Annotated in this window: 52 protein-coding genes (2 of these 52 running past the window's edge); 28 read left to right on the plus strand and 24 right to left on the minus strand. The window is 70.9% G+C overall.

Features of this window, described 5'->3' with window-relative positions; all coding sequences use genetic code 11:
- Both gltB and FM051_RS37665 read left to right on the plus strand, forming a co-directional pair.
- A protein-coding gene (gltB, locus tag FM051_RS37660) for a glutamate synthase large subunit (protein WP_158851838.1) crosses the window boundary here: on the plus strand, window positions 1–3,207 show its 3' portion. The gene continues 1,314 nt to the left of window position 1, outside the view; only the last 3,207 of its 4,521 coding nucleotides appear in the window; its start codon lies off the left edge, out of view; it ends in the stop codon at window positions 3,205–3,207.
- Window positions 3,200–4,651, plus strand: a complete 1,452-nt coding sequence (locus FM051_RS37665; protein WP_158851840.1) for a glutamate synthase subunit beta — start codon at window positions 3,200–3,202, stop codon at window positions 4,649–4,651. Before gltB ends, FM051_RS37665 begins: the two co-directional genes overlap by 8 nt.
- A 62-nt stretch (window positions 4,652–4,713) precedes the next feature.
- Here the strand turns inward: FM051_RS37665 and FM051_RS37670 are convergent, their stop codons facing one another.
- From FM051_RS37670 to FM051_RS37680, 3 genes are all read right to left on the minus strand, one after another.
- Complete coding sequence (locus FM051_RS37670; RefSeq protein ID WP_162470775.1) at window positions 4,714–5,355, minus strand: DUF4360 domain-containing protein; 642 nt, start codon at window positions 5,353–5,355, stop codon at window positions 4,714–4,716.
- An 85-nt stretch (window positions 5,356–5,440) separates the two neighbouring features.
- Window positions 5,441–5,998, minus strand: coding sequence for a DUF4360 domain-containing protein (locus FM051_RS37675; protein ID WP_420803650.1), 558 nt, complete (start codon window positions 5,996–5,998; stop codon window positions 5,441–5,443).
- 235 nt (window positions 5,999–6,233) lie between these two features.
- Window positions 6,234–6,752 carry a MarR family winged helix-turn-helix transcriptional regulator gene (locus FM051_RS37680; RefSeq protein ID WP_158851844.1) on the minus strand — a complete coding sequence of 173 codons (519 nt, stop codon included), beginning with the start codon at window positions 6,750–6,752 and terminating at the stop codon, window positions 6,234–6,236.
- Window positions 6,753–6,810: 58 nt separating this feature from the next.
- Here FM051_RS37680 and FM051_RS37685 point away from each other — a divergent pair, with 58 nt between their 5' ends.
- The gene (locus tag FM051_RS37685) at window positions 6,811–8,322 is read left to right on the plus strand and encodes a GGDEF domain-containing protein (protein WP_158851852.1); all 1,512 of its coding nucleotides are present in this window, start codon (window positions 6,811–6,813) and stop codon (window positions 8,320–8,322) included.
- 23 nt (window positions 8,323–8,345) lie between these two features.
- Here FM051_RS37685 and FM051_RS53390 read toward each other — a convergent pair whose 3' ends face one another.
- Window positions 8,346–8,477: a hypothetical protein gene (locus FM051_RS53390; RefSeq protein WP_274383854.1), complete on the minus strand. Its 132-nt coding sequence runs from the start codon at window positions 8,475–8,477 to the stop codon at window positions 8,346–8,348.
- A gap of 10 nt (window positions 8,478–8,487) precedes the next feature.
- Here FM051_RS53390 and FM051_RS37690 point away from each other — a divergent pair, with 10 nt between their 5' ends.
- Window positions 8,488–9,105, plus strand: a complete 618-nt coding sequence (locus tag FM051_RS37690; RefSeq protein WP_238412935.1) for an SDR family oxidoreductase — start codon at window positions 8,488–8,490, stop codon at window positions 9,103–9,105.
- On the opposite strand, the gene FM051_RS37695 is transcribed toward FM051_RS37690, so the two are convergent.
- From FM051_RS37695 to FM051_RS37720, 6 genes are all read right to left on the minus strand, one after another.
- A complete protein-coding gene (locus FM051_RS37695) occupies window positions 9,047–9,565 on the minus strand; it encodes an RICIN domain-containing protein (protein ID WP_158851854.1) in 519 nt (172 codons plus the stop codon). The genes FM051_RS37690 and FM051_RS37695 overlap by 59 nt on opposite strands.
- A gap of 221 nt (window positions 9,566–9,786) precedes the next feature.
- Window positions 9,787–10,365: a hypothetical protein gene (locus tag FM051_RS37700; protein WP_158851856.1), complete on the minus strand. Its 579-nt coding sequence runs from the start codon at window positions 10,363–10,365 to the stop codon at window positions 9,787–9,789.
- 259 nt (window positions 10,366–10,624) lie between these two features.
- Window positions 10,625–11,416, minus strand: coding sequence for a cyclase family protein (locus tag FM051_RS37705; RefSeq protein WP_158851858.1), 792 nt, complete (start codon window positions 11,414–11,416; stop codon window positions 10,625–10,627).
- Window positions 11,417–11,490: 74 nt separating this feature from the next.
- On the minus strand, window positions 11,491–12,585 hold the full coding sequence (locus FM051_RS37710; RefSeq protein WP_158851860.1) for an alcohol dehydrogenase catalytic domain-containing protein: 1,095 nt from the start codon (window positions 12,583–12,585) through the stop codon (window positions 11,491–11,493).
- Window positions 12,582–12,998, minus strand: coding sequence for an acyl-CoA thioesterase (locus tag FM051_RS37715; RefSeq protein WP_158851862.1), 417 nt, complete (start codon window positions 12,996–12,998; stop codon window positions 12,582–12,584). Before FM051_RS37715 ends, FM051_RS37710 begins: the two co-directional genes overlap by 4 nt.
- Before the next feature lie 13 nt (window positions 12,999–13,011).
- Window positions 13,012–15,504: a helix-turn-helix domain-containing protein gene (locus tag FM051_RS37720; RefSeq protein ID WP_158851864.1), complete on the minus strand. Its 2,493-nt coding sequence runs from the start codon at window positions 15,502–15,504 to the stop codon at window positions 13,012–13,014.
- A gap of 171 nt (window positions 15,505–15,675) precedes the next feature.
- On the opposite strand from FM051_RS37720, the gene FM051_RS37725 reads away from it, so the two are divergent.
- From FM051_RS37725 to FM051_RS37740, 4 genes are all read left to right on the plus strand, one after another.
- The gene (locus FM051_RS37725; protein WP_238412936.1) at window positions 15,676–16,542 is read left to right on the plus strand and encodes a poly(ethylene terephthalate) hydrolase family protein; all 867 of its coding nucleotides are present in this window, start codon (window positions 15,676–15,678) and stop codon (window positions 16,540–16,542) included.
- Window positions 16,543–16,844: 302 nt separating this feature from the next.
- Window positions 16,845–18,251, plus strand: coding sequence for a family 2B encapsulin nanocompartment shell protein (locus FM051_RS37730; protein WP_202919219.1), 1,407 nt, complete (start codon window positions 16,845–16,847; stop codon window positions 18,249–18,251).
- A 27-nt stretch (window positions 18,252–18,278) separates the two neighbouring features.
- Window positions 18,279–19,688 carry a family 2B encapsulin nanocompartment shell protein gene (locus tag FM051_RS37735; protein WP_158851870.1) on the plus strand — a complete coding sequence of 470 codons (1,410 nt, stop codon included), beginning with the start codon at window positions 18,279–18,281 and terminating at the stop codon, window positions 19,686–19,688.
- Window positions 19,689–19,832: 144 nt separating this feature from the next.
- Window positions 19,833–20,873 carry a family 2 encapsulin nanocompartment cargo protein polyprenyl transferase gene (locus tag FM051_RS37740; protein ID WP_158851872.1) on the plus strand — a complete coding sequence of 347 codons (1,041 nt, stop codon included), beginning with the start codon at window positions 19,833–19,835 and terminating at the stop codon, window positions 20,871–20,873.
- 12 nt (window positions 20,874–20,885) lie between these two features.
- Here FM051_RS37740 and FM051_RS37745 read toward each other — a convergent pair whose 3' ends face one another.
- The gene (locus tag FM051_RS37745) at window positions 20,886–21,164 is read right to left on the minus strand and encodes a hypothetical protein (protein ID WP_158851874.1); all 279 of its coding nucleotides are present in this window, start codon (window positions 21,162–21,164) and stop codon (window positions 20,886–20,888) included.
- 86 nt (window positions 21,165–21,250) lie between these two features.
- On the opposite strand from FM051_RS37745, the gene ispH reads away from it, so the two are divergent.
- The 3 genes from ispH to ispG are packed head-to-tail and all read left to right on the plus strand — an operon-like array spanning window position 21,251 to window position 23,498.
- Window positions 21,251–22,177, plus strand: coding sequence for a 4-hydroxy-3-methylbut-2-enyl diphosphate reductase (gene ispH, locus FM051_RS37750; RefSeq protein ID WP_158851876.1), 927 nt, complete (start codon window positions 21,251–21,253; stop codon window positions 22,175–22,177).
- Entirely contained in the window at window positions 22,174–22,395 is a 222-nt protein-coding gene (locus FM051_RS37755; RefSeq protein ID WP_158851878.1) for a hypothetical protein, read from the plus strand. The genes ispH and FM051_RS37755 overlap by 4 nt, the downstream gene beginning before the upstream one ends.
- Complete coding sequence (gene ispG / locus FM051_RS37760) at window positions 22,392–23,498, plus strand: flavodoxin-dependent (E)-4-hydroxy-3-methylbut-2-enyl-diphosphate synthase (protein WP_158851880.1); 1,107 nt, start codon at window positions 22,392–22,394, stop codon at window positions 23,496–23,498. The genes FM051_RS37755 and ispG overlap by 4 nt, the downstream gene beginning before the upstream one ends.
- A gap of 23 nt (window positions 23,499–23,521) precedes the next feature.
- Here the strand turns inward: ispG and FM051_RS37765 are convergent, their stop codons facing one another.
- Together FM051_RS37765 and FM051_RS37770 are read right to left on the minus strand one after the other, a co-directional pair.
- Entirely contained in the window at window positions 23,522–26,059 is a 2,538-nt protein-coding gene (locus tag FM051_RS37765) for an ABC transporter permease (RefSeq protein WP_158851950.1), read from the minus strand.
- Entirely contained in the window at window positions 26,059–26,817 is a 759-nt protein-coding gene (locus FM051_RS37770; RefSeq protein ID WP_158851882.1) for an ABC transporter ATP-binding protein, read from the minus strand. Before FM051_RS37770 ends, FM051_RS37765 begins: the two co-directional genes overlap by 1 nt.
- Window positions 26,818–27,215: 398 nt before the next feature.
- Here FM051_RS37770 and FM051_RS37775 point away from each other — a divergent pair, with 398 nt between their 5' ends.
- A complete protein-coding gene (locus FM051_RS37775; protein ID WP_158851884.1) occupies window positions 27,216–27,560 on the plus strand; it encodes a DUF742 domain-containing protein in 345 nt (114 codons plus the stop codon).
- Here FM051_RS37775 and FM051_RS37780 read toward each other — a convergent pair.
- The 3 genes from FM051_RS37780 to FM051_RS37790 all read right to left on the minus strand — a co-directional run bounded on the left by FM051_RS37780 (window position 27,513) and on the right by FM051_RS37790 (window position 29,979).
- On the minus strand, window positions 27,513–28,448 hold the full coding sequence (locus tag FM051_RS37780; RefSeq protein WP_274383855.1) for an NAD(P)-dependent oxidoreductase: 936 nt from the start codon (window positions 28,446–28,448) through the stop codon (window positions 27,513–27,515). The two genes, FM051_RS37775 and FM051_RS37780, sit on opposite strands and share 48 nt — an antisense overlap.
- Window positions 28,449–28,671: 223 nt before the next feature.
- Window positions 28,672–29,409, minus strand: a complete 738-nt coding sequence (locus FM051_RS37785) for an anti-sigma factor family protein (RefSeq protein WP_158851886.1) — start codon at window positions 29,407–29,409, stop codon at window positions 28,672–28,674.
- Window positions 29,410–29,415: 6 nt separating this feature from the next.
- A complete protein-coding gene (locus tag FM051_RS37790) occupies window positions 29,416–29,979 on the minus strand; it encodes a sigma-70 family RNA polymerase sigma factor (RefSeq protein ID WP_083752452.1) in 564 nt (187 codons plus the stop codon).
- A gap of 234 nt (window positions 29,980–30,213) precedes the next feature.
- On the opposite strand from FM051_RS37790, the gene FM051_RS37795 reads away from it, so the two are divergent.
- The 9 genes from FM051_RS37795 to FM051_RS37835 all read left to right on the plus strand — a co-directional run bounded on the left by FM051_RS37795 (window position 30,214) and on the right by FM051_RS37835 (window position 43,597).
- Window positions 30,214–30,735, plus strand: coding sequence for a hypothetical protein (locus FM051_RS37795; RefSeq protein WP_158851888.1), 522 nt, complete (start codon window positions 30,214–30,216; stop codon window positions 30,733–30,735).
- An 11-nt stretch (window positions 30,736–30,746) separates the two neighbouring features.
- Window positions 30,747–31,499 (plus strand): DUF4142 domain-containing protein, encoded by a 753-nt coding sequence (locus tag FM051_RS37800; RefSeq protein ID WP_238412937.1) that lies wholly within the window; start codon window positions 30,747–30,749, stop codon window positions 31,497–31,499.
- Between the two features lie 175 nt (window positions 31,500–31,674).
- Window positions 31,675–32,511, plus strand: coding sequence for a ferredoxin (locus tag FM051_RS37805; protein WP_158851890.1), 837 nt, complete (start codon window positions 31,675–31,677; stop codon window positions 32,509–32,511).
- Window positions 32,508–34,655, plus strand: a complete 2,148-nt coding sequence (locus tag FM051_RS37810; protein ID WP_158851892.1) for an NAD(P)/FAD-dependent oxidoreductase — start codon at window positions 32,508–32,510, stop codon at window positions 34,653–34,655. The genes FM051_RS37805 and FM051_RS37810 overlap by 4 nt, the downstream gene beginning before the upstream one ends.
- Window positions 34,656–34,709: 54 nt before the next feature.
- Entirely contained in the window at window positions 34,710–35,933 is a 1,224-nt protein-coding gene (locus FM051_RS37815; protein ID WP_158851894.1) for a glycosyltransferase family 2 protein, read from the plus strand.
- A 64-nt stretch (window positions 35,934–35,997) separates the two neighbouring features.
- Window positions 35,998–36,222: a hypothetical protein gene (locus FM051_RS37820; RefSeq protein ID WP_158851896.1), complete on the plus strand. Its 225-nt coding sequence runs from the start codon at window positions 35,998–36,000 to the stop codon at window positions 36,220–36,222.
- Window positions 36,223–36,290: 68 nt separating this feature from the next.
- Window positions 36,291–37,013 (plus strand): D-Ala-D-Ala carboxypeptidase family metallohydrolase, encoded by a 723-nt coding sequence (locus FM051_RS37825; protein ID WP_158851898.1) that lies wholly within the window; start codon window positions 36,291–36,293, stop codon window positions 37,011–37,013.
- A gap of 1,298 nt (window positions 37,014–38,311) precedes the next feature.
- Complete coding sequence (locus tag FM051_RS37830; protein ID WP_158851900.1) at window positions 38,312–42,733, plus strand: serine/threonine-protein kinase; 4,422 nt, start codon at window positions 38,312–38,314, stop codon at window positions 42,731–42,733.
- A 3-nt stretch (window positions 42,734–42,736) separates the two neighbouring features.
- Window positions 42,737–43,597, plus strand: a complete 861-nt coding sequence (locus FM051_RS37835) for a hypothetical protein (protein ID WP_238412939.1) — start codon at window positions 42,737–42,739, stop codon at window positions 43,595–43,597.
- A gap of 66 nt (window positions 43,598–43,663) precedes the next feature.
- Here FM051_RS37835 and FM051_RS37840 read toward each other — a convergent pair whose 3' ends face one another.
- Together FM051_RS37840 and FM051_RS37845 are read right to left on the minus strand one after the other, a co-directional pair.
- Entirely contained in the window at window positions 43,664–45,232 is a 1,569-nt protein-coding gene (locus tag FM051_RS37840; RefSeq protein ID WP_158851902.1) for a trypsin-like peptidase domain-containing protein, read from the minus strand.
- Window positions 45,232–45,873, minus strand: coding sequence for a hypothetical protein (locus FM051_RS37845; protein WP_158851904.1), 642 nt, complete (start codon window positions 45,871–45,873; stop codon window positions 45,232–45,234). Before FM051_RS37845 ends, FM051_RS37840 begins: the two co-directional genes overlap by 1 nt.
- A gap of 134 nt (window positions 45,874–46,007) precedes the next feature.
- Here FM051_RS37845 and FM051_RS37850 point away from each other — a divergent pair, with 134 nt between their 5' ends.
- Window positions 46,008–46,475, plus strand: coding sequence for a YkvA family protein (locus FM051_RS37850; RefSeq protein WP_158851906.1), 468 nt, complete (start codon window positions 46,008–46,010; stop codon window positions 46,473–46,475).
- A gap of 31 nt (window positions 46,476–46,506) precedes the next feature.
- Here the strand turns inward: FM051_RS37850 and FM051_RS37855 are convergent, their stop codons facing one another.
- Window positions 46,507–47,241, minus strand: a complete 735-nt coding sequence (locus tag FM051_RS37855) for a lysophospholipid acyltransferase family protein (RefSeq protein ID WP_238412940.1) — start codon at window positions 47,239–47,241, stop codon at window positions 46,507–46,509.
- Between the two features lie 77 nt (window positions 47,242–47,318).
- On the opposite strand from FM051_RS37855, the gene FM051_RS37860 reads away from it, so the two are divergent.
- The 4 genes from FM051_RS37860 (at window position 47,319) to FM051_RS37875 (ending at window position 51,402) form a co-directional block, all read left to right on the plus strand.
- Window positions 47,319–48,509 carry a PP2C family protein-serine/threonine phosphatase gene (locus FM051_RS37860; RefSeq protein WP_158851908.1) on the plus strand — a complete coding sequence of 397 codons (1,191 nt, stop codon included), beginning with the start codon at window positions 47,319–47,321 and terminating at the stop codon, window positions 48,507–48,509.
- Window positions 48,509–49,999: a sensor histidine kinase gene (locus tag FM051_RS37865; protein WP_158851910.1), complete on the plus strand. Its 1,491-nt coding sequence runs from the start codon at window positions 48,509–48,511 to the stop codon at window positions 49,997–49,999. Before FM051_RS37860 ends, FM051_RS37865 begins: the two co-directional genes overlap by 1 nt.
- A complete protein-coding gene (locus tag FM051_RS37870) occupies window positions 49,996–50,433 on the plus strand; it encodes a response regulator (protein WP_158851912.1) in 438 nt (145 codons plus the stop codon). Before FM051_RS37865 ends, FM051_RS37870 begins: the two co-directional genes overlap by 4 nt.
- A gap of 195 nt (window positions 50,434–50,628) precedes the next feature.
- A complete protein-coding gene (locus FM051_RS37875) occupies window positions 50,629–51,402 on the plus strand; it encodes an alpha/beta fold hydrolase (protein ID WP_158851914.1) in 774 nt (257 codons plus the stop codon).
- Between the two features lie 108 nt (window positions 51,403–51,510).
- Here the strand turns inward: FM051_RS37875 and FM051_RS37880 are convergent, their stop codons facing one another.
- Window positions 51,511–52,545, minus strand: a complete 1,035-nt coding sequence (locus FM051_RS37880; protein WP_158851916.1) for an MBL fold metallo-hydrolase — start codon at window positions 52,543–52,545, stop codon at window positions 51,511–51,513.
- Window positions 52,546–52,554: 9 nt separating this feature from the next.
- On the minus strand, window positions 52,555–52,833 hold the full coding sequence (locus tag FM051_RS37885) for a GNAT family N-acetyltransferase (protein ID WP_158851918.1): 279 nt from the start codon (window positions 52,831–52,833) through the stop codon (window positions 52,555–52,557).
- A gap of 71 nt (window positions 52,834–52,904) precedes the next feature.
- Between FM051_RS37885 and FM051_RS37890 the strand changes: the two genes are divergently transcribed.
- Window positions 52,905–53,891, plus strand: a complete 987-nt coding sequence (locus FM051_RS37890) for an LLM class flavin-dependent oxidoreductase (protein ID WP_158851920.1) — start codon at window positions 52,905–52,907, stop codon at window positions 53,889–53,891.
- Window positions 53,892–54,284: 393 nt separating this feature from the next.
- Window positions 54,285–55,250, plus strand: a complete 966-nt coding sequence (locus tag FM051_RS37895; RefSeq protein ID WP_158851922.1) for a DUF5914 domain-containing protein — start codon at window positions 54,285–54,287, stop codon at window positions 55,248–55,250.
- On the opposite strand, the gene FM051_RS37900 is transcribed toward FM051_RS37895, so the two are convergent.
- The 3 genes in view from FM051_RS37900 to FM051_RS37910 are tightly spaced (each overlapping or abutting the next) and all read right to left on the minus strand, a layout consistent with a single transcriptional unit that may run on beyond the window.
- Window positions 55,217–56,776 carry an FAD-dependent oxidoreductase gene (locus FM051_RS37900; RefSeq protein ID WP_158851924.1) on the minus strand — a complete coding sequence of 520 codons (1,560 nt, stop codon included), beginning with the start codon at window positions 56,774–56,776 and terminating at the stop codon, window positions 55,217–55,219. The genes FM051_RS37895 and FM051_RS37900 overlap by 34 nt on opposite strands.
- The gene (locus FM051_RS37905; protein ID WP_158851926.1) at window positions 56,773–57,471 is read right to left on the minus strand and encodes a class I SAM-dependent methyltransferase; all 699 of its coding nucleotides are present in this window, start codon (window positions 57,469–57,471) and stop codon (window positions 56,773–56,775) included. Before FM051_RS37905 ends, FM051_RS37900 begins: the two co-directional genes overlap by 4 nt.
- Window positions 57,471–57,671 carry the 3' portion of a lycopene cyclase domain-containing protein gene (locus FM051_RS37910; RefSeq protein ID WP_158851928.1) on the minus strand. 117 nt of this gene lie beyond the right edge of the window, so 201 of the gene's 318 nt are visible here — the last part of the coding sequence; its start codon lies off the right edge, out of view; the stop codon is at window positions 57,471–57,473. The genes FM051_RS37905 and FM051_RS37910 overlap by 1 nt, the downstream gene beginning before the upstream one ends.

The following is a 57,671-nucleotide window of genomic DNA, read 5'->3' on the forward strand; positions in this document are numbered from 1 at the left end:
ATCCTGCACCTGGCGGACCTGCCCGCGCGGGAGCGCGAGGTGCCGACGCACTCGTCCCTGGTGCGCCGTCAGCAGGCGTTCGGCTACACGGAAGAGGAACTGGCGCTGCTGCTGGGCCCGATGGCCCGTTCCGGCGCGGAACCGATCGGCTCGATGGGCAACGACGCCCCGTTCGCGCCGCTGTCGGACCGGCCGCGGCAGCTGTTCGACTACTTCACGCAATTGTTCGCCCAGGTGACGAACCCGCCGTTGGACGCGATCCGCGAGGAGCTGGTGACCTCGCTGCACGCCACGCTCGGGGCGGAGCCGAACCTGCTGACGGCGGACGCGACGTCGTGCCGGCGGATCTCGCTGCCGTTCCCGGTGCTGGACAACGACGAGCTGGCCAAGCTCGTGCACGTCGACGACGACGGCACGCTGCCGGAGTTCCGCACCTTCACCGTGCGCGGTCTGTACGACGTGGCGGGCGGCGGCGAGGCGTTGGTGCGGCGGCTGGACGAGATCCGCGCCGAGGTGTCGCAGGCGATCCGGGACGGCGCGCGGCTCGTCGTGCTGTCGGACCGGGGTGTCGACGAAAACCACGCGCCGATCCCGTCGCTGCTGCTGACCGGTGCGGTGCACCACCACCTGGTGCGGGAGAAGACCCGCACGCAGGTGGACCTGATCGTGGAGGCGGGCGACGCCCGCGAGGTGCACCACATCGCGCTGCTCATCGGCTACGGCGCGAAGGCGGTGAACCCGTACCTGGCGATGGCGTCGGTGGAGGAGCTGCCCGACGTCGAGCCGGGGACCGCCACCCGCAACCTGATCAAGGCGCTGGGCAAGGGCGTGCGCAAGACGATGTCCAAGATGGGCGTCTCGACCGTCGCGTCCTACACCGGCGCGCAGATCTTCGAGGCGATCGGTCTCGGCGACGAGGTGGTGGACTCCTGTTTCACCGGCACCACCTCGCGGCTGGGCGGCGTCGGGTTCGACGTCATCGCCGAGGAAGTGGCGCGGCGGCACCGGATGGCGTTCCCGGCCGACGGCGTCCGGGCGCACCACCGCGAGCTGGAGGTCGGCGGCGACTACCAGTGGCGTCGCGAGGGCGAGGCGCACCTGTTCAACCCGCAGACGGTGTTCAAGCTCCAGCACTCCACCCGCAGCGGGCGTTACGACATCTTCAAGGAGTACACGCGGGCGGTGGACGAGCAGGCCAAGCGGCTGCTGACGCTGCGCGGGCTGTTCGCGTTCAAGGAGGGTGTGCGGGAGCCGGTGCCGATCGACGAGGTCGAGCCGGTCTCGTCGATCGTGAAGCGGTTCGCCACCGGCGCCATCTCCTACGGCTCCATCTCGCAGGAGATGCACGAGGTGCTGGCGATCGCGATGAACCGGTTGGGCGCGAAGTCCAACACCGGTGAGGGCGGTGAGGACGCCGAGCGGTTCACCCCCGACGCCAACGGCGACTCGCGGCGTTCGGCGATCAAGCAGGTGGCGTCCGGCCGGTTCGGCGTGACGAGCGAGTACCTGGTCAACGCGGACGACATCCAGATCAAGATGGCGCAGGGCGCGAAGCCCGGCGAGGGCGGTCAGCTGCCCGGCGCGAAGGTGTACCCGTGGATCGCCAAGACCCGGCACTCCACGCCCGGTGTCGGCCTGATCTCGCCGCCGCCGCACCACGACATCTACTCGATCGAGGACCTGGCGCAGCTCATCCACGACCTGAAGAACGCCAACCCGGCGGCGCGCATCCACGTGAAGCTCGTCTCCGAGGTCGGCGTCGGCACGGTCGCGGCGGGCGTGTCCAAGGCGCACGCGGACGTCGTGCTGATCTCCGGCCACGACGGCGGCACCGGCGCGTCTCCCCTGTCGTCCATCAAGCACGCGGGCGGCCCGTGGGAGTTGGGCCTGGCCGAGACGCAGCAGACGTTGCTGGCCAACCGGTTGCGCGACCGGATCGTGGTGCAGACCGACGGCCAGCTCAAGACCGGGCGGGACGTGGTGATCGCGGCGCTGCTCGGCGCGGAGGAGTTCGGTTTCGCCACCGCTCCCCTGGTCGTGTCGGGCTGCATCATGATGCGGGTCTGCCACCTGGACACGTGCCCGGTGGGCGTGGCCACGCAGAACCCGGTGCTGCGGGCGAAGTTCGCGGGCAAGGCCGAGCACGTGGTGAACTTCTTCGAGTTCATCGCGCAGGAGGTCCGGGAGCTGTTGGCGCAGCTGGGTTTCCGGACCCTGGCCGAGGCCGTCGGGCACGCGGACCTGTTGGACACGCGGGCCGCGGTGGACCACTGGAAGGCTGCCGGGCTCGACCTGTCGCCGATCTTCCACGTGCCGGAGCTGCCGGAAGGCGCGGCGCGGCACCGCACCACCGACCAGGACCACGGTCTGGACAAGGCGTTGGACAACACGCTGATCCAGCTCGCGGAGGGTGCGATCGCGGCCGGTGACCGGGTGCGGCTGGAGCTGCCGGTGCGCAACGTGAACCGCACCGTCGGCACCATGCTCGGCTCCGAGGTGACCAAGCGGTGGGGCGGTGAGGGGCTGCCGGACGACACGATCGACATCACGTTCACCGGCACCGCCGGGCAGTCGTTCGGCGCGTTCCTGCCGCGCGGCATCACGTTGCGGCTCGTCGGCGACGGCAACGACTACGTCGCCAAGGGCCTGTCCGGCGGGCGGATCGTCATCCGGCCGGTGCCCGACGCGCAGTTCGCCGCCGAGCAGCACATCATCGCGGGCAACGTGATCGGCTACGGCGCGACCGGCGGCGAGATCTTCCTGCGCGGCAAGGTCGGCGAGCGGTTCTGCGTGCGCAACTCGGGCGCGCTGGCCGTCGTCGAGGGCGTGGGCGACCACGGCTGCGAGTACATGACCGGCGGGCGGGTGGTCGTGCTCGGCGCGACCGGGCGCAACTTCGCCGCGGGCATGTCCGGCGGTATCGCGTACGTGCTGGACGCGGCCGTGCAGCGGGTCAACCCGGAGATGGTGGACCTGGACCCGTTGGACGAGTCGGACCGCGAGTTCCTGCGGCGCGCGGTGGAGAAGCACTACCTGGAGACGGACTCGGCGGTGGCGCACGCGCTGCTGGCCGACTGGGACCTCGCGGTGGACCGGTTCACGAAGGTCATGCCGAAGGACTACAAGCGGGTGCTGGCGGCACAGGCCCGAGCCGAGCTGGAAGGCCGGGACGTCAACGAAGCGATCATGGAGGCGTCTCATGGCTGACCCTCGTGGGTTCCTCACCACCGAGCGTGAGACCCCGCGCAGCCGTCCCGTTTTCCTGCGCCTGCGCGACTGGCGCGAGGTGTACGAGGAGTTCGAGCGGCCCAAGCTGGAGAAGCAGGCCGGTCGCTGCATGGACTGCGGCATCCCGTTCTGCCACCAGGGCTGTCCGCTGGGGAACCTGATCCCCGAGTGGAACAACCTGGTGTGGAAGGAGGACTGGCGGCTCGCGTCGGAACGCCTGCACGCCACCAACAACTTCCCGGAGTTCACCGGGACGTTGTGCCCCGCGCCGTGCGAGGCCGCGTGCGTGGTCGGGATCAACGGCGATCCCGTCACGATCAAGCGGGTCGAGATCTCCATCATCGACCGGGCGTGGGACGAGGGTTGGGTCACGCCGCAGCTGCCGGTGACGCGCACCGGTCGTTCGGTGGCCGTGGTCGGTTCCGGGCCCGCGGGCCTGGCCGCCGCCCAGCAGCTGACCCGCGCGGGACACTCCGTCGTGGTGCTGGAACGGGCGGACGCCATCGGTGGGCTGCTGCGGTACGGCATCCCCGAGTTCAAGATGGAGAAGTGGCGGCTGGACCGCCGGCTGGACCAGATGCGGGCCGAGGGCACCGAGTTCCGGACTGGCGTGAACGTCGGCGTGGACGTCACGGTCGCCGAGCTGCGGGAGTCCTACGACGCGGTGGTGCTGGCCGGTGGCGCGACGGCGTGGCGCGACCTGCCGGTGCCCGGCCGCTCGCTGTCCGGGGTGCATCAGGCGATGGAGTACCTGCCGTGGGCGAACCGGGTGGCGCGGGGTGACCTGGACGCGCCGCCGATCACGGCGGAGGGCAAGCACGTCGTCGTCATCGGCGGCGGCGACACCGGCGCGGACTGCGTGGGCACCGCCCACCGGCAGGGCGCGCTCTCGGTGACGCAGCTGGAGATCATGCCCCGGCCGCCGGAGAAGCGCGCCGAAGTCCACCCGTGGCCGACCTACCCGATGCTCTACCGGGTCACGTCGGCGCACGAGGAGGGCGGCGAGCGGCTGTACTCGGTGTCGACCGTGGAGTTCCTCGGTGACGACGACGGTGCGGTCCGGGCGTTGAAGCTGGTCGAGGTCGAGGCGTCCGGTGGGCGGTTCGAGCCGGTGCCGGGCAGCGAGCGGGAGATCCCGGCGCAGCTGGTGACGCTGGCGATGGGCTTCGTCGGCCCGGAGAAGGCCGGTCTGCTCACCGAGCTGGGTGTCGACCTCGACGCGCGGGGCAACGTCGCCCGTGACGACTCCTTCGCGACCTCCGTCGACGGCGTGTTCGTGGCCGGCGACATGGGCCGCGGCCAGTCGCTCATCGTGTGGGCCATCGCCGAGGGCCGCTCGGCCGCCGCCGGCGTGGACGCCCACCTGACCGGCAGGCACGTCCTGCCGCGGCCGATCGAGCCGACCGACCGGCCGCTCGTGTGACCCGTCGCGGCGGGCGGCCAACGTCGTCCGCCCGCCGCGATGCCTTTCAGGACCCCGCGTCGTCAGATCGCGGGGCAGGTCTTCCAGGAGAACTGGTAGGTCGTCTCGACGCTGCCGTCGGTGGAGTCCATCGACATGAAGCTGGTGGTCTTGGTCGGGTCCGAGGTTCCGGCGCTCACCCGCAGCTCGGTGTTGATGTTGAGCAACCGCTGTTCACCACACGGGTGGAAGATGATCGCGGCGAGTTCGGTGGTGTCCGTGGCCTGCCAGTCGTCGCTGAACGGGCCGGCGTAGTTGTGGTTCCTGTACGACGTCGGCGACATGCCCTGGAAGTAGTAGTTCGCTCTCTCCATGCCGGTCGCGCCCCGCTCGAGGTGGGCGAAGCCGCGGTAGTCGGCCTGGGCGATCCCGTAGGTGAACCCCTGCGGGATGTTGATCCTCAGGTTGAGCTGGCAGTTCTTGCGGAAGTCGGTGGGCAGGGCGCCGACGCCGACCTGGGCCATGAACTGGCTGTAGGTGACGGTGAACGCCTTGTGGTCCGGTGACACCGCGACGGCGGCCGTCCCGGCCGGGCAGCCGGAGCCGTTGACCGTCACCACGTCGATCGTCATGTGGTTTGGCGGTGGCGTGGTGTTGGGCGCACCGCCGGGAGGAATGACGATCACCGCCGCCGCCATGGTGGCAGCCGCCAGGAAACTGAACATGGAGCACCTTCCGACTCGTCCTCGAGCACGGTAACCGGCGGCGAATTGACGCAAGTCGAATCGATCGACCCCTATTCGAACAGGGCTAGCACCGCTTCCACGAGAAGTGGTACGTGGTGCTCACGTTGCTGTCCGTCGAATCCATCACCATGAAACTGGTGCCGGTCGAGGGGCCCGCTTTGACTCGGAGTTCGGTGTTGATGTTGAACAGCCGGCGCTCACCGCACGGTGCGTACACGATGGCGCCGAATTCGGAGCTGTCGGTAGCCTGCCAGTTGTCGCTGAAGGGCCCGTTGTAGGTGTGGCTCTTGCGCGCGGTCGGCGACGTGCCCTGGAAGTAGTAGTTGCCCTGCTCCATTCCGACGGCGCCGGCCTGGAGGTGCGCGAAGCCGCGGTAGTCGGCCTTGGCGACGCCGAACGTGAAGCCCTGCGGGTAGCTCACCTCGACCGCGAGCTGGCAGTTCTTCCGGATGTCGGTCGGGTCCGAGTCCGGGCCGGCCTGGGCGAGGAACTGGCTGTACGTCACGGTGAACGCGGTGCGGTCGGGCGAGGGGGCGACCGCCGCCGTGCCGGCCGGGCAACCGGACCCGTTCACGGTCTTCACTTCGACGGTGACGAAATCCGGAGCGGTTTCGGCCTGCATTTCACCGGATGATGGGACGATCGCGGACATGGCCAATACAGCCGCGGCCACTGAGGTCAACATGGAGGACCTTTCTCCAACTGGTGCGACACGGTGTGACGGCGGTTACAGGAACCTAGCGCAACGCCGTGGACACACCGCTCGTCCGTTAGAGTGGAATCACTCCCGAATAGTGGACCGCACACTGTTCGTCGACTCGTGACCACATTTCAAATTGAGACGTCCGGCCGCGCCACTACTTCGGACGGGCGGCAACCACTCGTCGAATCAATTGCACCATTTGTGCGCACTCTTCCTCGTCCAACACCTCGAACCAGCGCGCCTCGCGCCGGTTCTGGTGCGGGAAGACCCGCGCCACCGCCGCGCGCCCCTCGTCGGTCAGCGCCACGAACACCACCCGCCGGTCCTGGCCGTCCCTGGTCCGCTCCACCAACCCGGCCCGCTCCAGCGTGTTGATCAGGTTGGACATCGCCGACCTGGTCGTGCCGGACAGGTCGGCCAGCCTCGCGGGCTGCGTCGGCCCCAGGATCCACAGCTTGAACATCAGCCGGAACCCGGGCATGGTCCACCCCTGCTCGCGGTGCACCAGGGCCTCGTAGTCGGTGATCATCATGTACGCCAGGAGCAGCACGTTGTACGAGAGGCCGAACGCCTCCGCGTTGCCGCCCAACTCGGCGATCCGGTGCCGTGCGAACCGCTCGTAGTCCTGCTCCGTCACCACGTCGGCGGCAACGGGAACCTCCTGCTCTGCCACCCGGCGATCCTCCCAGGGCAACCCGGCCGACGGGACCTGAATACGGCACACTGACCGGGTGATCGGGACGAGGCGGTTCGCCCTCACGGCCGCGGTCGTGCTGGTGCTCGCCACCGCCGCGTCCGTCGCCGCGAGTTTCGACATCGTCAAGGGCGAGAGCGCGGTGGTGCTGGACGACCTCGCCCAGCTCGCCACGGGCCTGTTCGCGACCGGCTGCTGCTGGTGGACGGCCCGCCGGGCGACCGGGCCGGACCGGCGCTGGCGGCTCGCGATGGGCCTGGGCATGGCGGGCTGGTCCACCGGTCAGGCCCTGTGGACGTGGTACCAGTTGGTCGAACGCCGTGCGGTGCCGTCACCGTCGCTCGCGGACGCCGGGTACCTGAGCGTCGTGCCGTTCGCGTTCACCGCGCTGCTGGTGATCGGCAACTTCCGCCGTTCCGACTCCCCCGACGCGCTGTTGGACCGCCGGTCCCGCAGCGCGCGGCTGGTGTTGCTGCTGGACGGCCTGATCGTGGTCGGCTCGCTGTTCGTGCTCACCTGGACCACGACGTTGCGCGGGCTGGTGGCGGTCGGCAACCCGAGCGCGGCGGCGTTCGTGGTGGCCATCGCCTACCCGCTGACGGACCTCGTGCTGCTGGTGATCGTGGTGGTGTTGGGCGCGGACCGGAAGGTCGTGCTGCGGACCCCGCTCCGGCTGCTCGGGCTCGGGCTGGTCGGGCTCGCCGCGTCCGATTTCGCGTTCGCCTACCTGGTCAGCGTCCAGGCGCCCGAGGTGCCGCCGCTGGCCAACGCCGGGTTCGTGGTCGGGCCCGCGCTGATCGCGTTGGCCGCGCTGGCGCCCGTGCCGTCGTCGCCCGCCGGTTCCAGCCGCCACCGCCGCTCGTGGCAGTGGGCCTACCTGCTGATGCCCTACGTCCCGCTGCTGATCAGCAGCGTGCTGGTGGTGCGCCGCACGCTCATCGGCGACCTGCGGCCGTTGGACGGGGTGGAGATCGCGGGCGGGTTCACCGTGTTCGTCGCCGTCATCCTGCGGCAGCTGGTGACCCTGGTGGACAACACGAAGCTGGTCCTGCTGTTGCGGGAGTCCGAGTTCACCCTGACCCACCAGGCGCACCATGACCCGCTGACCGGCCTGGCGAACCGGGCGCTGTTCCAGAGCAGGCTGGACGAGGCGATGACCCGCTATCACGGCGACGGCACGCCGTTCGGGCTGCTGTTCGTGGACCTGGACGACTTCAAGGCGGTCAACGACGTCTCCGGCCACGCGCACGGCGACGCGATGCTCGAACAGGTGGCGCAACGGCTGCGGCAGTGCGTCCGCGACACCGACGTGGTGGCCCGGCTGGGCGGTGACGAGTTCGGCGTCCTGGTGGAGGGCGTGGAGGAGCCGGAGAAGGTGGCGTTCCGCGTCCTCGACGCGTTGGGCGACGAGATCAGCGCGTCGGTGGGCGTGGTGATCTGCGCGGACCGCGACCCGGATGCCACCGCCGCGTCCGTGCTCAAACGCGCCGACAAGGCCATGTACGAGGCCAAGCGCGACGGCGGCCGGGGCCTCGTCATCCACCCGTGAGCCGCCGGGCGGTCGTGGTGTGGCTACGACTCGTCGTACCGCCGCTGCGCGTCCAGCACCTCGGGGACGTGCTCGCCGATCCAGCCCAGCACGCCGCTCAGCGTGGCGGTGAACCGGCTTCCCAGCGGGGTCAGGGACGCGGGGCTGCCGGACAAGGTGGAGGTCGTGCGCGGGCACCAGTTCGACCCGGCGGCGTTGGAGTCGGCGTTGGACGGGATCGGGAGCGTGTTCCTGGTGTGGCCGTCGTTCACGGAGGGCGCGGCCGAGGCGGTGGCGGAGGTGATCGGCGCGCGCCGCGTGGTCGTGCTGTCCTCCGGTTCGGTCGTCGACGGTGTCGAGGAGCAGCCCCACCCGATCGGGCAGTTCCACGCCGAGGTCGAAGAGGCGGTGGTGCGGGCGGGTGCGGAGTGGACGTTCCTCCGGCCGCACGGTTTCGCGACCAACACGCTGAACTGGGCGGCGGAGATCCGGTCCGGTGACGTCGTGCGCGGCGCGTACGGGCGGTCGGCGTCGACGTTGGTCCACGAAGCCGATATCGCGGCGGTGGCGGTGCGCGCGTTGACCGAGGACGGTCACGTCGGGGCGAAGTACGAGCTGACCGGGCCGGAGGTGCTGACCAAGGTCGAGCAGGTGCACGCCATCGGTGAGGCGATCGGCACACCTGCGCCTGCAGAAGCATCCCGCATGGAAGTCCCGGCCGGGTCCGGCCGGGACTTCCACTACGTCACACCGCGGTCGCCTTCCAGCGCTGGTGGCTGTCACCGTTGCAGTTCCACGCCGTGACGTGCGAGCCGTTCGAGGTGCCGCGGCTCCGCACCTCCATGCACAGATTCTGCGCATTCATCGGGCGGAACGTCCAGTACCCGCCGCTCTTGACGCCCTTGAACTTGTAGCTGTTGCTGTCGTCGCAGGGGATGGTGGTCATCTGCTTGCCGCGCCCCTCGTACCGGAGGCACTCCATGTTCGACATGTTGCGGAACGCGTACCAGTTGTTGCCGTAGCTGTACGTCTGCCACCTCTGGTTGGACTTGTTGTTGTCGTTCCAGATGTCCACCGCCTGGGCCTTCACCGCGTAGTCGAGCCGCTTGCCCGACGCGTGCCCAGGAGACCACTCGTAGATCTTGCCCCACCCGGCAACCGTGACCATGTCGTCGGGTTCCGACTCCGCGGCGGTCGCGGACGGACTCGTCATCGCCAACACCGCACAGAACCCGGCGACGAGCACCCCCACTCGGCGCATCATGTCCTTCACCTGTTGTCCTCCCCTTCAGGCGTCGTTTCGAACAGGACGCGACTGACGCTAGGCGCTCGGGGACGTCTCGCTGACGGTCGTTCGACCCACAAATCGCCGCAGTAGGCCTTCGGCCGCCCGACCAGCAGTCACTCGACGTGCACGCGGCAGTTCCTCGCCAAGGGTCGGGTGCACCCGAACCGCTCCGACACCTCCCGCCACGACACGGCCACCTAGTGGCGCAGCCGTCCGGCGATCCCGTCGCCGTCGGTCTCCAGGCCTTCGATCGAGGTCGGGTCCACGCTCCACCGGCCGGCCAACGCCATGACGTCGTCCTCACCGGGAACGGTGTCCCACCACGCCTCGTCGTCCGGCGATTCCGGCGTGGTGCCGACGGCCAACGCGGTCTCGTCCGGCGTCACCCCGCCGACGAAGAGCGGCACACCGGCGCCATCGAAGTGGTAGGCCCGGCTCACCCGGCCACCGGAGGCCAGCACCCAGGCGCAGGTGCCGGTGACCCGGTGGGTCTGGAAGAACTGGACGTGCCCGAGCCGCGTGCTCAACCCGGCCACCCAGTCCAGGAACCCGGGCCCGGCGGCCTCGGGCAGCCCGCGGCCGGGCACGAGCACCCACGGACCGATCGGCGGTGCGACGAACACGGACCCGCCGTAGGCCAGGTCGACGCCGTGCGACCACGTCGCCCGCTTGCGCCGGATCAGCCCCAGGGCATCAGCCACCGTGGCCGCGTCCGGTGCGGCGACGGCGAGCCACAGGCACTTGTAGCCGAACGGGACGGCCCGATCGACGCTCATGGGTGCATGCCGGGTACGCGAGCGGAAGCCACAACCCGATCCTGGCCCGCGCACGCCGACAAGGCCACCCACGCCGAAAATCGCCCTGACAGACCTGAGGGGCGCAGTGCACAGGTCGGGGGGAGTGCTTCGCAGGCGTCCCCGCCAGAGGGGTCCCCTGATTCAATCCTGCCAGGCAGGACCGACATCTCCGGCCGTCAGACCCGAGCCTGTGGACAACTCGCCGGCCTGCCCGCCACCAAAGCGGTCATCGGAGCGGTCAGCGCTTCGGCACGAAGGCGTAGACGCTGGCGGGTGAGCCGGAGCCGCGCCGGTTGACCGTGCCGCCGACGAGGATGTGCGCGCCGGTCGGGGGCAACCGGTCCAGGTTCGCCAGGATCTCCAGGCTGATCCGGTGTTCGCGGTAGAGCAGTTTGGACACCCGGTACTCGGCGTCCGAGGCGGACTCGGGGCTGAACGTGTCCGTGCCCAGCGCGCCCCGGCGGCCGAGGCGACCGGTGTCCACCAGCCACTGCACGGCTTCCAGCGAGAACCCCGGCTGGTGCATCTGGCCGTCGGCGTCGAAGTTGAAGAACGCCGGGGTGCCCCAGCGGTCCTGCCACCCGGTCCACAGCACCACGGCGGCCTCGTTCGGGATGCGGCCGTACTGCTTCTCCCACCGCTGGAGGTCGGCGACGCTCACCTCGTAGTCGGCGTTCCGCGCGGCCTGCTCGCGCACGTCGATCTTCACCGCGGCCAGGAACAGGTCCTCGGCGTCGAGTTCGTCGGCGTACGGCTGGTCGTCGTTGAAGTGCGCGGGCGCGCCCCAGTGCGTGCCGGTGTGCTCGCCCTGCTGCACGTACTGCAGGTAGAACCCGTGCTCCGGCACGGTGGTCACCGTGGTCAGGGTGAACGCCGGGTCGCCCGGGTAGACGTTGGTCCGCTCCGGGTCGTTGACGTGCGCCAGGTTCACCAGCCGGTAGTCGGACAGGCCCAGCCGACCCGAGGCGCTCGCCGACCCACCGCCCGCCGCGATCATGCCGCCCACCGCCGTAGCCACACCAGCGAGCATCGACCGTCTCCGCACCACCGACCACTCCTCTGCCACGCCGTCACCCGATTCGGGTAACGGTACCGGCTTGGTGATCACAAAACGACAACCTGCCGGACGGCTTCTCCAGCCTCCAAACGGGTGAATCCGGTGTTGATCTCCTCCAAGGTGAGCTTTCCCGACAACAGTTCGTGCACGGGCAGCTGACCGGCCCGGTACAGGCCGACGAACCGTGGCACGTCCCGCCGAGGCACGCACGAGCCGAGGTAGCTGCCCTTCAGGGTGCGCTCTTCGGCGACCAGGCTCAGCGCGGGCAACGAGATCGTGCGGTCCGGGTGCGGCAGGCCCACGGTCACCGTCGTGCCGCCCGCGCCGGTGGCCAGGTACGCCTGCTCCAGCACGGCCGCGACACCGGTCGTGTCGATGACCTTGTCCGCACCGCCACCCGTCAACGAGCGCACCTCCGCCACCGCATCCGGACCACCCGCCACGTCGTCGGTCGCGCCCAGCTTCCGCGCCAACGCGCGCTTGTGCGCCACCACGTCCACCGCGACGATCTGCGACGCGCCGGCCGCCCGTGCCGCCAGCAACGCGGCCAGCCCCACACCGCCGAGCCCGAACACCGCGACCCGGTCCCCCGGCGTGACGGCCGCGCTGTAGAACGCCGCGCCCGCACCCGTGAGCACCGCGCAGCCGAACAGTGCCGCGATCTCGAACGGCAGGTCGGCGGGCACCAGCGTGGCCGATTTCTCCGACACCACGGCGTACTCGGCGAACCCGGACACGCCGAGGTGGTGGTGCGGACGCGTGCCGTCGGGCAGCCGGAGCCGCCGCGCGCCGCCGAGCAACGTGCCCTCGCGGTTGGCCGCCGCACCCGGCTCGCACAGCGCCTGCCGCCCGGACACGCACCGCCGGCACGACCCGCACGCGGGCACGAACGACAGCACCACCCGGTCGCCCACGGCGAAGTCCGACGCGCCCGGCCCGGTCTCCACCACCTCGCCCGCGGCCTCGTGGCCGAGCAGCATCGGCAGCGGCCGGATCCGGGAGCCGTCGATCACGGACAGGTCGGAGTGGCACAACCCGGTGGCGCGCACCCGCACCAGCAGCTCACCCGCGCCCGGCGGGTCCAGCTCCAGGTCGAGCACCTGGAGAGGACCGCCGACCTCCGTCAACACGGCGCCCTTCACGCGACCACCAGCCCTTCCATCGCGGCACGCAGACCGGCCGGGATCGGCACCGGCTCGCGGGTCCCGCGGTCGGTGAACACGTGCACGAAGTGCCCTTCGGCGACCACGTCGTCCCGTCCCTCGGGGTAGAAACCGAGCTCGTAGCGGACGCTGGAGCGGCCGAGGTGCCCGATCCGCAGGCCGGCGTCGACGGCCTCGGGGAACGCGATGGACGCGCGGTAGTTGCAGTGGGATTCCACGCACAGCCCGATGGCCTGCCCGCGGTGGATGTCCAGCCCGCCCTCGGTGATCAGCCACGTGTTGATCACGGTGTCCATGAAGGCGTAGTGCACGACGTTGTTCACGTGCCCGTACACGTCGTTGTCGTGCCACCGGGTCGGGATCCGCTGCCAGTGCCGGTAGTCCCTACTCACACAACCTCCTGGATCAGTCGAGCACCCTGGTGAGCTCGACCCGGGACCGCACCTCGAGCCTGGCGAAGATGTTGCGCAGGTGGTGTTCGACGGTGCGGTGGCTCAGGAACAGCCGCGCGGCGATCTCCCGGTTGGTCGCGCCCTCGGCGACCAGGCGGGCGATCTGCGCCTGCTGCGGGGTCAGCGCGGCGGTCGGGTCCACGTCGGACCGGCCCGCGGCGCGGTTGGCCGCCCGGTCGGCGATCCGGTCGGCCTGCGACGGCCCGACGGCCTCACCCGCCGCGCGCAGCTCGGCCCGTGCCCGCGCGACCCAGCGGTCGGCCTCGTAGCGCTGGAAGATCTTCACCGCTTCGCGCAGGAGGTCCCGTGCGGCCCGCGGTTTGCGGTCGCGCCGCAGCCGGTGGCCGTAGAACAGCTCGGTCTTGGCCATCTCCATGGCGGTGCCGCTGGCCCGGTGCAGCCGGATCGCCTCGCGGAAGTGCTCCTCGGCGCGCAGGCCGTCGGCCATCAGGCCGCGGCAGCGGTGCGACAACGCGAGCCGCGCCGCGCTGCCCGTGGTGCCCGCCCACTTCTCGTACCGGCGCAACGCCCGGTCCGCGGTGGCCGGCCGACCGCAGCCGACGGCGGCCTCCACGAGGTGCGGCGCGGCCATCACCTTGATGCCGGTGTGCACGCCGCCCGCACCGGCGGCCATCAGCCGCAGCCGGTCCAGCGCGTCGGCCGGGCGGTCCAGCACGAGGTCGACGCAGGCGAACGCCCACGCGCCGAACGTGCCCGAGCGGCCGAGGCCGCGTTCGGCGATCTGCTCGGCGGCGGCTTCGATGCGGTGCACGGCGGTCTCGGTGTCACCGCGCAGCGCGGCGAGCAGGGCGAGGATCGTGAGGTGGTCGACCACGGCGTTGTGCTGGCCGATCGCGGTGGCCGCGTGCACGCCCTCGAACGCCGCCGACAGCGCCACCGTGTGCTGGTCGAGCAGCAACGCCGACAACGCCCGGTAGACCAGCGCCCAGGGCACGAGTGCGGTCAGGCCGTGCTCGTGGGCCGCGGTCACCGCGCTGGTGCCCAGTTCGTGCGCCCTGGTCGCGTCACCGAGGATGTAGGCGGCCTGGCCGCCCCAGATCTTGGCCTGCGGGTGCGGCACCCGTTCGGCCAGCTCCACCACGGAACGCAGCACGGGCACGGCCTCTTCGTGCCGTCCGGCGAACGTGGCGGCCATGCCCGCGAGGTGGTCCAGGACGATCCGGGTCTCGTCGGGCTCGTCGGGTCGGCGCAGGTTCGCGGCGAACGCGGCGGTCTCGGCGTACCGGACGTGGTCGCCCGCGATGCTGGCCGCCTCGCCGGCGAAGCCGAGCGCGGTGATGGCCAGCGTGCGGTGCGTGCCGACGAGTTCGCCCGCCGCGCGCAGCAGTCGGCGCACCGCGACGTCCGGCAGGCCGTTGCCCAGGTCGAGGCCGCCGCGCAGCAGTTCGCTCCGCGCCCGCAGTTCGTGGTCGTGGGTGAGCCGGGCCGCGGTGCGGAGTGCGACGCGGGCCCGCCGTGGCGCGCCGGCCGCCCAGTGGTCGGTGGCCGCGGCGATCAGGTGGCGTGCCCGTGCGTCCGGGTCGGCGGTCAACGCGGCGGCGCGGTCGTGGTCGCGGGCGGCGCCCCGGTAGTCGCCGCAGCGGCGGGCCCGGCTCGCGGAGTCGACCAGCCGTTCGGCGAACGCGTCGCGCGCGCCGGGTGCGCGGGCGGCCTCGTGCCAGGTGCGGCGCGGACCGGGCGGCAGGGCTTCGGCCAACGCGGCGTGCGCGGCGTAGCGCAGGGGCAGGGGGATCTCGGCGCGCAGCACGGACCGGACCAGCGGCCCACCGCCGAGCAGGGCGGTCGCCTCCTCGACCGCGGCCAGGTCGAGGTCCGGCATCCGGGCCAGGGTGTCCGCGTCCACCTCGTCGTCCACCACGCTCAACGCCGTCGCGCACCGGGCCTGCGGTGACAGGGCGTGGAAGCGGGCGCTGAACCGGACCCGCAGGGAGCTGTCCTCGGGCAGCGCGTCGGGCGGCGGCACGGTGCCGCCGAGCTGGTCGGAGGTCAGCGCGCGGGCCAGTTCGGTGAGCGCGAGCGGGTTGCCGCGGGCCACGTCGGCGACGTCGTCGGCCAGACCTGGCGGCAGGCCGGGGCGGAGGTCGCGCAGCACGCGCAGGCTGTCGGCGTGGTCGAGCGGGTCCATCCGCACCCACGGCAGGCCGTACGGCCCACCCTCCGTGGCGATCAGCAGGGCCACCGGCTCGTCGGCGACGTTCGCGGCCAGTTCCACCAGCCAGTCGGTGTCCTCCAGGAGGTGCGCGTCGTCCACGCACAGCAGCACTTCGCGGCCGGCCGTGGTGGCGGCCTCCCGTGCGGCGGCGAGCATCGCGGTCTTGCCCGACCCGGCACCGCCGCGCAGCACCAGCGCCCCGCCGTGACCGGCTCGGGCACGGGCGAGCAACGCGTCGACGGCGACGCGCTGCCGGTCACGTCCGCGCAGCATCCGGCCAGTCTGGCGGGAGATCGACGCCCGGCGGAAGGGGGGCGCGAAAAATTATCTACCAGCGTTAGGTTTCCGGGCCGGACCGGTGGTTGCACCGATGCGGAGTGCTCACCCAGTGGCGCAATGTCATCGCTGTCCGTAGTTTCCCTGCCTAGCGAGGTGTACACCGACGTGCAACTCCGCAAGCTCATCCCCGCGCTGATCCCGGCGCTGGCCCTGTCGCTGGTCGGCGTGGCGCCGGCCGGCGCCGCCGAGACCGAGTACCGGCGCGGCCCCGCGCCGACCGACGCGAGCATCGAGGCCGCGCGCGGCCCGTTCGCCACGGCCTCCACCACGGTGTCCTCCTCGTCGGCCACCGGCTTCGGCGGTGGCACGATCTACTACCCGACCAGCACCGCCGAGGGCACCTTCGGCGCGGTCGCCATCTCCCCCGGCTTCACCGGCACCCAGTCCAGCATCTCGTGGTACGGCCCACGCCTCGCGTCGCACGGCTTCGTGGTGATCACCATCGACACCAACTCCACCCTCGACCAGCCCGACAGCCGGGCGACCCAGCTCCTGGCCGCGTTGGACCACCTGACCCAGCGCAGCACGGTGCGGACCCGGATCGACGCGTCCCGACTGGGCGTCATGGGCCACTCGATGGGCGGCGGCGGCAGCCTGCGCGCCGCCGAACAGCGGCCCGCGCTGCAAGCGGCGATCCCGCTGACCCCCTGGCACACCGACAAGACGTGGCCGGGCGTGCAGACGCCGACGCTCGTGATCGGCGCCGAGAACGACTCGACCGCGCCGGTGTCGTCGCACTCCGAGCCGTTCTACACCTCACTGCCGTCCACTTCGGACAAGGCTTACCTGGAGCTGAACGGCGCGGGACACCTGGCGCCCAACACGTCCAACACGACGATCGCCAAGTACAGCATCGCGTGGCTCAAGCGGTTCATCGACAACGACACCCGCTACGAGCAGTTCCTGTGCCCCGCCCCGGCGCGCGGCACGCTGATCGAGGAGTACCGGGACACCTGCCCGCACACCGCCTGATCCGCGCGACCGAGACCCGGGCGTGCCGTCGCGACCACTCGCGGCAGCACGCCCGTTCCACCATTCCGGTGAGGAACAGCCGATGGGGACGTAATCCTTCCCTATCGTGTCGAATAAAGCACCGATGCGCCGCGAAGATCACCCGTTATTACTTCACGAGATGGCCGACCTATACGGTGAGTACTCAATACAGGCCCAATTGACCCTCAGGGGTGTCGTCACATCGGCCGCTTCCCGTAATGCATTCGGCCTCACTACCGTCGATACGGACCAATGAACGAAATCCGATTGGCGGTGTAGCGGTGACTGTGACCGATTCGGACTTGGACACCGAGCGACCTCGGCTCAGCCTCGGTACGGCTGCGGCGCGGAACCTGGCGACCACGACCAAGTCCGTACCCCAGATGCAGGGCATCACCTCCCGGTGGCTGCTCAAGATCCTGCCCTGGGTGGAGGCGAAAGGCGGTGCCTTCCGGGTCAACCGCAGGCTCAGCTACGAACTCGGGGACGGGCGGCTGACGTTCACCAACATCGGCGCGGACGTCCGCGTCGTCCCCCAGGAGCTCACCGAACTGGGGCTGCTGCGCGGTTTCGAGGACGTCGAGGCGCTCACCGCGCTGGCCGACCGCTTCGAGCAGCGCGAGTACCAGCCGGGCGACGTGCTGGTGGAGTCCGGCCAGCCGCAGGACGCGGTGTTCCTCATCGCGCACGGCAAGGTGAACAAGATCGGGCGCGGCGAGTACGGCGACCATACCGTGCTCGGCACGCTGGCCGACGGCGAGCACTTCGGCGGCCTGGTTCTCGCCGGCCCGCAGGGCGAGTGGGAGTTCACCATCAAGGCGGTCACGCCGGTGATCACCCTGGTGCTGCCGTGGAGCGTGTTCCAACAGCTCAACGGCGAGGCCGGCGGTCTGCGTGCGCACATCCAGCGCGTGTTCGCGACCGGCAACGGGCGGTCCAACGCCTACGGCGAGGCCGAGATCGACATCGCGTCGGGCCACGACGGCGAACCGGACCTTCCCGGCACGTTCGTCGACTACGAGCTCGCGCCGCGCGAACTGGAACTCAGCGTCGCGCAGACCGTGCTGCGGGTGCACAGCCGCGTCGCGGATCTCTACAACAACCCCATGAACCAGACCGAGGAGCAGTTGCGGCTGACCATCGAGGCGCTGCGCGAGCGCCAAGAGCACGAGATGGTGAACAACCGCGAGTTCGGCCTCCTCAACAGCGCGGACCTCAAGCAGCGCATCCACACCCGCAACGGCGCGCCGACGCCGGACGACATGGACGACCTGCTGGCCACCGTGTGGAAGGAGCCGACCGCGTTCCTGGCCCACCCGCGGGTCATCGCGGCGTTCGGCCGCGAGTGCAGCAAGCGCGGGGTCTACCCGTCGACCATCGACCTCAACGGGCACCACGTGCCCGCGTGGCGCGGTGTTCCGGTCCTGCCGTGCAACAAGATCCCGATCACCAAGACCCGCACCAGCTCGATCGTGCTGCTGCGCGCAGGCGAGCAGAACCAGGGCGTCATCGGCCTGCACCAGACCGGCCTGCCCGACGAGTACCAGCCCGGCCTGAACGTGCGGTTCATGGGCATCAGCGAGAAGGCGATCATCTCCTACCTCGTCAGCGCCTACTACTCCACCGCGATCCTCGTGCCGGACGCGTTGGGCGTGCTGGAACACGTGCAAATCGGCCGCGAAGACTAGTCCCACCGACCAGATTGGGCAGCTGAAGTGACCGTGACAGACCCCGGCCTCATCCCTGAAGAGGCCGAGCAGCAGCGGCAGAGCCTGAGCACCGCCGGCGCGCGGAACCTCGCGAGCACCACCAAGTCCACCCCGCAGATGCAGGGCATCTCGCCCCGGTGGCTGCTGCGAAAGTTGCCCTGGGTGTCCACCCAGGCCGGCACCTACCGGGTCAACCGCCGCCTCAACTACGCGCTCGGCGACGGACGGGTGAGCTTCACCAGCACCGGCGCCGACATCCGGGTCATCCCGCAGGAACTGCGCGAACTGCCCCTGCTGCGCGATTTCCCGGACGACGACGTGCTGGTCGCGCTGGCGAACCGGTTCCAGCAGCGCGAGTTCCAGCCCGGCGACGTGGTGGTCTCCTCCGGCGACCGGGCGGAGGAGGTCTACCTCATCGCGCACGGCAAGGTGAACAAGATCGGGCGGGGCGAGTACGGCTCCCAGACCGTGCTGGACACGCTCGCCGACGGCGACCGCTTCGGCGACGAGGTGCTGATCGGCGGCGAGACCGAGTGGGAGTTCACCATCAAGGCGGTCACCCCGGTGACCGCCCTGGTGCTGCCGTGGCGTTCGGTGCAGGAGCTGAACGGGCAGGCGGACGCGCTGCGGGCGCACATCGAGTCGGTGCTGCGCAACGCGGGCAAGCCGCAGAACAAGCACGGTGAGGCGGAGATCGAGATCGCCTCCGGCCACGACGGCGAGCCGGACCTGCCGGCGACGTTCGTGGACTACGAGCTCTCGCCGCGCGAGTACGAGCTGGAAGTCGCGCAGACCGTGCTGCGGGTGCACACCCGCGTCGCCGATCTCTACAACCACCCGATGAACCAGACCGAGCAGCAGTTGCGGCTGACCATCGAGGCCCTGCGCGAGCGCCAGGAGCACGAGATGATCAACAACCGCCGGATCGGGCTGCTGCACAACGCCGACCTCAAGCAGCGCATCCACACCCGGAGTGGTCCCCCCACCCCGGACGACCTGGACGAGCTGCTGTCCCGGCGGCGCAAGACCGCGTTCATGCTGGCCCACCCGCGCACCATCGCGGCGTTCGGGCGGGAGGCCAGCAAGCGCGGCCTGTACCCCGGCACGGACACCGTGGAGGGCACTTCGGTGGTCACGTGGCGGGGTGTGCCGCTGTTTCCGTCGGAGAAGATCCCGATCACCCCGCAGGGCACCAGCTCGATCCTGGCCATGCGGATCGGTGAGCAGGACAACGGCGTGATCGGCCTGCACCAGCCGGGCATCCCGGACGAGGTGCAGCCGAGCCTGAACGCGCGGTTCATGGGCATCAACGAGAAGGCGATCGTGTCCTACCTGGTCACCGCCTACTTCTCGGTGGCCGTGCTGGTGCCCGACGCGCTCGGGATCCTGGAGCACGTGGAGATCGGTCGGTCCTGACCACGCCGGAGTCGACGGCAGTCGGGCCACCACGCCCGGCTGCCCGTCCTCCGCTGCCCGTTCCCCCGCAGCACCCGCCCGCGACGGGCGGCGCCGCTGTCTCCCGGGAAAGCGGGCGCATCCCCCCGAACAGGAGTTGTGGCGATGACCGACCTGGACGTGAGCCTCGAGCACAGGTCCGCGCACGAGGTGTTGAGCTGGAGCCGTGCCGGGGTCGACCCGGCGTTGCGGGCGGCGGTGGACCGGTTGCCGGACTCGATGCGGGCGATCGCGGGCTACCACTTCGGCTGGTGGGACGAGCTCGGCAGGCCGACGGGCGCGGACGCGGGCAAAGCGATCCGGCCGGCGCTCGTGCTGTTGGGCACGCAGGCCGTGGGCGGCGCGGTGAACGCCGCGCTGCCGGCCGCGGTGGCAGTGGAACTGGTGCACAACTTCTCGTTGCTGCACGACGACGTGATGGACGGCGACACGACCCGGCGGCACCGGCCGACCGCGTGGCACGTGTTCGGCGTGAACCCGGCGATCCTGGCCGGTGACTCGTTGCTGACGTTGGCGCTGGACGTGCTGGCGGGCAGCGGTCACCCGAAGGCGCAGCAGGCGATCCGGGTGCTGTCCGGTGCGGTGCAGCAGTTGCTGCACGGGCAGAGCGCGGATCTGGCGTTCGAGGACCGCGAGGACGTTCGGCTGGCGGAGTGCGTGCGGATGGCCGAGGGCAAGACGGGTGCGCTGCTGGGCGCGTCGTGCGCGTTGGGCGCGTTGTTCGGCGGCGGCCGTCCCGACCAGGTGGAGCACCTGCGGTCGTTCGGCGAGCAGGTGGGTCTGGCGTTCCAGTTCGTGGACGACCTGCTCGGCATCTGGGGCGACCCGGAGGTGACCGGCAAGCCGGTGTACTCGGACCTGCAGAACCGCAAGAAGTCCCTGCCCGTGGTGGCCGCGCTGGCGTCCGACACCCCCGCCGCGCACGAGCTGGACTTGCTGTACCACACCGATCGGCAGCTCACCGGGGTCGACCTGGCCCGTGCCGCCGAGCTGATCGAGACCTCCGGCGCGCGGGCGTGGAGCCAGAGCCGCGCGGACGACCTGCTCGCCCGTGCGCAGGAACACCTCCGGGCCGCCGAACCGTCCGAACGGGCCGCACGGGAACTGGAGGCCGTGGCCCGCCTGGCCACCCGCCGCGACCACTGACGTCACCCACGATCACCAGGGGCGCTGACCTGCGGTTTCCTTGCGGGAGGGATACACGATCGAGTGATCATGACCCGGGGACCTAAAGAAAACGCCGTTATTGACCTGGTGAAACGTCGGTTGAAACAACGAGGCCCGCACCCAACCGCCCGACCCGACAAAGACACGCGCAACCACGACGACACCCGCGACCACGACACCCGTCACCACGACGACACCCGCGACCACGACACCCGTCACCACGACGACACCCGCGACCACGACACCCGCGACCACGACACCCGCGACCACGACGACACGCGTGACCACCGACGCCCGTGCCACCGCCACCGCCTACCGCCCAACCCCGACACCCCCACTTGACGAGGAGCCGTGCCGTGGCCCTTCCCGTTGTGCTGCTGGCGTCGCCCCGGTCGTTCTGCGCCGGGGTGGAACGCGCCATCGACATCGTCGACCGACTTCTGGACCAGCGTGGTGGCCCGATCCACGTGCGCAAGCAGATCGTGCACAACACCCACGTGGTGGTCGGGTTGGAGGCGCGCGGCGCGGTGTTCGTGGACGAGCTGGACGAGGTGCCGGACGGCGCCACCGTGGTGTTCTCCGCGCACGGGGTGTCGCCCGCGGTGCGCGAGGAGGCCGCGCGGCGCGGTCTGGAGGTGGTCGACGCGACGTGCCCCCTGGTGACCAAGGTGCACGCGGAGGCGAAGCGGTACGCCACGCGCGGCGACACGGTGGTGCTGATCGGGCACGACGGGCACGAGGAGGTCGAGGGCACGCTCGGCGAGGCGCCCGGACAGACCGTGCTGGTGGAGAGCGTCGCGGACGTCGAGGCGCTGGAGGTGCCGGACCCGACCAGGGTCTCCTACCTGACCCAGACGACCCTCGCGGTGGACGAGACGGCCGAGGTGCTGGCGGCGTTGCGGGCGAAGTTCCCGGCGCTGCGGGGCCCTTCGTCGGCGGACATCTGCTACGCCACCACGAACCGCCAGGACGCGGTGCGCGAGGTCGCGGGCGAGGCGGACCTGGTGCTGGTGGTGGGTTCGGCGAACTCGTCGAACTCGGTGCGGCTGGTGGAGTTGGCCCGCCGGATGGGCACGCCCGCGCACCTGATCGACGACGTGTCCGAGATCCGGCCGGAGTGGCTGGACGGGGTGCGCGTGGTCGGTGTGAGCGCGGGCGCCTCCGCCCCGCCGCAGCTGGTGGACGAGGTGCTCGAGGCGTTGAGCCCGTGGGACGTGCAGGTCCGCGAGACGGCGCGGGAAACGATCCAGTTCACGCTGCCGGCCGCGGTGAGGCGGCGATGACGCTGCTGGACGCGATCGCTGGGCGGCCCGACGACGTCGAGGCGTTGCCCGCGTCACCACGTGGGCAACGCGGGCACGTGGGCACGTCCGCGTTGGCCGCCGACTTCCTCCCGCGCGGCACCCGTGACGAGATCCCGCGCGCCGACGGTCCGCACGCGGCCGGCATCGGCACCGGCATCAGCACCATCGTCCTCAAGCGACTGAAGGAGAACAGGTGACCACCCTGCAACTCGCGCCACCGGTGCGGCGGCGCAGATTGTCCCGCAAGCTGTCCGTCGGCGGTGTCGAGGTCGGTGGCGACGCGCCGGTGAGCGTGCAGTCGATGACGACCACGCCGACGTCCGATGTGGACGCGACGCTGCGGCAGATCGCCGAGCTCACCGCGGCGGGCTGCGAGATCGTGCGGGTGGCCGTGCCGTCGCAGGACGACGCCGACGCGTTGCCGGCCATCGCCCGCAAATCACCCATCCCGGTGATCGCGGACATCCACTTCCAGCCTCGGTACGTGTTCGCCGCGATCGACGCCGGGTGCGCGGCGGTGCGGGTCAACCCGGGCAACATCAAGAAGTTCGACGACCGGGTCGGTGAGATCGCGCGTGCGGCGGGCGCGGCGAAGGTGCCGATCCGGATCGGGGTGAACGCGGGGTCGCTGGACCAGCGGCTGTACCGCAAGTACGGCAAGGCGACGCCGGAGGCGCTGGTCGAGTCGGCGTTGTGGGAGTGCTCGCTGTTCGAGGAGCACGGGTTCACCGACCTGAAGATCTCGGTGAAGCACCACGACCCGGTGGTGATGGTGTCGGCGTACCGGCAGTTGGCGCGGGTCTGCGACTACCCGCTGCACCTGGGCGTGACGGAGGCCGGTCCGCTGCTGCAGGGCACGGTGAAGTCGGCGGTGGCGTTCGGGGTGCTGCTGTCGGAGGGCATCGGCGACACGATCCGGGTGTCGTTGTCCGCGCCGCCGGTCGAAGAGGTCAAGGTGGGCAGCCAGATCCTGGCGTCGCTGGGACTTCGGCCGCGCAAGCTGGAGATCGTGTCGTGCCCGTCGTGCGGCCGGGCCCAGGTGGACGTCTACAAGCTGGCCGAGCAGGTGACGGCGGCGTTCGAGGGTTTCCCGATCCCGTTGCGGGTGGCGGTGATGGGGTGCGTGGTCAACGGTCCCGGTGAGGCGCGGGAGGCGGACCTGGGTGTGTCGTCGGGCAACGGCAAGGGGCAGATCTTCGTGCGCGGCGAGGTGGTGCGGACCGTGCCGGAGTCGAAGATCGTGGAGGCGCTGCTCGAAGAGGCGATGAAGCTGGAGCCCGGTCCGTCCGAAGAGGACTGACCGGGCTCCGGGACGGCGGCGGTTCACTCGTAGGAGATGGCCTGCAGGACGTTGAGCCGTGCGGCGCGGATCGCGGGCAGGATCGCCGCGACCACGCCGACCCCGGCGGCGATCAGGAGGTAGCTGCCGAGTTGCATCCACGGGATGCCGAGATCGGTGAAGCCCTGGTCCTTGAGCGCCTGGACCGCCGCGACCCCCAGCGCGGTGCCCACCACCAGGCCGAGCAGAGCGCCGAACACCGAGATCACCACCGATTCGACGGTGATCATCCGCATCACCTGGGCGCGGCGCATCCCGATCGCCCGCAGCAGGCCCAGTTCACGGGTCCGCTCGATCACCGACAGCGCCAACGTGTTGATCACGCCGAGCACCGCGATGAGGATGGCCAGGGCGAGCAGGATCTGGATCATCAGCAGCACCGTGTCCAGCTGCGCGGTCTGCTGCCGCACGAAGGAGCTGAGGTCCTGGACGGAGACCTCGGGGTTGTCGGCGAACAGCGGTTCGATGCTCTTGCGCACGTCGGCCACGTTCGCGCCGGGGTCGGTCTTCACGAACGCGGTGTTCACCTGCGCGAGCGCGAACTCGTCCGCGGTCGACCGCGGCAGGAAGACGGAGTCGGCCACCAAGGTGGTCTTGGCCAGCACGAACGCGACCGTGTAGGCGCGTTGCTCGCCCTTGGTGGTCTGCACGGTCGCCGTGCCGCCCTGGCGGAGGTTCAGCGCGGTGGCCGTGGCCTCGTCCAGGCCGATCTCGCCGTCTTCCAGGTCGGAGATCGTGCCGCTGGTGGAGGTGAGCCCGAAGATGCGTTCCATGGCGGGCACGTCGGTGACGACGGTGCCGAACTTCCGCTGCCCGTCGATGAGGACGCCGTCGTTGTACCAGCCGAACGCGGATTCCACGCCGGGCGTGGCGAGGACCTTCTCCACCCGGTCGGGGCCGAACGTGCCGCCGGCCTGTCCGTTGGTCGACTCGCCGGAGATGATCAGGTCGGCCTTGATCTGGGTGTCTGCGACCTTGGTGATGCTGGTGGTGGCCGAGGTGAGCACCACGCTGACGCCGGTGATCAGGGCGATGCCGACCATCAGCGCGGCGGCGGTGATGGCGGTGCGGCGCGGGTTGCGGGCGGAGTTGCGGCGGCCGAGCGTGCCCGGCATCGACCAGGCGAGCAGCTTGCCGATCAGCGACACCACGGGCCTGCTGATCAACGGGGTGAGCAGTGCGACGCCGATGAACGACAGCAGCAGGCCGGACAGGATCGGCCACAGCGACCCGCCGGCGAACCCGAAGCCGAGCATCCCGCCTCCTACCAGGGACAGCGCGCCGCCGGCGACGGTCAGCCTGGTCAGCGGCCGGTCCGGGGTGGCGGCCTCGCGCAGTGCCGCGACGGGCGCGATGCGGGAGGCGCGCAGCGCGGGCAGCAACGCGGCCAGCACGGTCACGATGATGCCGACCGCGAACGACGAGATGATCGCCGACGGCGGCACCGCGATGCCCGCGAGGTGCAGGCTGCCGCCGCCGATCGTGCTGAAGACGTTCGCCAGCAGGGCACCGACGCCGATGCCCGCGCCCAGGCCGACCACGGACGCGATCAGGCCGATCACCACGGCCTCGACCACGACCGAGCCGATCATCTGCTTGCGGCTCGCGCCCATGGCCCGCAGCAGCGCCAGTTCCCGGGTGCGCTGCGCGACGATGATGGAGAACGTGTTGAGGATGATGAAGATGCCGACGAACAGGGCGATGCCCGCGAAGCCGAGCAGCACGTAGTTGAAGAACGCCAGGCCCTCGCCGATCTCGTCGGCCTGCTCCTTCGCCAGCTGCTCACCGGTCTTGACCTGGTAGGCGTCGCCCAGCGCGGCTTGGATCCGGTCGCGCAGCACGGCCTGTGACACGCCGTCGTCGGCGCGGACCGTGATGCCGCTGAACGCGCCGGGTGTGCCGAGCAGGAGCTGCTGGGCGGTGGTCTCGGTGAACGCCGTGGTCAGCTCGCCGCCGAGGGAGGCGCGGTTGCCGGGGTAGCCGAAGATCCCGGCGACGGTGAACGTCCGCTTCGGCTCCAGGGTGAGCACGGACACCTGCTCGCCGACCTGGAACCCGCCGGTCTCGGCCAGGTAGGCGCTGATCGCCACCTCGTCGTCGCGTCGCGGCGGGTGGCCTTCGCGCATCTCCTCCTGGCCGCCGTCACGCCACGCCGTGCCCACCCGTGGCGCGCCGGAGGTGGTGAGCACCTTGCCGTTCTCACCGATGGGGCGGGCCGATCCGATGACGTCGCCGACCGCCGTGCGGACACCGTCCACGGATTCGACGGCCTTGACGTCGTCGGCGGTGAGGGTGCCGGCGCGGGCGGCCTCGGGGTTGTCCTGGTCGACCTTGGGCTTGACCGCGACCTCGACGTCCACCTCGGAGTACACCGTGGCGAACAGGTCCTTGAACGAGCGGTCCAACGTGTCGGTGAGCACGAACGAGCCGGACACGAACATCACGCCGAGCACCACGGCCAGACCCGACAGGACCAGCCGGAGCTTGCGCGCCAGCACGCTCTTGAGCGTCGCCTTCAACATCACGCCACGACCAGCCGGTCGTCGCCGTCGAGGACCTTCATGGTGTCGAGCACGGCGGCGGCGGTGGGGTCGTGCAGCTCGCGCACGATCCGGCCGTCGGCGAGGAAGATCACCCGGTCCGCGTACGACGCGGCGTTCGGGTCGTGCGTGACCATGACGACCGTCTGGCCGAACTCGTGGGCCGAGCGCCGGAGGAACCCGAGCACCTCGGCGCCGGAACGCGAGTCGAGGTTGCCGGTGGGCTCGTCGGCGAACACGACCTCCGGCCGGGCCACCAGGGCACGGGCGCAGGCCACGCGTTGCTGCTGGCCGCCGGACAGCTGCGTCGGGCGGTGGGTGAGGCGGTCGCGCAGGCCGACCGTGTCGATCACCGCGTCGAACCAGGCGCGGTCCACCTTCTGGCCGCCGATGGCCAGCGGCAGCGTGATGTTCTCCTCGGCGGTGAGCGTGGGCAGCAGGTTGAACTGCTGGAAGATGAACCCGACCTGGCTGCGCCGCAGTTCGGTCAGCCCCTTGTCGCGCAGGCCGTTGACCTTGGTGGCGCCGATCCACACGTCACCGGAGTCGATCGTGTCGAGCCCGGCGAGGCAGTGCATCAGCGTCGACTTGCCCGAACCGGACGGTCCCATGATCGCGGTGAACCGGCCGCGGTCGAATTCGACGCTCACCCCGGCCAGCGCCGTGACCGCGGCCTCCCCCGTGCCGTAGGACTTCCACACGTCCACCGCTCTCGCGGCCGACTCCACGTTGCCCGTCACCGGTCCTCCACCCCTTTTGCGTGAAACGGCGCTCGCCGTTCCCGAGAGCAATGTGGCCGACCGGGGGCCGCCGGCGCGTCCGGAATGACCCCGGAATGTTGATCGGGGTAATTCCCCTAGGCGGGTGGAAGGATCTTCGTCGGCGCGGCGACGCGGAGCCGGACAAGGGACGAACGGATGGTGAGTCGGCCGATCATCCGATGCCTGTCCGCGCGCCTCGGCGGCATTCGGACACCGGCAGGAAGCGACCGGACACAGACCGTCGCGACGAGACGCAACCTCTCCCACATGGCGGGAAAACCGAGACAGGAGGCGTGATCACTCGTAGGGTCTACCGGCGTCAGCGACCCTGACCCCCGCGTGACCAAGATCCACGCCGACCGCTTTGAGGAGCTGGTGTGTCGACCCTCCGGGTGCGCCCCTACACCAGAACCGGCGGCCGTACGCGCTCCGCGACGACGCTGGCCATCGAGACCATCGTGACGACGAACGAAAGGGCGGCGAGAGACGCCCTGACGTCCACCGCGGAACACCGCATCATCAGTGATCTGTGCCGGAATCCCCATTCCGTCGCGGAAGTGGCGGCGACGCTGCGGTTGCCGCTCGGAGTGGTCCGCGTGCTGTTGGCGGATATGTCGGACATGAGTCTGATCAACGTGCACAAGGAACAGGCGGTGGACGAGAAGGGCCGGCCGTCACTGGAGTTGATGGAACGCGTCCTGATGGGGTTGCGCCGCATCTGAGCGTTCCCTGATCGCGTGGACCACGGCGGCCGCGTCGTCCTCTCCGTGCCCGAGTTCCACCGTGCGCGTGAACAGGTCCAGGCACACGTCGAGCAGCGGTGAGGCGACGCCGGCGGCGCGGGCGGCGTCGGTGATCAGGTGGTTGTTCTTGAGCACGTCGCGGGCCGCCGCCTGGGCGTCGAAGTCTGCGGCGAGGAGTTTCGCGGCCTTCGCGCGGGACACCTTGCTGGCCATGGGGCCCGCGTCCAGGACCTCGACCAGGGTGTGCCGGTCCAGGCCGTGCCGTTCGGCGAAGTGGAACGCCTCGACGAGGCCGGTGGTCATGGTGATCAGGAACAGGTTCACGGACAGCTTCATCAGCAGGGCGTTCGGGGTCGGGCCGCAGTCCACCACGTCGGCGCACATCGGTGCGATGGCCTCGCGTGCCCGTGCCACGGCTTCGGGGGCGCCGGCGAGCATGGCGACCAGTTCACCGGCCTCCGCCGGGCCGCGTGAGCCGGAGACGGGTGCTTCGACGTAGTCGCCGCCGGCCGCGCGGATGTCGGTTCCGAGGTCGTGCGAGTAGTCGGGGGACGTCGTGCCCATGTGCACGATGGTGCGGCCGTTGACGTTGTGCGCGAACCGGTCCGTTCGGCGGTCGAGGACCGCGTCGATCGCGGCCTCGTCGGCGAGCATGAGGATCACGACATCGGCGCTGGAGAACACCTCCGCCGGGGTTGCCGCGACCCGTGCGCCGGCGTCCCGCAGCGGTTCGGTCCGGTGCGGCGACCGGTTCCAGACCACCAGCGGCCGGCCGGACCGGGCCAGGTTGAGCGCCATCGGCTGCCCCATGATCCCGAGACCGACGAATCCGATCTCCACCACGACCTCCTCGTACCACGACGGCACGGCGCCGCCTCCCGGGGTGGGAGTCGACGCCGTGCCGATGCCGGTCTCGAACGGTTATACGCACCACTCGGCGCCCCGGTTCACAACTCGTCTGTCCTGAACGTCGAACTCGGGGGTCCTGAACGCAGGACACACCTGTTCCGAACGTAGGACACTCGCGTTCTGAACGTAGGACACTCGCGTTCTGAACGTAGGACACTCGGGGTGAGCTGGGGCTTTGTGGTCAGCCGCCGGTGGGCAGGCGGACCAGGGTTGCGCCTTCCTTCGTGTCACGCACTACGAACTCGGAGATCTCGTGCCAGCGCATGCCGACCGAGGCCTGCAGGCTCACCGGGTCCTTGCCCGGTCCCGAGGCCGTCACCAGCCACGAGCCGAGCACCATCGTCTCACCGGTCTTCGACTTCGCCACCAACTCGCACCGCGTCGGTCCCTTGGCGCCCTTCACCTCGACCTGCACCGATGTGCCCCAGGGTTCGGGACTCGCCGCGAGCCGGGCGAACACCCCGGTCGCGGGATCGGTGCGGGTGATGGAGCCGGAAGCGTCCTGGGCGCCCTTCGCCACGTTGGACGGATCCGGCACCGACGACGTCGTCGAGGAGGAGGCGACCGGGTCGGACGGTGAGGCGACGTTCACCGACACGACCGCGGTTCCCGCGATGAGCAACGCGGCGGCGGCGGCAGCCAGCAGCGCCACGTTGCGGCGCTTGCGCGCCCTGGTTTCCGAGACCGAGTCGAGCATCGCGCGCACCGAGCGGCCGTCGGGCCGCTCCCCCGCGTTGGCGCGCAGCATGCCGTTCGCGTCGGCCTCGTCGAGCAGATCCGGCAGTTCGGCGAAATCGCGCAAGTCGAGCGCACATCGGCGACATTGGGCGAGGTGGTTCTCGAACGCGTCGACCTCGTCCTCATCGAGGACACCGAGGACGTACGCCGCCACGTCGATGTGGTTCGGCAGCGAAGTCACCTTGTTTCAGCCCCGATCCTGCAACGCACGCCGCAGGGCGCGAAGCGCGTAGTACACCCTGGACTTCACCGTGCCGGGCGGTACCCCGAGCACCGCTGCGGCTTCCCCGACGGTCCGATCCCTCAAGTACGTCTCGAGAATAGCCTCCCGGTGTTCTTCCGTCAGTCCGTTCATCGCTTCGGCTACGACTATCGCCGCCAGCGTGCGGTCCGCTTCGTCCCGCGCCGGGGCTTCGTCGGACGGCGTCAACTCCGACTCCTGCGGTCGGACGCTCCGCTTGCGCCGGTCGTCGATGACCAGTCGCCGGGCGACGGTGAACAGCCAGGAGCGGAGCAGGACGGGGTCCCGTTCCAGCTTCTCGGCGTTGCGCCACGCCCGAACGAGCGTCTCCTGGACGATGTCCTCTGCCCACTGCCGGTCGCTGCCGGTCAGCCTCATGGCATGCCCGAGCAGCGCGCTGCCGAACTCCTGGTAGAGCCTGCGGATCAGCTCGTCTTCCAGACTCAAGTCCGGCCAACTCTGATCTCTTTGGGGGGAAGTGCTGCGTCTGTGCCGCGCCACGCCGAGCATCCAAGCGCGCCGACGGGTTCCGCGTCGAGGGTTTCGTGGCAAAAAAAGTCGTTGATTTGTTTGTGAACCGACATCGCATCGTGTCCGTACTCCTCGGTATCCGCTTCGAAGGCACGGACCCGGTTCCCGGTCCACTAGTCCTTCCGGCGGATCCGCCAGCAGGAGAAAGGACCAACGATGCGAAGTCGACGTACCCGAAAGGCGTTGCTGCTGGTTCCGGCAGCAGCGGCGTTAATGCTGGTCAGCGCCTGTGGCGCGACCGGGATCAACAACGCTGCGAGCCAGAACGGCGTGGTCGACGCCGGTTCCGGTTCGACGACTCTCCAACAGACGCCGGAATTCAGCAAGGAGCCGCACCAGATGCTCTCGGCCACCGAGTCGAAGCAGGTCGGGTGGTTCGTCGCGGACGCGGGCGGCTTCGCGCTCTACCGGTACGACAAGGACACGGCGAAACCGTCGAAGTCCAATTGCGAGGGCGAGTGCCTGAAGCAGTGGCCGCCGGTGCTGGTCAGTGAGCACACCATGACCTCCGGGGTGGACCCGACGCTGGTCGGCTCGGTGGCCCGCGCGGACGGCAAGAAGCAGGTCACCCTCGCAGGCTGGCCGCTGTACCGGTACGCGGGTGACAAGAAGATCGGCGACCTGACCGGGCAGGGCAAGGGCGGCACGTGGTTCGCGGTGACGCCCGAGGGCAAGAAGGCGCAGGCCAACGACGGCGCGGCGCCCGGCCAACCCCCCACTGGCAACGGCTACTAGGACGAGACACCATGTCAGCCAAGCGTTTCGCGGCGGTCGTGCTGGCCCTGCACCTGTTGTTCCTGCCCGCGCTGCCCGGCGTCGCGTATGCCGACGACCCGGTCCAGGCCGGTCCGGTGGAGCAGACGCCGCTGGGCCCGATCACCGCGATGGACAAGGAACTCCTGGTCAAGGTGCGACTCGCGGGCCTGTGGGAGATGCCCATGGGCGAGGAGGCGCAGACCCGTGCGGCCAGCACCCGGGTCAAGGAAGTCGGCGCCCAGCTGATGAGCGACCACCAGTTCCTCGACGAACGGGTGGTGCGGCTGGCGTCGCAGATGGGCGTCCCGCTGCCGGACGAGGCCAACGCCGACCAGCAGTCGTGGATGGCGGAGATGCGGGCGCGCACCGGCGCCTCGTTCGACGACTCGTTCGCGAACCGGCTGCGCGCCGCACACGGCTCGATCTTCCCGGTCATCGGCACGGTGCGGGCGAACACCCGCAACGAGGCGATCCGGCAGTTCGCCCAGGTCTGCAACCAGATCGTGCTCAAGCACATGACCTTGTTGGAGAGCACCAACGAGGTCGGTGAGATGGGTCTGTCCAAACCGGTCGCCGCCGGCGCGGCGCCCCAGAACGCGGTCAACGCCGACCCGGTGCGCGCCGCCGCCCAGATCCCCGATGACGGACCCAGTCCCCTCGTCGTGCTCCTCATGTGCCTGGCAGGCGCGGTGGTGACGATCGGAATCCTGCGCGTGCTGCGGCCCCGCGGCGACGTCAAGTGAAAGGAGGTGGTGCCGGAAGACCCGACACCACAGTGCGTCTCCCATCGCGGAGAACTTCCACACCCTCGAACCCGCCCGGCAGGCCGTGACCACTCCTGCGCGGCCCGCCGGGCGGGTCGGCCCTCCACTCCCACCACCTGCGAGTTCTCTCCCGCCATCTCGGAGGTAAAGTCCAGTGCTCTCCCAGGTTCCGCTGCTCATCGCCCAGGCCGGCGGCGGCCACGACTCCGGCGTGAAACACATGGCGCAGATCTCGGCGCGCATGGCCTACGCGCTCATGTGCGCCACCCTGGCCTGGGGCGTGATGATCGCCACGGGCTGGGCCAACAAGTTCTCCGGTAGACAGGGGTTGCGCAACACCCACATGGTGTTGGCCACCATGGCCATCACGTTCGGGTCGTTGCACGCCTTCGCGTTCACCATCCTGCAGCTCGACGCCTTCTCGTTCCTCAAGATCCTGGTGCCCTTCGCCAACGGCGGCCTGTTCCGGCACGCGCTGGGCATCCTCGGTCTGGAACTCATGATCACCATCGCGGTCACCGCCGGTCTGCGCAAGAAGATCTACTACCGCAAGTGGCTGAGGCTGCACCAGCTCGCCTACCTCGCGGTCACCATCACCGTGGTCCACTCCTGGTTCGGCGCCATCGCCAACGGCAACCTGTCCGTGCTGTGGCTGGCCGGCCTCACCATCCTGATCCCCACGGTGACCATCGCCATCGCCCGCTTCCTGCCGCCGGAGTGGCTGGTGCGGCTGGGCATGCTGGAACCGGAGCCCGGTTTCGAGCCCGAGCCTGACGGCGCGGGCGGCAGCGCGTTGGACATCAGCGTCGACAACGAGCGCTGCCACCGCTACGGCATCTGCCAGGCCGAGGCGCCGGGGCTGTTCCAGCTGGTCGACGACGAGCGCCTGCGTTACGAGCGCAGGCCACCACCTGAGCAGTTCGCAAAGGCGCGGGCCGCCGCGCGCGCTTGTCCGATGCGCGCGATCGAGCTGCGGGAGCGTGTGCGGTGAAGAAAGAGGAACGCGTTGTCATAGCGGGCGGCGGGTTGGCCGGTCTGCGCGCGGGCGAACGGCTGCGGGAGCTGGGCTTCCGCGGCGAGATCGTCATCGTGAGCGCGGAACGGCACCTGCCCTACCACCGGCCGGCGCTGTCCAAAGAGGCCATCAACGGCGAGCTGGTCGCGTCCGACCTGCGACTGACCATCAGCCGCGAGCTGAACGCGGTGTGGCGGCTGGGCGCCGCGGCCACCTACCTGGAGCAGGACCGGCGCGTGATCGGGCTGCCCGGTGGCGAGGAGCTGAGCTACGACGGCCTGATCATCGCGACCGGCGTCGATGCGCGCCACCTCGTGGGCGCGCCACGCCAGGACCCGCGCATCCACGTGCTGCGCACGGTGGACGACGCGATCGCGATCAAGGAGGCCATCCGTTCCACGCAGGGCCTGATCGTCGTCATCGGCGGCGGCCTCATCGGCTGCGAGATGGCCGCGTCGGTGAAGATGATCGGCCGTGACGTGGCCATCGTGAGCCGGTCGTCCACGTTGCTGGGCAACGCGGTCGGCAAGAACATCGCCGAGACGGTCACCGAGGCGCACCGGGTGCGCGGTGTCCGGATGGCGATGGGTGTGAAGATCCGGCACTGGGTGCGGCAGGCGGGCGGGGTGGCCATCCACCTCTCCGACGGGCAGGTGTTGTTCGCCGCGGTCGTGGTGATCGCGGTGGGCGCCGCGCCGTCGACCGCCTGGCTGCGCGGGTCGGGTCTGTCGCTGGAGGACGGCGTGCTGTGCGACGCCACGTGCCACGCGGTCGGCGGGTCCGACATCGTGGCCGCGGGGGACGTCGCGAAGTGGCCGAACCTCCGGTTCGGAGGACAACCGCGTCGGGTCGAGCACTGGCTCCACGCGGTGGAAATGGGGCGGGCGGCCGCGGAGAACCTGTTGGCGGGCAGGGAGAATTCGCGGCCGTTCACCCCAGTCCCCCGGTTCTGGACCGAGCAGTACGGGATGCGGATCCAGGGTGCGGGCCACGCGGCGATGGGCAAGGACACGACGACGTTGGCGGGGTCCCAGAAGGACCACCGGACCATCACGGGGTTCATCAACGACGGCAAGCTGGTCGGGATGGTCGGTTTGGACGCCCCGACGGCGATGATCAAGCTGTCCACCGAGCTGTGGCGGCAGAACCGGGTGACCGGGGCCGCCGCCGAGCAGCAACAGCGGCGTGCGCCGCAGCCGCCCGCGCCGCAGCAGCCTGCGCCGGCGACCGAAGCGATCCCGGCCCCGGCGGCCGGACCTGCCCCGGCTGCGGGGCCGACGACCGGGCCGTTGCCGGCCCGCACCGAGGAGCCGACGCGGTACGAGCCGGTCCGCGCCGAGCTGTCCCGGACGGAAGTGCTGCGTTCGGACCCCGACCGTTCCGAACGGGCGCGGCCGGAGCCGGTGCGCGCGACGTCGGCCTACCCGCTGCCGAAACCGACGGAGTCCGGGCGGTTCGAACCGCCCGAGTCGCTGCGGCTCGAAGCACCCCGTACGGAGTCGGTGCGGTACGAGGCGCCACCGACCGAGTCGGTGCGGTACGAGACACGGCGTACCGAGCCCGCGCACTACGAAGCACCCCGTGCGGAGTCGATGCGATTCGAGGCGCCGCGCATGGAGTCGGTGCGGTACGAGGCACCACCGACCGAGCCGGCGCGGTACGAACCACCGCCCACCGAGTCGGTGCGGTACGAGGAGTCGGTGCGGTACGAGTCGCGGTCGCGGCGGTCGGAGCCGACACGGTTCGAGTCCGTCCGCTCCGAAGCGATCCGGCTCGAAACGGCACTGCTGGAAGAGGCGGCCCGGTTCGAGGCCAGACGTGTCGAGGCGACGCACGCCGAGGAGTTGGCCCGCCTCGAAGCGGCCCGGCTGGAAGCGGCCCGGTTCGAGGCCAGGCGCGCCGAGGCGATGCGGCTGGAAGCGGCGGCACGCGCGGAGGCGACCCGGGCCGACTCGGGACCGTCCCACACCCAGTTCTCGGACCCGGTCGAGCTGGCCCGGGTACCGCGCCAGCAGCAGGAGTCCCAACCGCTGCCCATCCCCCCGTCGCACGCGCCCGTCGTGCGGGCGCGGTCGCGCACCCTGACCCGCAGCGGACCGAGGAGGACAAGACCCAGGTGATCTGTTACCTCGACGCCGTGTTGCCGTAACCCGGGCAACCAAGCATTCGGTCCCATGGCGAACCGGAGTCGAGTCACCGTCGTCGGGATACCGGCCCGCGACGAGGCGCGCACGGTCGGCGCGGTGGCCACGGCCGCCGACGCCGGCCTGCACCTCGCGTTCCCCGAGGGGACGAACGTCGTGGTGCTGGCCGAGAACGGCAGCACCGACGGCACCGTGCGGGAGTTCACCTCGACACCCTTGCGCGCCCGGAAAGTCGTGGCCAGCTCCGGCGGTGAGGGCACCGGCAAGGGCACGAACGTGTTCGCGATCGTGGAGCGGGCGTCCGAGTTGGACGCCGACCGGGTGCTGCTGCTCGACGCCGACGTGCGGTCCGCCGAGCCCCGGTGGATCTCGGCGTTGGCGGACGCGGTGGACTGCGCCGAGCCCGCGCTGGCCGTGCCCGCGTACCGGCGCAACCGGTTCGAGGCGAACACCACCAACCACCTCGCCAGCCCACTGCTCGCGGCGGTGTTCGGCGTGCACGTCCAGCAGCCGATCGGCGGCGAGTTCGCGTTCAACCGCGCGTTCATGGAGCGTGCCCGAACGTGGCCGCGACCGGACAGCGCGTATCTGTACGGAATCGACGTGTGGCTGACCGCGAACGCGTTGCGCGAGCGCATGCGTGTGGTCGAGGTGCCGTTGGGGCGGAAGCTGCACAACTCGCCGTTCCCGAAGATCCTGCGGTTGCCGCAGCAGGTGTTGGACTCGTTGTTCCACGTCGTGTTGCGGACGGATGGGGTGCGGTCACCCGGCGTCGCGGCACCGAAGGCGCGTGCCGCTGTGGACGGTGCGGCGGTGCGTCAGGACCCGGCGGTGGTGACGCGGGTGTCGGAGTCGGTGGCGCGGTACATGGACGTGCACCGGGGTGACGTGCGGACGCTGTTCCCTTCGGCCGGGTCGGTGCCGTCGGCGCCGTGGGGGTTGCGGGTGACCACGGACGACTGGCCGGACATCCTGGCCGACGCGGTGGCGGCGGTGGCGGCGGGTCGGTTCGAGTCGGCGCGGGACCACCTGGTGGCGCTGTACGTGAACCGGGTGATGACGTTCTGGGACGAGATAGACGGGTTGTGTGACGGCGAGGTCGACGAACTGCTGGACCGGCAGGCCGCGCAGACCGTGCGGGCGGTGCAGGGCAAGCGGATCGCGTTGGGCGGGCGGACCGGGCCGGACGGGTTCGACGTGCGGCATTGGGCCGGTTTCAACGACGTCTCCCCCGCGTGGAGCGTCCCGGCGTGACCTGTGGGTGGCTTTTTCGTTGACCGATCGGTAACGGCGGACCGGTGGTGAACGCTGTTCAGGCATGGCACCGAACGGCGCACGACCTCTGGTGGTGCTGGCGGCGATCTTCCTGGCGGTCGCCGCGTGGAACGGGGTGTTGGCGCTGGACGACCAGGTGGCGTGGCGCAGTGTGACTGCGGCCATGTGCGCCGTTGCGTCGGCAGGTTTGTTCCTCGTCGCCGTGCGCCGGCCGCGACCGTCTGTTAACAAAGTGTTCTTGATGTGTGAAATATTCGGACACCAATGATTGATTGACGGAAGTTTTCAGCTCCGCCAGGCTCCAGACCCGGTACCCGACCCGGTCTGGAGGTCCCTGTGCTCCGACTTGTTTCTTATCTGGCTTCGTTAGCGCTTGTCGCGGTCGTGCTCGTGACAGGTGGTGGAACGGCTCAAGCCGACGGCTGCTACACGTGGAACCGAAGCCTGTCCGAAGGCGCGTCCGGGGAGGACGTGCGGCAGTTGCAGATCCGGCTGTCCGGCTATCCCGGTTACGGCGGGGTGCTGGGGTTGGACGGGCAGTTCGGGCCGGCGACGAAGTCGGCGTTGGTGCGCTTCCAGCAGGCGTACGGGCTGGCGGCGGACGGGGTGGCGGGGAGTGGGACGTACTCACGGATCTACTCGCTCCAGGACGACGACTGCACACCCGTCAACTTTTCGTACGCGGAGTTGAACGGCTGCAATTCCGACTGGTCGGGCGGCAAGGTGTCGGCGGCGACGGCCAGGTTCAACGCACTGGTGTCGATGTGGAAGTTGCAGGCACTGCGCCACGCACTCGGTGATCAGGCCGTCCGGGTGACCAGCGGCTTCCGCAGCATCTCGTGCAACAACGCCGTGGGCGGCGCCTCCGACTCCCGCCACCTGTACGGGGACGCGGTAGACCTGGGCTCCGGCCCCCACTCCCTGTGCCGCCTCGCCCAGCAAGCCAGGAACCACGGCTTCAACGGCATCCTGGGCCCCGGCTACCCGGGCCACAGCGACCACACCCACGTAGACCACCGAAGCAGCCGCTTCTGGTCAGCCTCGTCCTGCGGCATCTAACCCACCCACGCCCAACTCACCCACAACCCCCTCCACTCCCGCGACCTCCCCCTGTCCCCGCACCCTCTCCCCTCTCGGTGGGGCCCGCAGGCGCACGCGGGCCCCCGAACCTGCGGGCCTCACCGAGAACCCGCGAGGCGACGGGTGGGCACCTACCGCCCACCCGCAGCCCGCCCAACGCCCCGCCTCCGGCAAGCCTGGTCCCTCACCGTCGACACGACCGTCCCCCGACACCTCGCCCTCACCCAGCACGCGGCCACCCGGCACACCGAGGTCGACGACACCGCTTCCCCAGTCCCGCACCCGATCCGGCACCCGGTTTTCGCACGTGGCTAGCCGGCGCACGTCGCTCCGGATCACACATCGGCAACCGCCGGCGTCCGCCACTTGGGGCACTCACGCGCGACCGCACGCGGCTCGGCTCGCGCAGGTCGCCTGCGGGTCCGATCACCTGCCTCCCTCGGAGGTTCGCTCGAGTCCCGTTCCGGCGGACACGGCGAGGCAAGGGCGGTCCGGGGCCTGGGCCGGCTGCAAGTGCGGCACGTGGGCCGCACCGCGCCAGGGCAGGGCGTACCGCGTGCGAGGTCGGGATGGCGTGCGGGACCGGGCTCGAGGGTTGGTGCGACGTAGCCCGCCGGGTTCGCGCGCTCGCGGAGGTGCGCTCGCGGACGTGCACGGGCTGGCGGGCGCGGACTGGCGGGATGCGTACGCGGGCGGCGGTCGGGGCTGGAAGGGCTGGCGCGGTTGCGGGGCGCTTGCGGTTCGTGGCGCAGGCGCTCGCGATCCTGTGGTTGAGCGCTGGGGTCCGTGGCGGGGGCGCTTGGATCCGAGTGGCATCCCGACTGGCTTGGGGTCCTGAGTGGACGGGGTGGTGCGGCCCGGTGGGTCCGGCAGTGGTGCGGCCCGGTGGGCCCGGTGGTGGTTCGTTCTTGGTCCTTCCTGGGTCTGTGCTTGGTCCTGCGGTCCGTGCTCCTGGTCCTTCCCTTGGTCCGTGGCCCCGGGCTGGCCGATACGCCTTGGCCGAACGCGCCGCCTCCATTTTTCCGGCAACGAAATTTTGGGCCGAAAAGCTCCCGGTTCGCGGGTGGTTAGCACGTCCGGGTGATCTTGGTGAAGTCCATTCACATCATGGGCGGCGGGCGGCGGGCGGCGGGTGGGGTCGGAGGGGCGGCGGTCGGAGGGCCAGGGAAGCGTTGAGGTTACGGGTTGGAGGAGGTGGGCGGGTGTAGGGATGTGCTTCCTGTGTATGGACGGAAGGTGCGGGCAGTAAGGTTGGTCAGGCGAGACGAGGGGGCGCTATGGGGGCGCGGTCCGACTTGGCGGACTTCGGGCGGTACCAGGTCCGAGAACTGCTCGGGCAGGGTGGCATGGGTGTGGTTCACCGCGCCTACGACACCGTGAACGACCGGGTCGTCGCACTGAAGCGCCTCTCCTCCTCCGCCACCGACCACGAGTACCGCGCCCGCTTCCAACGCGAGTCCCGCATCGCCGCCGGCCTCCGGCACCCGAACGTCATCCCGGTCAACGACTTCGGCGAGATCGACGGCCACCTCTTCCTCGACATGATGCTGGTCGAGGGAACGGACCTCCGCCGGGCCCTCGGCGCCAACGAGGTCGACCAGGTCCGAGCCCTGAAGATCCTGGAACAGGTCGCCGACGCCCTGGACGCCGCACACGAACACGGCCTGGTCCACCGCGACGTCAAGCCGTCCAACATCCTCATCACCGCCGACGACCACGCCTACCTGGCCGACTTCGGCATCGCCCGGGAAACCTCACCCGAAGCCACCGCCCTCACCCGCTCCGGCGACCTCATCGGCTCCTGGGACTACATGGCCCCGGAACGGCTGTCCGGCGGCGCGGTCGACGGCCGTTCGGACCAGTACTCCCTCGCCTGCGTCCTGTTCGAGTGCCTGACCGGCCGCCTCCCGCACCCGGCCACGGACCCGGCCGCCAAGGTCGCCGCCCACCTCCTCCAACCGCCGCCAGCACCCTCCGTGTTCAGCCCGACCGTCACCCCCGCGCTGGACGCGGTCGTCCTGCGCGGTCTGGCGAAGGACCCGGCGCGGCGGTTCGAATCGGCGAAATCCCTGATCACGGCCGCGCAAGCCGCCGCGTACGACGGTGAGACGGCACGCGCCGCCCGACCCACGGCACCCGGCCCGGAGAACGACCAAGGCCGACTGGTGCGCGCGATCCTCCGCTCCACCAACAAACCCCGCGCCAAACGCCCGCACACCCCGGCCACCCCCTACCCCGGCCTCAGCGGCTTCGAACGGGACGACGCGGATCTCTTCCACGGGCGCGAGCACGTCGTCACCGATCTGCTGGTCCGGTTGGCCGAGCAGGTCGGCGGCGGCGAGCCGGTCGTGTTGGTCGGCGCCTCGGGGTCGGGCAAGTCGTCGGTGCTCAGGGCCGGTCTGCTGCCCGTGCTGGCGGATGGGAAGGACAACGGCACGTGGCCGCAGGTCCTGTTGACGCCGGGCGTGGACCCGGTCGGCAACCTGGCCAACGCGATCGCCCCGCACACCACGGTCGTCGCGGCGGAGTGGGCGCGGCTGATCCGCGAGACCCCGGGCCGGTTCGGCGAGGTGTGCGCGCGTTCGGCGCGAACCACCCGCCCGGTGATCGTGGTCGACCAGTTCGAAGAGGTGTTCAACGCCCCGGAAGCGGACCGGTTGGCGTTCGCCACCGCGCTGACCGCCGCACGTCCGGCGCTGGTCGTCCTGGCCGTGCGCGCCGATCTGGTCGACCGGTGCATCGAACTGGCACCGCTCCGACCGGCGCTCGCCGCACCCGTGCTGCTGGGCCCGCTGGACGCCACCGGCCTGCGGCAGGCGATCGTCAGCCCGGCACGGGACTTCGGTGTCGACGTGGAACCGGGCCTGCCGGAACGGATGATCGCCGACCTGGGCGTGCGCGGCGAGATCGGCTACGACCCCGGCGCGCTGCCCCGGTTGGCGCACGCCCTGCGCGAGTCGTGGAACCACCGGGACGGCCCGGTGCTGACGTTGGCCGCCTACCGCCGCGCGGGCGGTATCGACGGCGCGGTGTCGCGCACCGCCGAGGAGATCCACTCCGCGCTCGACCCGGCGGGGCGGCAGGCGCTGAGGACGATCCTGCTGCGGCTGGTGTCGGTGTTGGACGACGGCGCGGTGGTCCGGCGGCGGGTGGACCCGGGGGAGTTCGCGGCACAGCGGCACGTGCTGGACCGGCTCATCGCGGCACGGCTGGTGACCGTGGACGGCACGGGCGCGCGGTTGAGCCACGAGGCGCTGTTCACCGCGTGGCCGCGTCTGCGGGACTGGATCGAGGAGGACCGGGCCGGTCTGGTGCAGCACCGCCGGTTCACCGACGCGGTCCGCGTGTGGGTGGAGTCGGGCCGGCACGCGGACGACCTGTACCGGGGTGTCCGGTTGGCGGCGCTGACCGGGTGGTTGGAGTCGGCGCGGGACCGGGTGCGGTTGCAGCCGGTGGAGCAGGAGTTCCTGGCCCGGTCGACGGAGGCGGAGCACGCCGGTCAGGTGGCGGCGCGCCGTCGCACGAACCGGTTGCGCGGTCTGGTGGTGGCGTTGAGCCTGCTGCTCGTGGTCGCGTCGGTGGCCGTCGTCGTCGCGACGCGGTTGCAGCAGTCCGCGACGGCCGAACGGGACCGGGCGGACGTCGGACGGCAGCAGAACCTGTCCCGGCAGCTCGCGGCGGAGTCGGCGTTGGCCAGGGCGGTCGATCCGCGGCGGTCGGCGTTGACGGCGTACGGGGCGTGGCGGGCGAGCCCGACCGTGGAGAGCCGCAGTGCGCTGCTGGCCGCCGGTGTCGACGCCTACCGGGGCCGGATGCAGGGTCACGCGGGCGCGATCAACTCGATCGCGGTGAGCGGTGACGGGAAGACGGCGGTGACCGGCGGCAGCGACGGGTCGTTGCGGCTGTGGGACGTGCCGGGGCGGCGTGAGCTGGCCGTGCTGGACGACAAGGGCGGCTGGTACCGCACGGTGTCGATGAGCGAGGACGGGCGGCTGCTGGCGGCGGCCGACCCGACCACCAAGAAGGTCGAGCTGTGGGACGTGCCGGAGCGCAAGCGGGTGTTCACCGTGCCGGGCGTGGCGATCGACACGGTGATCTCGCGGGACGGCACCACGTTCGCCGCCTACACCGACCGGGGCGTGGTGGTGTGGGAGACGGCGGGGCTCACCGAGCGGGTGGTGTTCCCGGCGGCGTCGTCGATCCGGATGGCGTTCCTCCAGGGCGCCGGGCTGATCGCGCTGACCAACGGCAACGACGTCGCGGTGCACCGGGTGGGCGACGGCGCCGTGGTCGCGAACCTGGTGGGGCACACCGACCAGGTCACCGCGCTGGCGTTCAACCGGAACGGCACCACGCTGGCCAGCGCGGCGATGGATTCGACGGTCCGGTTGTGGGACACCTCGACGTGGACCACGCGCACGGTGTCGAGCACGGCGGACGAGGGGTTGGCCTCGGTGGAGTTCACCCCGTCCGGCGGTGCGGTGATGGCGGGCGCGGTGGGTTCCGGCATCTACTCGTGGGACACGGCGAGCGGTGAGCTGCTGTCCCGGTACGCGGCGGGTTCGGTGACCACGTTCGGCCTCGCGTTCACCGGCGACGGGCGCACCGTGCTCAGCGCCGATTCGAACGGCGTGGTCACGGTGTGGTCGTACCTGCGCACGACGCTCGGCTCGCGGGACGCCGCCGTTCTCGCCACGGCGTTCCAGCCGGGCGGGAAGCTGCTGGCCACGACGAGCGGCAACGGCGTGGTGCGGTTGTGGGACCACGAAGCCGCACAACTGGTCCGCCAGGTCCAGGCCCACTCCGACGACGCGTACGACGTGGCGTTCAGCCCGGACGGGACCGAGCTGGTCACGGTGGGCGAGGACGGCGCGGTCGTGGTGTGGAAGGCGGAGACGGGTGCGGAGGCACGCCGGTTCTCCCGGCCGGGCACGGAGTTCACCGCGGTGACGTTCAGCCCGGACGGCAGGACGATCGCCGTCGGGGGCCGCACCCCGACCGGTTCGGGCAGCGAGCGCGACGAACTGCTGCTGCTCGACGCCGCCGGCCTGGAGGTGGCCGGTCGTCGGTCGACGAGCGAGGAGCCGCGCAACCCCCAGCAGAACGACGTGCAGGCCAACTACCCGACCGCGATGACGTTCAGCCCGGACAGCCGCACCTTGGCGGTGACGCTGTCGGGGGGCAAGATCGGGCTGTGGAACCTGGTCGACCCGGGCGCGGAGTGGGCGATCCTGCCCGGTCACGACAACGTCGCGATCGCCGCCGAGTTCAGCCCGGACGGCGAGGTGCTGGCGACGGGTGGGGGTGACCGGCTGGTGCGGTTGTGGCGGATCAAGGACGGTGTCGAGATCGGGCAGTTGACCGGCAACGACGCGCCGGTGCGCCGGGTGGCGTGGAGTCCGGACGGCAAGCTGCTGGCCACCGCGAGCCGGGACGCCGTGGTGCGGCTGTGGGAGGTCGACGGCGCCCGGCAGGTGGCCCGGCTGGACCGGCACGACGACGAGCTGAACGACGTGGCGTTCGACGCGACCGGTGAGCGGATCGCCTCCGCGAGCGCGGACGGCACGACCCGCGTCTGGAACCTCGTGCCGGAACGGGCGGTCGAGGTGCTGTGCGGTGCGCTCGACGCGGGCACGCTGGCCGAGGAGTGGCGTTCGTTGGGGCAGGACCGGGGCGAGCCGCCCGGCTGTCCGGGCTGAGCCGTGCCGAGGGTGGTGGTGCGGGGCGCGGGCCTGGCTTCAGTGGTGCTGGGGCCGGGTGAGTCGCTGCTGTTCGGGCGTGCGCCGCACGTCGTGCTGGGTCCGGCCCGTCCGGGGCGGGTGGCGTTGACGCTGCCGGACTGCGCGCCGCACGTGTCGCGGCTCGTGGGCGAGTTGGCGGTCGGTGCGGACGTGGTGACGTTGACGTGGCTGGGCGCGGGTGAGGCGCAGTTGTCGAGCCTGTTCGACGCGCCGGGCGGTGCGCGGCGGGTGATCCTGACCCGGTCGGTGTCGGCGTTGCTGGACGCCGGGGAGAACCAGTTGGTGCTGCTGCTCGGCCGACGTGGTGGCGGTGGTGGCCGCGGTGAGGGCGACGGGTTCACCGACCTGCTGATCATGATCGACGTGGAGCCGTCGACGGTGACGCCGGAGGTGCCGTTCGGGTCGAGCGGGGAGGACACGCGGACCGGGCCGGGGCTGGTGCGGGGCGGGCGGGACTGGTTCGTGGCGCTGGCGTTGAGCGAGCCGTGGCTGGTGGGCGCGGACGACTACCCTCGGCCGCCGTCGAACCGGGAGATCTTCGAACGGGTCCGCGAGTGGCACGGCTACACGTGGAACCTGCACCGGCCACAGCGGGTGGACGACGCGATCCGGGCCATCTCGGCGATCGCGTTCGGTGCGGCGGACGACCCGTTCCTGGCGCCGCACGCGGGTCGGCTGCACAACACCAGGTTCGCGGTCGCGCGGCGGGCGGCGGAGGTCCGGCTGGTCACCGCCGCCGATCTGGCGGAGGTGGAACGGGTGGCCAGGAACCGGAAACCCCCACCCGCGCCGTCCTCGCCCGGCGACGCCCCGGCTCCGTGACGTCACGGGTGTCGGGGCCGCGCCGTACGCCGGACAGGACCGCAGCCATGGGGTGGTGACGAGTCGTTACGGCTTCTCGTCTTCGTGACCCTGGTGAGCCTGGTCTACGTGCTGACGGCGGGGTTCGGTCTGCTGCTCGGTCCGGTCATCGCGGAGGGTGAGGGGCTCTTCCCGCTGAACCTTGTCGGTCTCGGCCTCGCGGTCGGGCTGTGGCTGAAGGCCGAGAGCGGCTGGTGGCAGCGGGATGCCGAACGGTGGCGTGTCCACATCGGACACCACCGGAGCATCGGCAGGCGCTCGCCCGAAATTGTCGGATCCGAAATTGTCGGACCCCTGTGGCAGGATAAAAGCAGGGGTCCCCTTGGCGGGGACTCCTGCGAAGCCTTCGTCGGGCACTGGCACCGGCATCGGTGAGTGCCCACCCGGCACCGAACCGACCGGCACCGAATCGACCGGCGCGGCGGGACCCACGGGCCTCAGGCGACGCCTGCGGGTCAGCGCGATCGCCGTGCCCGCCGTCGCGGTGCCCACCGCGACACCGGCGCAGAGCACCGCGAACACGACGAGCAGAACCGAATCGCCACCGGCCGTCCCGCCCCGCTCGACCGCGAGTCGCCGGTACTCGGTGGCCTGGAGGTGGCCGGGCGAGGCGGCCAGCACGTCGTCGAAACCCTCCACCGCGCCGTCGAAATCGCCGGCGAAGTAGCGGTCCAGCCCGGCCCGGTAGTCGCGGTCGTGCGCGCCGAGTTCGGCCTTGACGTCCTTGCCCGCCAACAGGTCCAGCAGCGTGGAGGACGCGGCGGCGAAGTTGAACGACTGCGTCTCCCCCGGCGCGCCCTGGCTGATCAGGCCGACCACCCGGCCCTCCATGTCGACCACCGGACCGCCGCTCATGCCGTGCGTGGCGGCGGCGCTGAACTCGTAGAACGGGCGGTCGTTCTGGGTGCGGCGGGCGGAGATCTGGCCGTTCTTGTTGCTGGGCTCCAGGCTCGGGTCGACGGTCGCGCCCGCCGAACCGGGGTAGCCGATGGCGAGGATGGGCGTGCCGACGGGCGTCTGGTCGGTCCTGATCTCCAACGACGGCAGGTTGTCGCGCGGCACCTTCAGCACCGCCACGTCACCGTCGGTCGGTGCGACGAGGTCCACCACGGTGGCGGGTGCGACGTCGCGGATCGGCCCGTCGCCGGTGGCTTCCACCCGCTCGACCTGGATGGCGCGGTCGATCGGGCGGTCGGGGCTCGCGCCCTCGGCCACGGCGTGCTCGACGAGCTGCGCCTTCGCCGCGGCACGGTCGCCGACGCGGCCCGCCGCCGCGAGCTGCTCGATGGCCGCGTCGAACAACGCGCCCGCGCCGCCTTGCGGTCCGGTGTGGACGCAGTGGCTGGCGGTGGCCACGTGACCGTCCGGCCTGATCACCGCACCACTGCAGGTCGCCTTCACGACATAGCCGTCCGCGCCGCCGAACACCTCGCCGGTGCGCTTGTCGCGCACCCAGCCGTGCCACTCCACGGTGACGAACACGATCCCGGGCCTGGCCACGGCGGCGGCCGACTCCTCCGGGCTCGACGGCTGGGAAGCCGCGGCGGGTGCGGCCGTGAGCGCCAGCAGCGCCGACGCGATCACCAGCGCGCGCATCAGCCGTACACCCCGGATCCGGTGGTGCGCACCCACACCGACCGGTAGCCCGACGCGTTGCTCTCGACGAGCTGCGTGCCCTGGCAGCTGTAGTCGTCGACCTCGTTCAGCCCCTGCTTCACCGGCACCGGCTGGGTGTCCACGTGGCCGCGCTGGTCGTAGAAGGCCCAGGTCATCTCCGCCTTGGTGCGGTCGACGTAGGTGATGGCCTTGTCGGTCGCCGACCAGGTGAACTCGGTGAACCCGTTGCCGACCATGCGCAGCGCGTTGCCCTCGAAGCTGCCGCTGAGCGTCACGTTGTCCATCCGCTCGGTGCCGGTGCCGTCGGCCCGGAACTCGTACACCCGGCCGCTGGTGGTGAACGGCATCGGGTCCTCGTCGGTGTAGAACTTCACCATCAGCCTGTCGTCCACCGTGCGCCACGAGCCGATCAGGCACATCGGCGGTCCGACGGCGCGGGTGGTGGCGGGCCGCGCGGTCGGCGAGGGCCGGTCGCCCGTCGCGACCGGTGTGGCCTGCCTGGGGCCGTCGTCGGCGAGGACGACGGCGGTCAACCCGCCCGCCGCGAGCACCGCGCACGCGGCGACGGCGAACAGCACCACGACGACGGATCGTGCCGGTAACCGGGCGGAATCGCTCACGCGGTCATCGTATTGATCGACCGGCCCGCGGCGTGAGCCTGTCGATCCGGAAGTTTCCGCCACGTGACCGAACCCTTGCCGAAACCCTTGCCGCTCCGCCCACGCTCGCGCCCCACCGCCACTACCATGGACACGTGATCTTCTTCAGCGTGGTCCTCACCCTGCTCGGGCTGAGCACGCTGCTGTGGCGTGACGACGACCTGATCGGCCTGCCCCCGGTGGTCGCGGGTTCCGGCCTGCTGGTGCTGGGTGTGGCGGCCGGTGCGCTGTGGGTGGTGCGCCGACGTCGCCGCTGGGAGCGGGCCGGTGAGCCCCGACCGGTCGGCAACGTCGTCGAGCGCGCCAAGGCGCTGCCCCGGCTGCTGCGCGAGCGCAAGGCCTACGGCCTGCCCACCAGCACGTTGGCCACGTGGGGTTTCGCCGTCGTCTACCTGGTCTCCCCGATCGACGTGCTGCCCGAACTGCTGCCGATCATCGGCGTGACCGACGACGCGGGCGTGGCGGTGTGGCTGCTCACCAGCGTCTCCACGGTCGCCGGCCAGTACCTGCGGTGGGAGCGCGAACGGCGCGACCCGAAGCAGCAAGGCCCGAAACGCCCGTAACTCCGAGACGCCCGTAACTCCGAAGCGTCCGTCACCGGCTCCCGGGATGCGGTAGCTCGCGGACACCGGTCAGCAGGGCGGTGACAGCGGCCATGATCCGCGTGGTCGCCTCGTCCAGCACGGCTTTGGTCGGCTCCAGCCCGTACAGGTCGGACAGGTCCACCTCGGCGCCCGCCACCACGGTCACCTTCCGCCACGGCCGGGGCACGAACTTCCCCGGCGGCAACAGTTCCCGGGTGCCCCACTGCGCCACCGGCACCACGGGCGTCCGGGTCGCCAACGCCAGCCGCGCGACCCCGTTCTTGCCGCGCATCGGCCAGCCGTCGGGGTCGTTGGTGAACGTCCCCTCGGGGTAGACGATCACGCACTCCCCCGATTCCAGCGACTCGCGGGCGCTGTCCAACGCCCGGCCCGCACGCACGCTGTTCCGGTCGACCGGGATGTGCCGGCCCGACGACATGACCCAGCCGAGGACCGGCGCCTTCCACAGGCTCGCCTTGGCCAGGTAGCGGGGCACGCGGCCGGACGCGAGGGCGAACGCGGTCAACGTCACCGGGTCGGCGAACGACAGGTGGTTGGACGCCAGCAGCACCGCGCCCCGCCTCGGGATGTGGGTCCGGCCCGCCATCCGCATCCGCACGAACAGCACCACCAGCGGCCACAGCAGGTCGATGGCCACGGAGTACCAGAAACCGCGGCCCCGGCGGGGCAGGCGGGCCGTCAGCGCCACCATCTGGGAGAACGTCACGCCAGGATCTTCGGTCATGGCCTCCGGTCCGGTCACCGCGCCCCACCGCACCGCCGTCGCCGCGGTCTGATCGAGTTCGACTAATCTCCTCCCCCGTGGCAGGGCTCCCCGCACCGCGGACCGCGGTGGACCGGATCAACGTGCTCCTCGTCGAAGACGACGAGGGTGACGCCGTGCTGGTCGAAGCACTGCTGGACGAGGTCGAGGCGGACGTCGCCCTGCACCGGGCGCGGACCCTGCGCGAAGCCGAACGGCTGCTGTCGAAGGCGGACTGCGTGCTGCTCGACCTGGGTCTGCCGGACGCGGCCGGCATCGACGGCCTGACCAGGCTGCTCGCGCACCCCGCGCCGGTGGCGATCATCGTGCTCACCGGCCTGAACGACGAGCACCAGGGCACCAGGGCGGTGGCCGCGGGCGCGGAGGACTACCTGGTCAAGGGCCAGGTGGACGGTGTGGGCCTGGCCCGCAGCATCCGGTACGCGGTCGGCCGCAAGCGGGCCGAGGAGACCCAGCGCCAACTGCGCGACGAGCAGCTGCTCGCGGCGGAGAAGACCAGGCTGGAACGGGGTCTGCTGCCGTCGCCGATCATGCACGGCGAGGACATCGGCTGGGAGGTCAGCTACCGCCCCGGCGGCAGCCGGATGCTGCTCGGCGGCGACTTCTACGACGCGGTGCGCACCGCGGACGGCACGCTCCAGGTGCTGATCGGCGACGTGTGCGGGCACGGCCCCGACGAGGCCGCGATCGGCGTGTTCCTGCGCATCGCGTGGCGGGCGCTGGTGCTGGCCGACCAGGAGCCGTCGCGGGTGCTGCGCACGTTGCACGAGATCCTGGAGCACGAACGGCACCAGCCGGGCCTGTTCACCACGGCGTGCATGGTGACGATCTCGCCGGACCGCCGGTGGGCGCGGGTCTACCTGGCCGGGCACCCGGAGCCGATGCTCCTGGTCGGCGACCGGGTGGTGGAGCTGCCCCGCGACCGGGCCGGGCTGCCGCTGGGCGTGCTGCCGGACAGCACGTGGAGCGGGCTGGACGTGCCGCTGCCGCCGGGGTGGGCGATGCTGCTCTACACGGACGGTCTGGTCGAGGGCCGGGTCCACGGTGACAGCGAGCGGTTGGGGTCCGAGCGGTTGATCAAGCTGATCGACGACATCACCGCGGACCGGCCGGACTGGGCGCGCGAACCGTCGACGTTGCTGGACAGCCTGATCAGCAGGGTCAAGGAACTGAACGGCGGGGAGCTGGACGACGACATGGCCGTGCTGCTGATCTCGGACCGAGGCTGATGGACTACCGCACCCGCTGGCCCGCGAGCCGGCTGCTGATGGCGGCGGTGGCGGTTCTGATCCTGGTGTGCGCGGGCGGCATCGGCAGTCTGGGCGTTGCCGTGGCGAGGCTGTCGGACGCGCGGGTGCTGCTGGTGGACCAGATCGCGCCGGCGCGCGGCATGGTGCGCCAGATCGACACCGCGCTGATCAACCAGGAGAACGGTGTGCGCGGGTACGTGCTCACCGCGAAACAGGACTTCCTCACCCCGTACACCGACGGGCAGCGGATCGAGCACGAGTCGATCGACGCCGCCAGGTCGGCGCTCGCGTCGGTGCGGCCGGACCTGGTCCGGGACCTGGACGAGGTCGACCAGCTGGCGGCCGACTGGCGGCAGAGCTACGCCGAGCCGCTGGTCAACCTCGTGTACGTGTCGGGGAACCCGCAGACCGCGCTGGCCGACGCCGAACGCGGCAAGGCGCTGTTCGACCGGGTGCGCGCCGCCATCGACGAGCTGGGCGGGAAGCTGGAGCAGGCGTCCGAGGAGGCGCAGCGCGAGCTGGACGACGTGGTCGGCGAGGTGCTGTGGCTGGTCGTCGCGCTCGGCGTGCTGCTGGTGCTGATCATCTCCGGGGTCGCGGTGATGCTGTACCGGATCGTGATCGCGCCGTTGAGCGGGCTGGCGGCGGACGTGCGGCAGGTGTCGTCGGGCGACTACGCGCACGCGGTCGAGGCGGGCGGGCCGCGGGAGACGGTGATGCTCGGCCAGGACGTCGAGGCGATGCGGGTCCGCATCCTCGCCGACCTGGAGGAGCTGCGGCGGTCGAACTCGGAGCTGGAGCAGTTCGCCTACGTCGCCTCGCACGACCTGCAGGAGCCGCTGCGCAAGGTGGCGAGCTTCTGCCAGCTGCTGGAACGCCGCTACTCGGGTCAGCTGGACGAGCGCGGCGAGCAGTACCTGCAGTTCGCGGTCGACGGCGCGAAGCGGATGCAGGTGCTGATCAACGACCTGCTGGCGTTCTCGCGGGTCGGCCGGATGAGCCGCGAGCAGACCATGGTGGACCTCGACGAGCTGGTCGCCGAGGTGCTGGACAACTACTCCGAGCTCATCGAGGGGACCGGGGCGACGGTCGAGGTGGCGGACCTGCCGACGGTGCGCGGCGAGGCGTCGCTGCTCGGTGGCGTGTTCGGCAACCTGATCGGCAACGCGCTGAAGTTCCACGGCAAGAACCCGCCGCAGGTGCGCGTCGACGTGGAGCGGACCGGTGAACTCTGGACCTTCGACGTCAGCGACAAGGGCATCGGCATCGATCCCGAGTACGCTGAACGGATCTTCGTGATCTTCCAGCGCCTGCACCACAAGGACGACTACCCCGGCACCGGCATCGGGTTGGCCATGTGCCGGAAGATCGTCGAGTACCACGGTGGCACGATCTGGCTGGACACCGGCCAGGAGACCGGGACCACCTTCAAGTTCACCCTGCCGGCCGTGGAGGACGACGAGCAATGAGCAATCCGCTGAACGTGATCGACGTCCTGCTGGTGGAAGACGACCCCGGTGACGCGCTCATGACGCAGGAGGCGTTCGAGCACCACAAGATCCGCAACCAGCTGCACGTCGTGCGCGACGGCGTCGAGGCGCTGCAATTCCTGCGCCGCGAGGAGCCGTACGAGGACGCGCCGCGGCCGGGGCTGATCCTGCTGGACCTGAACCTGCCGAAGATGGACGGCCGGGAGGTGCTGGCCGAGATCAAGGCGGACGAGGCGCTGCGCCCGATCCCGGTGGTGGTGCTGACCACGTCGGAGGCGGAGGAGGACATCCTGCGCAGCTACAACCTGCACGCCAACGCGTACGTCACCAAGCCGGTGGACTTCGACCGGTTCATCGAGGTCGTGCGGCAGATCGACGACTTCTTCGTGACGGTCGTGAAGCTGCCGCGGTGACATGGCCGCTGCTCCGCGGACGGCGGCTCGGTCGCCTGGCTGTGCTCGATTTCGCCGCTGCGCGGCGGGGCAGGCCCGTCGAGCACCTCGTCCGACCGCTGTTCGGCTTCCCGGCGAGCGCGGCGACCGCGTCCCGTGCAGGGCCGCCACGCAGCCGTTACCGTACCGTCGAGTTCCGAGTCTCGAGGAGTCGTCATGAGCACCGTGACCTCGAAGGACGGCACGACGATCGGTTTCTCGCGGGTGGGCGACGGCCCGGCGGTGGTGTTGGTGGACGCCGCGTGCTGCTTCCGCGGTTCGGGCCCGATGCCCGCGGTCGCCGAGGCCTTGACCGGGTATACCGCATACACCTACGACCGGCGGGGCCGAGGCGAGAGCTCCGATCGCAGACCGTATGCGATCGACCGCGAGGTGGAGGACCTGGCCGCGGTGGTGGAGGCCGCCGGCGGACGGGCTTTTGTATACGGTTTCTCGTCCGGCGCGGTCCTGGCCCTGCACGCCGCCGCGGCCGGAGTGCCGATCACCGCGTTGGCGCTGCTGGAGCCGCCGCTGTCGTTCGAGTCGCCCGAGTCGACCGGGCCGGACGTGCGGGACGAGATCAACGCCCTGGTCGAGGCCGGTCGGCGTGGTGACGCGATGATCCGCTTCCAGGTGGCGTGCGGTGTCCCGGAGGAGCTGACGGCGGGGATGCGCCAGTCACCCGGCTGGCCCGCCCTGGAGGCGCTGGCCCACACGACCGTCTACGACCTGACCATCACCGGCACTCCCCCGGACCTGGCCAGGATCGACACGCCGACGTTGGTGCTGGACAGCACGGGCAGCGACGAGCAGTTGCGCGCCTGGGCCGACGGTGTCGCCGAGCGCCTGCCGAACGCCCGGCGCCGGACGTTGGCCGGCGAGTGGCACGGCATCGCGCCGGACGTCCTCGCGCCCGTCCTGGCCGAGCACTTCAGCCGCTCCCTCGTCTGACCGCGACAGCTACGCAGGGGTCCCCGCCCAGGGGATCCCTGTTCTTGATCCTGCCGGCTGGGACCGACAACTTCCCGGCGTCACGCCCGACCTGTGGACAACCTCCCGCTAGCCCTGCTCGCCATCCGCTCCGCTCCGGGCGGCGGCGACCGCGTAGACGGTGACACCGGCCCGTTCCTCGGTCGTCAACAGCCCCCGGTGGACCAGCACGTCGAGGTGCGCGGCGGTCTCACCGGTGGCCAGGACCTGGTTGAACAGGTCCAACTCGGCGAACTTCCGGTCCCGCCGCGTCCAGCCGAGCTTGCGGGCGGTCTCGAACGCCGTGCCGGTGCCGCTCCGCACCGCCTCCAGCGTGGCCGCCAGCCGGTCCTCGTGGTGGGCCAGCAGTTCGTCGACCCGCGCGTGGCTGGACTCGGTGACGGGTCCGTGCGCGGGCAGCAGGCGCAGGTCCGGGTAGTCGCGGACGAGGCGCAGCGAGTCGAGGTAGTCGCCCAGCGGCAGGGCGGGGCGGGCGGGTTCGAAGCCGATCGACGGGGTGATGTGCGGCAGCACGTGGTCACCGGCGAACAGCAGCGACGAGTCGACGTCCACGAAGACCACGTGCCCACGGGTGTGGCCCGGCGTGGGCAGGACGCGCAGCACGCGCTTCTCCAGGGCCAGGTCGGTCTCGGTGAGCCACTCGTCGGGCTCTTCGTAGTCGCGCAACTCGTCATCGCCGATGGAGGCCACCACGGCACGCCACCGGTCGGCCAGGTGCGGTGCGCCCCACGTGGCCAGGTTGCGGATCTGGCCGTCCCGGCGGCGGGCGATGATCCTGGCCAGCGACGGCTGCTCCCCCGCGCCCAGGGCGATCTTCGTGCCGAACCTGCGGCGCAGCGCCACGGCCAACGTGTAGTGGTCGCGGTGGGCGTGGGTGACCAGGAAGCGGCGGACGTCCTCGAAGCCGTGCCCGAGGGTGCCCAGCGCGGACTCCAGTGCCGTCTCGCCCGCGTCGAGGGCCCAGCCGGAGTCGATCAGGACGAGGCCGTCACCGTCGTCGATTGCATACACGTTGACGGTATGCAATCCATCGTTGGGCAGCGGCAACGGTATGCGGTATACACCGGGCGCGACCTCGAAGACTCCGGGTTCAGTCCACTCCATCCCCGGATACTACTTGCTGGTAACCTCGGTCAGTTCCGGGTGCTTGTCCAGGTAGCCGCGCACGAACGGACACTCCGCCACCACCGTGAGCCCCTTGGCGCGCACGTCCTCCAGGGCCTGCCGGACCAACGCGCTCCCCAGGCCCTTGCCCTCGATGGCGACCTCGGTGTGGGTGAACGTCACCACGCCGTCCGTCGACACGTATTCGGCGAAGCCGCCCAGCTCACCGTCCAGGCGAACCTCGTAGCGGGACTGCTCGGCGTTGTCGGACACGGACACTGCGGTCACGGCGGCTCCTTGCTCTCGATCACGGGAAGCTGCGACCGCCACCGTAGTCGGGTGCGGTGCAAGATTGGGCAATGGACGTGTACCTGCTGATCCTGGGCGACCACCTGCCCGACCCGCACACCGGGAACACCGTGACCGAGTCGGACCGGTTGCGTGCGATCGTGGAGCAGGCAGTGGTGGCCGAGGAGGCGGGCTTCACCGGGGTGGCGATCGGCGAGCACCACTTCACCCGGTACATCGTGTCCGCGCCCGAGTTGCTGCTGGCCACCATCGCCGCGCGCACGTCGACGTTGCGGCTGTCCACCGGTGTGAAGTTGCTGGCGCACCACGATCCGGTGCTGGTGGCGGAGGAGTTGGCCACGCTCGACGTGCTGTCGTTGGGCCGGGCGGAGCTGATCGTGGCGCGTGGGGTCTCGCAGCGGACCGACGTGGCGTTCGGGGTGCAGGACGATCTGCGGGAGCGTTTCGACGAGAACCTGCGGCTCCTGCTGCGACTGTTGGAGCAACCGCAGGTGACGTGGGAGGGCAAGTACCGGAGCCCTTTGGTGGACGTCACCACCACGCCGCGTCCGATGCAGCAGCCCCGGCCGTTGGTGTGGATCGGCAGCGGGTCGGCGGTGTCGGCGGACCTGGCGGTCGAACTGGACCTGCCGTTGATGCTGCCCAGCACTTTGCGTGACCCCAGCACGCACCGTTCGGTGGTGGAGCGCTACCGGGCCGCGATGGACGGCCGGGGGCGGGTGGCGTTGCCGAGCCACGTGTTCGTCGCGCCCACCGGTGCGGAGGCTCGGGACACCTGGCGTCCTCACCTCGCCGCGTACGCGGAGTTCGCCGACCCTTGGCGGGGCGATGGTGATCTGGACTTGGACGCGTTGATGGACGGCGCGGCGGTGTGCGGGGATCCGGCGGAGGTGACCGAGCGGCTGAACGGCCTCACCGAGCTGCTGGGCTTGGACGCGCACCTGGTCATGGTGGACATCGGCGGCCTACCGCACCAAGCGGTGCTCGACACGATCCGCCTGTTCGGCCAGGAAGTCCTGCCGAACCTGAAGCACTGACCGGATCCGCCGCCGCCCGGAACGGGGCCACTCGCTTGTCCTGAGCGTTCAACTCACGCGTTCCGAACGTAGGACACACCTGCTCTGAACGTAGGACACACCTGTTCTGAAGGTAGGACACACCGGGGGTGGTGGGTGTCTGAGGGGTGAGGGTCGGGGTAGTCCGTGGGGGAAGGGAGGTCGTCATGGTTCAGCCTGAACCACCTCAGCCTCGGCCTGTGCCCGTGCCGGACCCGGTTCCCAAGCCGCCTGGGCCGGAGCCTTCGCCTGATACCGAGCCGCCGATTCCGCCTACGCCTGAGCCGCCCACGCCCACGTGACGTGCGGTTCGGTGGCGGGGTGCGACGGGTGGTGTCACGCTGGGTGATGTGTTGAGCACGGCTGGAGGTCGCGATGCGGATCCCGTTGCGCCGGTTCGCCGCCCCGCGTTGGGCTGAGCAGGAGCCGACGTGGCGGGACGCCCAGCCCGCCCTCATCGAGGCGGCGGTCAAGCACGCCTCGGTGAAGCCGTCGGGCAACTGGTTCGTGCTCGCGGCGAGTCGTGACGTCACGGCGTCCGCGCCGGTCGGGCGGGTGATCGGCGGGCGCGAGGTCGTGGTGTGGCGCGGACGTGAAGGACGGGTGTTGGGAGGGCCGGGAACTTGCCCGCACATGGGGGCGCCGCTGTGTGACGCGGCCGTGCACGAGGGCGAGTTGGTGTGCCGGTGGCACGGCTTGGCGCTCGGCTCACGCCGGTTCGGCACGTGGAGCCCTTACCCGGCATACGACGACGGCGTGTTGGTGTGGGTCCGGTTGGACGACGTCGGCGGCGAGGAGCCGCTGCCGGAGCCCGTGTTGCCGGTCAGGCCTGAAGGTGGGGTCGACGCGGTGGCGACGATGGTCGGGCGGTGCGAACCCGAGGACGTGGTGGCGAACCGGCTCGACCCGTGGCACGGCGCGTGGTTCCACCCGTACTCGTTCGCCAACCTGACCGTGCTGCGGACACCCACCGAGGAGGACGACCGGTTCCTGGTCGAGGTGACGTTCAAGGTCGCCGGACGGATCGGGGTTCCGGTGACCGCCGCCTTCACCTGCCCGGAACCGCGCACGGTCGTCATGCACATCGTGGAAGGCGAAGGCGTCGGCAGCGTCGTCGAGACGCACGCGACGCCGTTGACGCTCGGCCGGGACGGCACCCCACGGACGGCGGTGATCGAGGCGACCATCGCGCACTCGCACCGGCGTGGCTTCGCTTTGGCCAAGTCCGCCGCCCCGGTGATCCGGCCGCTGATGAAGTGGGCCGCCGCCCGGCTGTGGCGCGACGACCTGGCCTACGCCGAACGCCGTTACGCGCTGCGCACCACCGGCCGGTCGGCCTGAGGGTTGCGGCCGAATCGGCGGGCCAGGGTGCGCAGGAGCGGGCCTCGGCCGGACGTCGGGACGGTCCACAGGTCCGTGCCGGCCACGCCCCACCGGGACAGCAGGTGGTTGGCGGCGGCGAAGCCGGTGGTGGCCGCACGTTCCATCAGCGCGACCGGCAGGTCGACCCGCACCAGGTCACCGGCAAGCACCAGGCCGTCGTCAGGGGTCGGGATGGTGGGGCGTCGGGTGAAGCCGCCGGGTGGGAAGAGGGGGCAGTCGGCGCGCAGTTCGTGCCGCGAGTCGACGATCCGCGCAGCCCGGGTTTCCGGGTATGCGAAATGCAGTTGGTCCAGCAGGCGGGCGCGGGCGTCCGGAGTGTCCACATCGGATGGTAGGGCGTAGCCGTGCAGTTCGACCACCGCGCCGCCGGTGCGGGACGCCCACGCACGGGCCTCGTGCTCGTAGTGGTTCAGCACGGAGATGTTGTCCAGCAGGTCGTAGCCGCTGGTGCCGAGGAAACCGGGCCGGTCGGGGCGCACCGGTCGGTCCAGCCAGTAGCGGGACACGAGGAACGGTGGCGCGGTCTCCGACCGGGCGATGTTCGCGCGCCACTCCGGGGTGCCGATGTCCGACGCGGCCACGATCCGGCGCAGTCCGGGGACATCGGCGGCGAGGACCACGGCGTCGGCTTCCAGCACCGAGTCCGGCAGGTGGACGGTGAACCGGTCGCCCCGGTCGCCCCGGTCACCCCTGCCCACGCGGAGCACCGGCGTGCCGGTGCGGACGGTGGCGTTCCGGGCGGTGAGGTAGCGGGCCAGCGGGTTCCACAAGGCGGGGAACGGGTTCGCGGCCACGTCGAACAGCAGCCCCTCGCTCGACCCGAGGAAGTAGATGTGGAACATGGTCGCGAGTTCGGCGGCCGACATCCGGCTGGGGTGCGCGAAGAAGCTGCGCGAGAACACCTCGAACGCCAGCGCGTGCACGGCCCGTGGGAAGCGGATGCGGTCGAGGTACGTGGCGGCGTCCAGCGAGTCCAGCTCGTGGTACGTGCGCGGCACGGAGACGTCCAGCAGCGGCAGGGCGGCGCGGGCGTCCACGGCGGGCAGGTCGCTCCACGCGAACGCGGGGCTGCGCAGCAGGAAACCGGCCGCGTTCCACGGCACCGCGCGCGGCAGGCCGGCGAACCGCTCGCGGTGGCCGCCCGCGTGCCACAGCGGGTAGTCCGGCAGGCCGACCAGCGCCGAGCCGTCCGGGTCGATCCGGGCGAGTAGCGACCGCAGGTTGTAGTACTGGCGGAAGAACGCGTGGAAGCCCCTGGTCATGGTGGCGCGGCTGCCGTCGGCCAACCGCGTCTCCCACCCGCCGACCCGGCCACCGAGGTGGTCCTCCCGTTCGCACAGCACGACCCGTGCGCCGCGTTCGGCCAGGATGGTGGCGGCGGCCAGCCCGGCGATCCCACCACCGACGACGACAACGTCCTTGTCGCACGTCGGGCGCCCGGTCGGCCCGGGGACGCGCACGGCCTTGCGGTCCCGCCGGTTCACGCCTCCCCCACGAATGTGTGCAGGATCCCGCGCTGCCACCCGGCGGCGGGAAGGACCCGGACGCCGGTGAACCCGTTGCGCCGCAGTCGGTTCCGCAGCCCGCGAACACCGTCGAAGGACAGGACGCTCCGCCACAGGTAGGTGTAGAGCCTCGGTGACCGGGTCACCACCACACCGGCCGGAATGATCACGCCCCCGCAGACCGCCGTCCACAACACCGTGCTCGCCAACGAATCGCGCACCGAGTACTCGTGCGCCACGAACCGCGCCCCGGGTTTGAGCAGTCCGCGAATCGTGGCGAGCACCGGGTCCGGGTCAGCGAGGTTGCGGATCAGGTAGGCGGCGAAGATTCCGTCGAACGGGCCGCAAGCCGTGAGTTCTTCGGCTCGGGCGTGCACGAACGACACGTTGTCCGGCCACGGTTTCCGCGCCGCCCGGTCGAGCATGCCCGCCGACGCGTCCACCCCGATGATCTCCGCACGGCGAGCCACCGACAGCAGCGCCGCCGTGGACGCGCCAGTACCGCACCCCAGGTCCAGCAGCCGCCGGCCAGCGCCCCCGTGCGCGATGCGGAGCGCGGTGGCCGACCGCCGCAGTTCCCGGTGGTAACCGGGGTTCGCGCCGACCAGCAGGTCGTAGCCGGGAGCCGCGACATCGAACGCGTCCGGCACGCCGTCCACCGCCAACCTCGCCATCAGGCCGCCTTCCGACGGGCCAGCGCCCGTTCCCACCGCAGCAGGGTCAGCGTGATCAGGGAGAAGCCGAACAGGAAGTCCTCGACGGGGATGTCCCACGGCACCCGCAGCCCGCTGATCGCCGTCGGCGCGTAGAGGACGACGGGCGCGCTCAGCTTGGTCAGCCAGCCGTCCACCGGGATCTGGAACGCGAAGACGAT

The organism is Saccharothrix deserti (genome assembly GCF_009769385.1).
In the GTDB taxonomy this organism is placed as follows: Bacteria; Actinomycetota; Actinomycetes; order Mycobacteriales; family Pseudonocardiaceae; genus Actinosynnema; species Actinosynnema deserti.

Bases quoted from the DNA above. Each gene is read 5' to 3' on its own strand.
- FM051_RS37855 (WP_238412940.1), bottom strand. From the start codon at position 47,241: ATGACCGAAGATCCTGGCGTGACGTTCTCCCAGATGGTGGCGCTGACG.
- FM051_RS37905 (WP_158851926.1), bottom strand. From the start codon at position 57,471: ATGGCGAGGTTGGCGGTGGACGGCGTGCCGGACGCGTTCGATGTCGCG.
- FM051_RS37700 (WP_158851856.1), bottom strand. From the start codon at position 10,365: ATGAGCGTCGATCGGGCCGTCCCGTTCGGCTACAAGTGCCTGTGGCTC.
- FM051_RS37875 (WP_158851914.1), top strand. From the start codon at position 50,629: ATGAGCACCGTGACCTCGAAGGACGGCACGACGATCGGTTTCTCGCGG.
- FM051_RS37675 (WP_420803650.1), bottom strand. From the start codon at position 5,998: ATGCAGGCCGAAACCGCTCCGGATTTCGTCACCGTCGAAGTGAAGACC.
- FM051_RS37800 (WP_238412937.1), top strand. From the start codon at position 30,747: ATGTCAGCCAAGCGTTTCGCGGCGGTCGTGCTGGCCCTGCACCTGTTG.
- FM051_RS37720 (WP_158851864.1), bottom strand. From the start codon at position 15,504: ATGCTGCGCGGACGTGACCGGCAGCGCGTCGCCGTCGACGCGTTGCTC.
- FM051_RS37830 (WP_158851900.1), top strand. From the start codon at position 38,312: ATGGGGGCGCGGTCCGACTTGGCGGACTTCGGGCGGTACCAGGTCCGA.
- FM051_RS37820 (WP_158851896.1), top strand. From the start codon at position 35,998: ATGGCACCGAACGGCGCACGACCTCTGGTGGTGCTGGCGGCGATCTTC.
- FM051_RS37790 (WP_083752452.1), bottom strand. From the start codon at position 29,979: ATGCTCGGCGTGGCGCGGCACAGACGCAGCACTTCCCCCCAAAGAGAT.
- FM051_RS37740 (WP_158851872.1), top strand. From the start codon at position 19,833: ATGACCGACCTGGACGTGAGCCTCGAGCACAGGTCCGCGCACGAGGTG.
- FM051_RS37840 (WP_158851902.1), bottom strand. From the start codon at position 45,232: ATGCGCGCGCTGGTGATCGCGTCGGCGCTGCTGGCGCTCACGGCCGCA.
- FM051_RS37765 (WP_158851950.1), bottom strand. From the start codon at position 26,059: ATGTTGAAGGCGACGCTCAAGAGCGTGCTGGCGCGCAAGCTCCGGCTG.
- FM051_RS37670 (WP_162470775.1), bottom strand. From the start codon at position 5,355: ATGTTCAGTTTCCTGGCGGCTGCCACCATGGCGGCGGCGGTGATCGTC.
- FM051_RS37695 (WP_158851854.1), bottom strand. From the start codon at position 9,565: ATGATGCGCCGAGTGGGGGTGCTCGTCGCCGGGTTCTGTGCGGTGTTG.
- FM051_RS37755 (WP_158851878.1), top strand. From the start codon at position 22,174: ATGACGCTGCTGGACGCGATCGCTGGGCGGCCCGACGACGTCGAGGCG.
- FM051_RS37890 (WP_158851920.1), top strand. From the start codon at position 52,905: ATGGACGTGTACCTGCTGATCCTGGGCGACCACCTGCCCGACCCGCAC.
- FM051_RS37865 (WP_158851910.1), top strand. From the start codon at position 48,509: ATGGACTACCGCACCCGCTGGCCCGCGAGCCGGCTGCTGATGGCGGCG.
- FM051_RS37815 (WP_158851894.1), top strand. From the start codon at position 34,710: ATGGCGAACCGGAGTCGAGTCACCGTCGTCGGGATACCGGCCCGCGAC.
- FM051_RS37665 (WP_158851840.1), top strand. From the start codon at position 3,200: ATGGCTGACCCTCGTGGGTTCCTCACCACCGAGCGTGAGACCCCGCGC.
- FM051_RS37895 (WP_158851922.1), top strand. From the start codon at position 54,285: ATGCGGATCCCGTTGCGCCGGTTCGCCGCCCCGCGTTGGGCTGAGCAG.
- FM051_RS37795 (WP_158851888.1), top strand. From the start codon at position 30,214: ATGCTGGTCAGCGCCTGTGGCGCGACCGGGATCAACAACGCTGCGAGC.
- FM051_RS37880 (WP_158851916.1), bottom strand. From the start codon at position 52,545: ATGGAGTGGACTGAACCCGGAGTCTTCGAGGTCGCGCCCGGTGTATAC.
- FM051_RS37870 (WP_158851912.1), top strand. From the start codon at position 49,996: ATGAGCAATCCGCTGAACGTGATCGACGTCCTGCTGGTGGAAGACGAC.
- FM051_RS37705 (WP_158851858.1), bottom strand. From the start codon at position 11,416: ATGCTCGCTGGTGTGGCTACGGCGGTGGGCGGCATGATCGCGGCGGGC.